At 72.2% G+C, this 57,475-nt stretch carries 47 protein-coding genes and 2 tRNA genes (1 of these 49 cut by a window edge); 26 read left to right on the top strand and 23 right to left on the bottom strand.

The window, feature by feature from the left end; all coding sequences use genetic code 11:
• A protein-coding gene (locus BU197_RS15400) for a rod shape-determining protein (RefSeq protein WP_188268854.1) crosses the window boundary here: on the top strand, positions 1–93 show its end. The gene continues 930 nt to the left of window position 1, outside the view; 93 of the gene's 1,023 nt are visible here — the last part of the coding sequence; its start codon lies beyond the left edge, outside the window; the stop codon is at positions 91–93.
• Positions 94–350: 257 nt separating this feature from the next.
• On the opposite strand, the gene BU197_RS15395 is transcribed toward BU197_RS15400, so the two are convergent.
• Positions 351–1,490 carry a sensor histidine kinase gene (locus BU197_RS15395; protein ID WP_188268853.1) on the bottom strand — a complete coding sequence of 380 codons (1,140 nt, stop codon included), beginning with the start codon at positions 1,488–1,490 and terminating at the stop codon, positions 351–353.
• Between the two features lie 101 nt (positions 1,491–1,591).
• Here BU197_RS15395 and BU197_RS31335 point away from each other — a divergent pair, with 101 nt between their 5' ends.
• The 4 genes from BU197_RS31335 to BU197_RS15375 all read left to right on the top strand — a co-directional run bounded on the left by BU197_RS31335 (position 1,592) and on the right by BU197_RS15375 (position 6,320).
• Positions 1,592–2,713 (top strand): ATP-binding protein, encoded by a 1,122-nt coding sequence (locus tag BU197_RS31335; RefSeq protein ID WP_188268852.1) that lies wholly within the window; start codon positions 1,592–1,594, stop codon positions 2,711–2,713.
• Entirely contained in the window at positions 2,710–3,426 is a 717-nt protein-coding gene (locus tag BU197_RS15385) for a response regulator transcription factor (RefSeq protein WP_188268851.1), read from the top strand. Before BU197_RS31335 ends, BU197_RS15385 begins: the two co-directional genes overlap by 4 nt.
• A gap of 299 nt (positions 3,427–3,725) precedes the next feature.
• Entirely contained in the window at positions 3,726–4,883 is a 1,158-nt protein-coding gene (gene wecB / locus BU197_RS15380; RefSeq protein ID WP_188268850.1) for a non-hydrolyzing UDP-N-acetylglucosamine 2-epimerase, read from the top strand.
• Between the two features lie 90 nt (positions 4,884–4,973).
• A complete protein-coding gene (locus tag BU197_RS15375) occupies positions 4,974–6,320 on the top strand; it encodes a glycosyltransferase family 2 protein (RefSeq protein WP_188268849.1) in 1,347 nt (448 codons plus the stop codon).
• Positions 6,321–6,423: 103 nt separating this feature from the next.
• Here BU197_RS15375 and BU197_RS15370 read toward each other — a convergent pair whose 3' ends face one another.
• Positions 6,424–9,045, bottom strand: a complete 2,622-nt coding sequence (locus BU197_RS15370) for a valine--tRNA ligase (protein WP_188268848.1) — start codon at positions 9,043–9,045, stop codon at positions 6,424–6,426.
• A 139-nt stretch (positions 9,046–9,184) separates the two neighbouring features.
• On the opposite strand from BU197_RS15370, the gene BU197_RS15365 reads away from it, so the two are divergent.
• Positions 9,185–10,192 carry a hypothetical protein gene (locus BU197_RS15365; RefSeq protein ID WP_188268847.1) on the top strand — a complete coding sequence of 336 codons (1,008 nt, stop codon included), beginning with the start codon at positions 9,185–9,187 and terminating at the stop codon, positions 10,190–10,192.
• Between the two features lie 103 nt (positions 10,193–10,295).
• Here BU197_RS15365 and clpX read toward each other — a convergent pair whose 3' ends face one another.
• The 5 genes from clpX to BU197_RS15340 form a co-directional block, all read right to left on the bottom strand.
• Positions 10,296–11,579: an ATP-dependent Clp protease ATP-binding subunit ClpX gene (clpX, locus tag BU197_RS15360; RefSeq protein ID WP_188268846.1), complete on the bottom strand. Its 1,284-nt coding sequence runs from the start codon at positions 11,577–11,579 to the stop codon at positions 10,296–10,298.
• Between the two features lie 155 nt (positions 11,580–11,734).
• Positions 11,735–12,394: an ATP-dependent Clp protease proteolytic subunit gene (locus tag BU197_RS15355; RefSeq protein ID WP_188268845.1), complete on the bottom strand. Its 660-nt coding sequence runs from the start codon at positions 12,392–12,394 to the stop codon at positions 11,735–11,737.
• Between the two features lie 62 nt (positions 12,395–12,456).
• Positions 12,457–13,074 carry an ATP-dependent Clp protease proteolytic subunit gene (locus BU197_RS15350; RefSeq protein WP_188268844.1) on the bottom strand — a complete coding sequence of 206 codons (618 nt, stop codon included), beginning with the start codon at positions 13,072–13,074 and terminating at the stop codon, positions 12,457–12,459.
• Positions 13,075–13,310: 236 nt separating this feature from the next.
• Positions 13,311–14,687 carry a trigger factor gene (gene tig, locus BU197_RS15345; protein WP_188268843.1) on the bottom strand — a complete coding sequence of 459 codons (1,377 nt, stop codon included), beginning with the start codon at positions 14,685–14,687 and terminating at the stop codon, positions 13,311–13,313.
• Positions 14,688–14,859: 172 nt separating this feature from the next.
• Positions 14,860–14,936 (bottom strand) — tRNA-Pro (locus BU197_RS15340).
• A 133-nt stretch (positions 14,937–15,069) separates the two neighbouring features.
• Here BU197_RS15340 and BU197_RS15335 point away from each other — a divergent pair.
• Positions 15,070–15,143, top strand: a tRNA-Gly gene (locus BU197_RS15335).
• 57 nt (positions 15,144–15,200) lie between these two features.
• Here the strand turns inward: BU197_RS15335 and BU197_RS15330 are convergent.
• Positions 15,201–15,395 (bottom strand): hypothetical protein, encoded by a 195-nt coding sequence (locus tag BU197_RS15330; RefSeq protein ID WP_188268842.1) that lies wholly within the window; start codon positions 15,393–15,395, stop codon positions 15,201–15,203.
• A gap of 131 nt (positions 15,396–15,526) precedes the next feature.
• Complete coding sequence (locus tag BU197_RS15325) at positions 15,527–16,675, bottom strand: PP2C family protein-serine/threonine phosphatase (protein ID WP_188268841.1); 1,149 nt, start codon at positions 16,673–16,675, stop codon at positions 15,527–15,529.
• Positions 16,676–16,781: 106 nt separating this feature from the next.
• On the opposite strand from BU197_RS15325, the gene BU197_RS15320 reads away from it, so the two are divergent.
• Positions 16,782–18,011, top strand: coding sequence for a GNAT family N-acetyltransferase (locus tag BU197_RS15320; RefSeq protein ID WP_188268840.1), 1,230 nt, complete (start codon positions 16,782–16,784; stop codon positions 18,009–18,011).
• A 218-nt stretch (positions 18,012–18,229) separates the two neighbouring features.
• Here BU197_RS15320 and BU197_RS15315 read toward each other — a convergent pair whose 3' ends face one another.
• Positions 18,230–19,039 carry an Fpg/Nei family DNA glycosylase gene (locus BU197_RS15315; protein WP_188268839.1) on the bottom strand — a complete coding sequence of 270 codons (810 nt, stop codon included), beginning with the start codon at positions 19,037–19,039 and terminating at the stop codon, positions 18,230–18,232.
• On the bottom strand, positions 19,039–19,533 hold the full coding sequence (locus BU197_RS15310; RefSeq protein WP_188268838.1) for a ribose-5-phosphate isomerase: 495 nt from the start codon (positions 19,531–19,533) through the stop codon (positions 19,039–19,041). The genes BU197_RS15315 and BU197_RS15310 overlap by 1 nt, the downstream gene beginning before the upstream one ends.
• Before the next feature lie 196 nt (positions 19,534–19,729).
• On the opposite strand from BU197_RS15310, the gene BU197_RS15305 reads away from it, so the two are divergent.
• On the top strand, positions 19,730–21,166 hold the full coding sequence (locus BU197_RS15305; RefSeq protein ID WP_188268837.1) for an amino acid permease: 1,437 nt from the start codon (positions 19,730–19,732) through the stop codon (positions 21,164–21,166).
• Between the two features lie 112 nt (positions 21,167–21,278).
• On the opposite strand, the gene BU197_RS15300 is transcribed toward BU197_RS15305, so the two are convergent.
• Positions 21,279–21,872, bottom strand: coding sequence for a biotin transporter BioY (locus tag BU197_RS15300; RefSeq protein ID WP_188268836.1), 594 nt, complete (start codon positions 21,870–21,872; stop codon positions 21,279–21,281).
• 263 nt (positions 21,873–22,135) lie between these two features.
• Here BU197_RS15300 and BU197_RS15295 point away from each other — a divergent pair, with 263 nt between their 5' ends.
• The 3 genes from BU197_RS15295 to BU197_RS15285 all read left to right on the top strand — a co-directional run bounded on the left by BU197_RS15295 (position 22,136) and on the right by BU197_RS15285 (position 25,898).
• Positions 22,136–23,521: an amino acid permease gene (locus BU197_RS15295; RefSeq protein WP_188268866.1), complete on the top strand. Its 1,386-nt coding sequence runs from the start codon at positions 22,136–22,138 to the stop codon at positions 23,519–23,521.
• Positions 23,522–23,636: 115 nt separating this feature from the next.
• Positions 23,637–25,049 carry an amino acid permease gene (locus BU197_RS15290; protein WP_188268835.1) on the top strand — a complete coding sequence of 471 codons (1,413 nt, stop codon included), beginning with the start codon at positions 23,637–23,639 and terminating at the stop codon, positions 25,047–25,049.
• Between the two features lie 204 nt (positions 25,050–25,253).
• Complete coding sequence (locus BU197_RS15285; protein ID WP_188268834.1) at positions 25,254–25,898, top strand: superoxide dismutase; 645 nt, start codon at positions 25,254–25,256, stop codon at positions 25,896–25,898.
• Between the two features lie 158 nt (positions 25,899–26,056).
• Here the strand turns inward: BU197_RS15285 and BU197_RS15280 are convergent, their stop codons facing one another.
• Complete coding sequence (locus BU197_RS15280) at positions 26,057–26,692, bottom strand: DsbA family protein (protein WP_188268833.1); 636 nt, start codon at positions 26,690–26,692, stop codon at positions 26,057–26,059.
• 155 nt (positions 26,693–26,847) lie between these two features.
• Between BU197_RS15280 and pepN (BU197_RS15275) the strand changes: the two genes are divergently transcribed.
• Both pepN (BU197_RS15275) and BU197_RS15270 read left to right on the top strand, forming a co-directional pair.
• Positions 26,848–29,394 carry an aminopeptidase N gene (gene pepN, locus BU197_RS15275; RefSeq protein WP_188268832.1) on the top strand — a complete coding sequence of 849 codons (2,547 nt, stop codon included), beginning with the start codon at positions 26,848–26,850 and terminating at the stop codon, positions 29,392–29,394.
• Positions 29,395–29,658: 264 nt separating this feature from the next.
• Positions 29,659–30,675, top strand: coding sequence for a hypothetical protein (locus tag BU197_RS15270; protein ID WP_188268831.1), 1,017 nt, complete (start codon positions 29,659–29,661; stop codon positions 30,673–30,675).
• Positions 30,676–30,760: 85 nt separating this feature from the next.
• Here BU197_RS15270 and BU197_RS15265 read toward each other — a convergent pair whose 3' ends face one another.
• From BU197_RS15265 to BU197_RS31000, 3 genes are all read right to left on the bottom strand, one after another.
• Positions 30,761–31,894 carry a serine hydrolase domain-containing protein gene (locus BU197_RS15265; RefSeq protein WP_188268830.1) on the bottom strand — a complete coding sequence of 378 codons (1,134 nt, stop codon included), beginning with the start codon at positions 31,892–31,894 and terminating at the stop codon, positions 30,761–30,763.
• Positions 31,895–31,993: 99 nt separating this feature from the next.
• Positions 31,994–32,503, bottom strand: coding sequence for an NUDIX hydrolase (locus tag BU197_RS15260; RefSeq protein WP_188268829.1), 510 nt, complete (start codon positions 32,501–32,503; stop codon positions 31,994–31,996).
• 9 nt (positions 32,504–32,512) lie between these two features.
• Positions 32,513–32,647 (bottom strand): hypothetical protein, encoded by a 135-nt coding sequence (locus BU197_RS31000; RefSeq protein ID WP_262928247.1) that lies wholly within the window; start codon positions 32,645–32,647, stop codon positions 32,513–32,515.
• Between the two features lie 266 nt (positions 32,648–32,913).
• Here BU197_RS31000 and BU197_RS15250 point away from each other — a divergent pair, with 266 nt between their 5' ends.
• The 3 genes from BU197_RS15250 (at position 32,914) to pepN (BU197_RS15240) (ending at position 37,394) form a co-directional block, all read left to right on the top strand.
• On the top strand, positions 32,914–33,519 hold the full coding sequence (locus tag BU197_RS15250; protein WP_188268828.1) for a CGNR zinc finger domain-containing protein: 606 nt from the start codon (positions 32,914–32,916) through the stop codon (positions 33,517–33,519).
• Between the two features lie 128 nt (positions 33,520–33,647).
• Complete coding sequence (locus tag BU197_RS15245; protein WP_188268827.1) at positions 33,648–34,664, top strand: aspartate-semialdehyde dehydrogenase; 1,017 nt, start codon at positions 33,648–33,650, stop codon at positions 34,662–34,664.
• A 153-nt stretch (positions 34,665–34,817) separates the two neighbouring features.
• The gene (pepN, locus tag BU197_RS15240; RefSeq protein ID WP_188268826.1) at positions 34,818–37,394 is read left to right on the top strand and encodes an aminopeptidase N; all 2,577 of its coding nucleotides are present in this window, start codon (positions 34,818–34,820) and stop codon (positions 37,392–37,394) included.
• A gap of 157 nt (positions 37,395–37,551) precedes the next feature.
• Here pepN (BU197_RS15240) and alc read toward each other — a convergent pair whose 3' ends face one another.
• From alc to BU197_RS15225, 3 genes are read right to left on the bottom strand one after another with little or no spacing between them, the layout of a single operon-like run.
• Complete coding sequence (gene alc / locus BU197_RS15235; protein WP_223183203.1) at positions 37,552–38,796, bottom strand: allantoicase; 1,245 nt, start codon at positions 38,794–38,796, stop codon at positions 37,552–37,554.
• Between the two features lie 58 nt (positions 38,797–38,854).
• Positions 38,855–39,790 (bottom strand): LysR family transcriptional regulator, encoded by a 936-nt coding sequence (locus tag BU197_RS15230; protein ID WP_188268825.1) that lies wholly within the window; start codon positions 39,788–39,790, stop codon positions 38,855–38,857.
• A 10-nt stretch (positions 39,791–39,800) separates the two neighbouring features.
• Positions 39,801–40,775: an EamA family transporter gene (locus BU197_RS15225; protein ID WP_188268824.1), complete on the bottom strand. Its 975-nt coding sequence runs from the start codon at positions 40,773–40,775 to the stop codon at positions 39,801–39,803.
• A gap of 140 nt (positions 40,776–40,915) precedes the next feature.
• On the opposite strand from BU197_RS15225, the gene BU197_RS15220 reads away from it, so the two are divergent.
• Entirely contained in the window at positions 40,916–41,428 is a 513-nt protein-coding gene (locus BU197_RS15220; RefSeq protein WP_188268823.1) for a MarR family winged helix-turn-helix transcriptional regulator, read from the top strand.
• Positions 41,429–41,789: 361 nt separating this feature from the next.
• Here the strand turns inward: BU197_RS15220 and BU197_RS15215 are convergent, their stop codons facing one another.
• The 3 genes from BU197_RS15215 to BU197_RS15205 form a co-directional block, all read right to left on the bottom strand.
• Positions 41,790–42,017, bottom strand: a complete 228-nt coding sequence (locus BU197_RS15215; RefSeq protein WP_056558822.1) for a hypothetical protein — start codon at positions 42,015–42,017, stop codon at positions 41,790–41,792.
• 83 nt (positions 42,018–42,100) lie between these two features.
• A complete protein-coding gene (gene malQ / locus BU197_RS15210) occupies positions 42,101–44,179 on the bottom strand; it encodes a 4-alpha-glucanotransferase (protein ID WP_188268822.1) in 2,079 nt (692 codons plus the stop codon).
• 3 nt (positions 44,180–44,182) lie between these two features.
• Positions 44,183–44,380, bottom strand: a complete 198-nt coding sequence (locus tag BU197_RS15205; RefSeq protein ID WP_188268821.1) for a hypothetical protein — start codon at positions 44,378–44,380, stop codon at positions 44,183–44,185.
• Between the two features lie 242 nt (positions 44,381–44,622).
• Here BU197_RS15205 and BU197_RS15200 point away from each other — a divergent pair, with 242 nt between their 5' ends.
• Positions 44,623–48,051 carry a beta-N-acetylglucosaminidase domain-containing protein gene (locus BU197_RS15200; RefSeq protein WP_317453389.1) on the top strand — a complete coding sequence of 1,143 codons (3,429 nt, stop codon included), beginning with the start codon at positions 44,623–44,625 and terminating at the stop codon, positions 48,049–48,051.
• Between the two features lie 165 nt (positions 48,052–48,216).
• Here the strand turns inward: BU197_RS15200 and BU197_RS15195 are convergent, their stop codons facing one another.
• A complete protein-coding gene (locus BU197_RS15195) occupies positions 48,217–48,780 on the bottom strand; it encodes an HNH endonuclease (protein WP_188268820.1) in 564 nt (187 codons plus the stop codon).
• A 260-nt stretch (positions 48,781–49,040) separates the two neighbouring features.
• Here BU197_RS15195 and BU197_RS15190 point away from each other — a divergent pair, with 260 nt between their 5' ends.
• The 7 genes from BU197_RS15190 to BU197_RS15160 all read left to right on the top strand — a co-directional run bounded on the left by BU197_RS15190 (position 49,041) and on the right by BU197_RS15160 (position 57,086).
• Positions 49,041–50,102, top strand: coding sequence for a mechanosensitive ion channel family protein (locus BU197_RS15190; protein WP_188268819.1), 1,062 nt, complete (start codon positions 49,041–49,043; stop codon positions 50,100–50,102).
• Between the two features lie 222 nt (positions 50,103–50,324).
• On the top strand, positions 50,325–51,539 hold the full coding sequence (locus tag BU197_RS15185; RefSeq protein WP_188268818.1) for an ROK family transcriptional regulator: 1,215 nt from the start codon (positions 50,325–50,327) through the stop codon (positions 51,537–51,539).
• A 55-nt stretch (positions 51,540–51,594) separates the two neighbouring features.
• Entirely contained in the window at positions 51,595–52,941 is a 1,347-nt protein-coding gene (locus BU197_RS15180; protein WP_188268817.1) for an ABC transporter substrate-binding protein, read from the top strand.
• Positions 52,942–52,958: 17 nt separating this feature from the next.
• The gene (locus BU197_RS15175; protein WP_188268816.1) at positions 52,959–53,957 is read left to right on the top strand and encodes a carbohydrate ABC transporter permease; all 999 of its coding nucleotides are present in this window, start codon (positions 52,959–52,961) and stop codon (positions 53,955–53,957) included.
• 2 nt (positions 53,958–53,959) lie between these two features.
• Positions 53,960–54,832: a carbohydrate ABC transporter permease gene (locus tag BU197_RS15170; protein WP_188268815.1), complete on the top strand. Its 873-nt coding sequence runs from the start codon at positions 53,960–53,962 to the stop codon at positions 54,830–54,832.
• Between the two features lie 8 nt (positions 54,833–54,840).
• Positions 54,841–56,106, top strand: a complete 1,266-nt coding sequence (locus BU197_RS15165) for a 6-phospho-beta-glucosidase (RefSeq protein ID WP_188268814.1) — start codon at positions 54,841–54,843, stop codon at positions 56,104–56,106.
• The gene (locus tag BU197_RS15160; protein WP_188268864.1) at positions 56,103–57,086 is read left to right on the top strand and encodes an N-acetylglucosamine kinase; all 984 of its coding nucleotides are present in this window, start codon (positions 56,103–56,105) and stop codon (positions 57,084–57,086) included. Before BU197_RS15165 ends, BU197_RS15160 begins: the two co-directional genes overlap by 4 nt.
• Positions 57,087–57,475 lie beyond the last annotated feature (389 nt).

Raw genomic sequence — 57,475 nt, 5'->3', positions numbered from 1 at the left:
CCCCTGGACTGCGTGGCCCTCGGCTCGGGCCGCTGCGTGGAGGACTTCGACTCGCTCCAGCGGGTGCTGGGGAAGGCGGAGACGGTGCGCTGAGGGGGGCCTCCCGGCGGGGGCTTCGGGTACGGGGCTCCCGGCGGGGGCTTCGGGCTGCGGGGCTCCCGGTGGGGGACTACGCCGGTACGGGGCTCGCGGCGCGGGACTGAGCCGGTACGGGACTCCCGGCCCGGGACCACGCGTACGGGCACTCCCAGTGCGGGACTGCGCGTACGGGCCTCCCAGCGCCGGACTACGCGTACGGGTCTCGCAGTGCGGGGGGGGGGCGGGCTCCCCGTCGGCCCCCGTGTCGTCTCTCAGTGCGGCAGTCCCGTCGGCAGCAGGGCCGTCACCGCGTACGTGTCGCCCTCGCGGCGGGCGTGGAGTGTGCCGCCCATGCTCGTGACCCGTTCCTCCATGGAGAACAGGCCCGTGCCGGTGGAGACGGGCGCCCGGTCCGGCGGGGTCTTCGGCAGGGGGTTGCGGACCTCGGTGCGCAGATGGCGGCCGTCGACGGTGATGGTGACCGCGACCGGCAGGCCGGGGGCGTGCTTGGCCGCGTTCGTCAGGCACTCCTGGACGACCCGGTGCACGGCCGCCTGCCGTAGCGGCGAGAGGGCCTTGGCCCCGGGGGCGATGACCAGGTCCACGGGGCTGCCCATCCGCTCGCTCTCCTCGGCGAGTCCGGTGAGCCCGTCGAGCCCGGGGGTGGCCGCGTCCCGGTCGGCGCGGCGCACGATCGTCTCGTTGAGCATGAGGTGCGCGCGCCGGGCGGTGTCCGCGAGTTCCTCGAAGTCCTGCTGGTGCGCCTCCCCCCTGGCCCGTACGGCGAGGACCTCGGCGCGGACGGCGAGCACGGTCAGTTCGCGGCCGACCAGGTCGTGGACGTCCCGGCCGACGGAGATCCGCTCCTCCTGGACGGCCTGCCGGGCGGCGGCCTCGCGGCGCTGCACCTCCAGGGCGCGGACGAGGTCCTGGCGGTACGCGGCGACGCCGACGCCCGAGGCGAGGACCCCGATCGGGACGACCAGGCTCAGGAAGCCGCTGAGGCTGTCGCCGTGCCGGAGGGACCAGCCGGGCGTCTGGAAGAGGGCATAGGCGACGGCGACGTAGAGCAGGGTCGCGGCGACGGCGGCGCGGCGGCCCCGGTAGCGGCCGAGGGCGTAGAGGGTGAACTGGATCATCGTCAGTTCGTGCAGCCAGGCCATCAGGCCGAGCGCCACGCCGAAGGATATCCAGGGCAGTCGCCGCCGGAGCATCAGCGTCGCCGCGCCGGCCGCCAGGACCAGGCTGGCGGTGACCCCGGTGAGGGAGTTGTCGGCGCGGGCGAGCCCCGGCACGTCGAGCCCCATCAGGCCGAAGGCGCTGAACGCGGCGATCGTGTCGAGCGTCCGGGGGGTGAGCGTCCACCGGTCCACGCAACGGCGGAGCGCGGGGACGGTGGGGAAGCGGAACATCCCCCCATCATCCAGGGCCTTTCGTCCCGACACCGTGAGGCTGAAGTCCTGTCTGCTGTGAGATAGGGCACTTCGTCACCTTTTTTGTTTCACTCGGAGACGTGCGCCACACATCAGCGGAGCGACCGTCCCTCACCGCCGCGCTCCTCGACGCCCTCCCCCAGGCTGCGCTCCTCCTCGACCGGGACCTCCGGGTGGTCAGGGTCAACCGCCGCTTCGCCGCCCTGCTGCGGCTGCCCCCGGGCGTCGACCTCTCCCCCGGCACCCCCCGGGACCGGGTCGTCGGCCATCTCGCGGGGCTGCTCGACCGCCCGGAGGAGCGCCGCAGGCTCCTGGAGGAGAGCGAGACCCACGGCCCGGTCACCCGTACCACCGACTACCACCTGCGCGACGGGCGGACGCTGCGCCGCCGCCGCGCTCCCGTCGGCGACGGCTCGTACGGGCATCTGTGGCTGGTCGAGGACGTGACCCGGGAGACCGAGGCGGAGGAGGGCCTGTACGAGCAGGTGCGCAAGCTGGCGGCGCTCGCCGACGAGCGGGCCGCGTTCGCCGGGCGGGCCCTGCACGAGCTGCGGACCCCGCTCGCCACCGTCCTGAGCTTCGCCGAACTGCTCCTCGACCCCGCCGGGGGCCCGCTCGGCCGGGAGCAGACCTCGTACGTCGAGGCCATCCGGCGCAGTGCCCTGCGGATGCGGGCGGTGGCCGAGCAGCTGCCGGGGACCGCCGCCGGAGGCCCCGTCACGGAGCCCAGGATCGGCCCGGTCCTCGTCCACGAGCTGATCGAACGGGTGGTCCTCGAAGCGCTCCAGCGGGCCGGGGGCGGCGGGCCGTGCGTCGTCGCCGAGTGCCCGCCCACCGGCCCGCCGCTCCTCGCCGACGGGGGCCTGCTCACCGGCGCCCTGGAGGAGCTGCTCGGCAACGCGCTCCGCTTCACCCCGGACGAGGGGCTCGTGGAGGTGATCGGCAGACCCGCCGCCGACCACTGGACGATCGAGGTCGGCGACGACGGGATCGGGGTGCCGCTCGAATACCACGAGGAGATCTTCACGGCGTTCGTCCGGGCCCCCAACGCGCGCCGGGGCGGCTATCCCGGCACCGGTCTCGGTCTGGCGGGCGCCCTCGACACCGTACGGCTGCACGGCGGGACGATCACCGTCCGCGACCGCGAGGGCGGGCCGGGCGCGGTCTTCACCGTACGGCTGCCCGTCACCGGACGCCCATGACCGGAATCCTGGTCGTCGAGGACGACCCCGATCTGGCCCTCGCGCTGCGGGTCCTGCTCACCCGGCGCGGCTACGAGGTCTCCGTCGCGGGCGACGGACGCGAGGCGCTGCGGCTGCTCTTCGCCCTGCGGCCCGCCCTGATGCTGCTCGATCTGCTGCTGCCCGCCCTGGACGGCTGGGAGGTGCTCGACCGCACCCGGGACATGAGCGATCTGCCGGTCCTGGTCCTCTCGGGCCTCGGCGGGGTCGACGACCGGGTGCGGGCACTGCGCTCGGGCGCCGACGACTATCTGGTCAAGCCCTTCGACCACGCGGAGCTGCTGGCCCGGATCGAGGCGCTGCTGCGCAGGTCGGGGCCCCGGCAGTGGGCGGGTGAGACGGTGGAGGAGGATCTGCGGCTCGTCCCGGAGCGGCGGGCGGCGCTCTGGCAGGGCAGCGAGATCCGGCTGAGCGACATCGAGTACCGGCTGCTCCGGCTCCTGGTGCGCAACCGGGGCCGGGTGGTCACCACGGAGCAGCTTCTCGACCAGGTCTGGGACGACACCACCGCGATCGGCCGGGACCGGGTGAAGTTCGCGGTGCTCCGCCTCCGCCGCAAGCTGCGCACGGCCGGGGGCCCCGGCTCCCGCGACCCCCTGGAGTCGGTCCGGGGCCTCGGCTACCGCTACGAGAGCACGGCCCGACCGTCGGCAGGACAGGCCGACTCCCCGTAACCGCCCTCTCCGGCCGCGCCCCGCCGTCCCCGCCCCCGCTCTCCGCCGTCCCCGCCCCCGCTCTCCCCGCCCGCCCCGGGCCGGGCCGGGCCTAAAGTCCCAGGCCACCGGTACGGAAGGCCCCCCGCCGCAGCCCCGCCCCCCTTCCCCCCGGGCGCCCCGCTCACGCCACGCGCCCGCCCCGCGCCCGCCCCCGCCCCCGCCCCGTGGCGAAGACGACAGCCCCTCGCGCCGAAGGCAACCGTCCCGCAACCGTGCGCCACCGCAGTGCGCGACCGACGCCCGGCAGCGTCAAGGGCATGAAGACCCTTCCCGCCCGTAGCGTCGCCGTCGTCCTCGGCACCCGTCCCGAGCTGGTGAAGCTCGCCGAGCTGATCCGGGCCCTCGGTCCGGCCGCCCGGGTCGTGCACACCGGCCAGCACTACGACGAGGCGCTCTCCGGTGCCTTCCTGGCCGAGCTGGGACTGCCCGAGCCCGAGTATCTGACGGGGGTCGGCGGCCGGCCGCGCGCCGTACAGGTGGCCGCCGCCCTCGCCGGGCTCGACGAGCTGTTCGCCGCCGAACCGCCGCTCGCCGTCGTCGTCCAGGGCGACACCAACGCGGCTCTCGCGGGCGCGCTCGCCGCCAACGCCCGCGCCCTGCCGCTCGTCCACGTCGAAGCGGGGCTCCGCAGCCACGACCGGGCGATGCCCGAGGAGCACAACCGGGTCCTCATCGACCGGCTCGCCGACGTCCTGTGCGCGGCGACCCCCGACAACCGCGCCCTGCTCCTCGCCGAGGGCATCGCGGACGAGCGGATCGCCGTCACCGGCAACACCGTCGTCGAAGCCGTCCAGGACCACCTTCCGCCGCCGGAGGAGCGCGCCCGGCTGCTCGCCGTCAGCGGTCTGGTCCCCGACGGCTACGTCCTGGCGACCGTCCACCGCCCCGAGAACACCGACGACCCGGCCGCCCTCGCCGCCGTGCTGGAGGAGCTGGCCGGGCTCGCCCGCGAACTGCCGGTCGTCCTCCCCCTCCACCCCCGCACCCGCGCCCGCGCGGAGAGCGCCGGTCTCGCGCACCTCCTCGACGGGCTGACCGTGCTGCCCCCGGCCGGTTACGGCACCTTCCTCGCCCTGGCCCGGCACGCGGCCCTCATCGTCTCCGACTCCGGCGGCATCCAGGAGGAGACGACCGTCCTCGGCCGCCCGCTGGTCGTGGTCCGCCGCTCCACCGAGCGCCCCGAGTCGCTCGCCGACTTCGCCGATCTGGTGCCGCCCGGCCCCGGCATCGGCACGGCGGCCCGCCGCCGGCTCGCCGAGGGCAGGCCGGGACTGCGCCGTCTGGGCACCCTCCCCAGCCCCTACGGCGACGGCACCGCCTCGCACCGGATCGCCGGCCTGCTCCGTGACCTCGTCACCGAGCGGGGCGCGGAGCAGGCGACGCTCCCGGCCCCCGGCCACGCCACCGCGGCCTGACCGAGGCCCCTCCCGACACCCCACGCGTAAAGCCTCACAGAACCCCGTGCACCCCCGTCGAACTTCACGAGCACCCGCGAAAACCCCACGATGAGCCTCTCCCTCTTCCTGTACGTCTTCCCCTTCCTCCTCCTCGCCGGATTCCTCGTCTACTGGGCCGGGTCCCGGCACGCGTACGCGCGGCGCCGTCCCTCGGAGCCCGGCGACCCGGCCGTGTTCGACTGGCATTTCCTCGTTCCCTGCCGGGACGAGGAGGCCGTCATCGCGACGACCGTCACCCGGCTGCGCGGCGGCTTCCCCGAGGGGCACGTCTGGGTCATCGACGACGCGAGCGACGACCTCACCGCGCCGATCGTCCGCGCGCTCGCCGAGCGCGACCCGCTGGTCCATCTCGTCTCGCGCCGCCGCCCCGACGCCCGGATCGGCAAGGGCGCCGCGCTCAACGCGGCCTACGCGGCCCTGAACGGGCACCTGGACCCGGCGGCGGACCGGTCCCGGGTGATCGTCTGCGTCGTCGACGCCGACGGGCAGCTCTCCCCCGGCGCCCTCGCCCGGGTCAGCGGGCCCGAGGCCTTCGGCGACCCGGAGACGGGCGGGGTGCAGATCGGGGTCCGGATGCGGAACGTCGAGGACGAGCGCCCGCTCGATCACGGCGGCCGGATCGCCAACGCGTACGCGCGGCTGCTCATCCGTATGCAGGACGCCGAGTTCGCCGTCTCCAACACCGGCATGCAGCTGCTGCGCCGCCGTACCGGCTCGGTCGGTCTCGGCGGGAACGGGCAGTTCACCCGGCTGACCGCACTCGACCGGATCGCCGCCGCCGAGCGCCGCCCCTGGCAGCAGGACGCCCTCCTGGAGGACTACGAGCTGGGCCTGCATATGCGCCTGGCCGGATACCGCCTCACCCATGTGGCGGACACCTGGGTCACCCAGGAGGCGCTGCCGTACACCCGCCGCTTCCTCACCCAGCGCACCCGCTGGGCGCAGGGGAACATCCAGTGCGTGCGGTACGCGGGGCGGATCGTCGGCTCCCGGCACTACCGGGCCGGGGGCGTCCTGGAGTCGCTGTACACCTTCTTCCAGCCGATCGCCCACCTCGCGACCCTGCTCCTGACGCTGTTCATGCTGCTCGCGCTCGTCCTCGGCGGCGGCGCTGCCGAAGTGCTGCTCTCCGCCTGGCCGCTGGCGCTCGCGCTCGGTCTTGCGTCGGTCGTGCCGTTCCTGCTGTGGGGGCCGGTCTACCGGCGCGAGTTCGCCCCCGACCGCTCCCGGGTCAAGGGGCTGCTGTGGGGCTTCGCACTCTGGCTGTACGCGTACCACCTGTTCATCGTCTCGGCCCGGGGCTTCGTGCGCCTGGTCCGGGGCAGGACCGGCTGGGCGAAGACCCGCCGCAACGCCGAGACGGCGGGCGTGGGCCCGGTCGCCACGGAGTCCTGAGACGACCTGCCCCGGCAGGGGTACGGCGAAGGGCCCGGAACCGTAACGGTGGTTCCGGGCCCTTCCCCTATGCCCTGGCGGCTGCGCCCCGGGCCCGTCCGCGTCAGGCCTGCGGAAGCCGGTCCAGCTGGGTCCGGATGCGGGTGATGTCCTCGTCCGCCTTGGCGAGGCGGCCCTTGATCTTGTCCACGACGTTGTCGGGGGCCTTCGCGAGGAAGGCCTCGTTGCCGAGCTTGGCCTCGGCCTGGGCCTTCTCCTTCTCGGCCGCCGCGAGGTCCTTCGCCAGACGCTTGCGCTCGGCGGCCACGTCGATGGTGCCCGACAGGTCGAGCGCGACCGTGCAGCCCGCGACCGGCAGGGAGGCGGTGGCGGCGAAGCCCTCGCCCTCCGGCTGGAGCCGCAGGATCTGCCGGATGGCGGCCTCGTGCGGGGCCAGCTCCGTACCGCTCAGGTCGAGGCGGGCCGGGACCTTCTGGCCGTCGTTGAGCCCCTGGTCCTTGCGGAACCGGCGGACCTCGGTGACGACCCGCTGGACCAGCTCGATCTCGCGCTCGGCGGCCTCGTCGCGGAAGCCCGAGTCCTTCGGCCAGTCGGCGATCACCAGCGACTCGCCGCCGGTGAGGGTGGTCCACAGGGTGTCGGTGACGAACGGGACGATCGGGTGCAGCAGCCGCAGCATGACGTCCAGGACCTCGCCGAGGACCCGGCCGGAGACCTTGGCGCCCTCGCCGCCCGCGAAGAACGTGGTCTTCGACAGCTCGACGTACCAGGCGAAGACCTCGTCCCACGCGAAGTGGTAGAGCGCCTCGCTCAACTTCGCGAACTGGTAGTCCTCGTAGTACGCGTCGACCTGCGCGACCGTCTCGTTCAGCCGGGACAGGATCCAGCGGTCCGTCGCCGACAGCTCGGAGGCGTCCGGCAGCGGGCCCTCGATCGTGGCGCCGTTCATCATCGCGAAGCGGGTCGCGTTCCAGATCTTGTTGGCGAAGTTCCGGGACGCCTGGACCCAGTCCTCGCCGATCGGGACGTCGACGCCCGGGTTGGCGCCCTTGGCCAGGGTGAAGCGCAGGGCGTCGGAGCCGTACTTGTCCATCCAGTCCAGCGGGTTGACCGTGTTCCCGAACGACTTCGACATCTTCTTGCCGAACTCGTCGCGGACCATGCCGTGGAACGCGATGGTGCGGAACGGCGGCTGGCCGTCCATCGCGTACAGACCGAACATCATCATCCGGGCGACCCAGAAGAACATGAGGTCGTAACCGGTGACCACGACGGAGTTCGGGTAGAACTTCTCCAGCTCCGGCGTCCGCTCGGGCCAGCCCATCGTCGAGAACGGCCACAGGCCGGACGAGAACCAGGTGTCGAGGACGTCGGTGTCCTGCGTCCAGCCCTCGCCCGCGGGCGGCTGCTCGTCCGGGCCGACGCAGACCAGCTCGCCGTTCGGGCCGTGCCAGACGGGGATGCGGTGGCCCCACCACAGCTGGCGCGAGATGCACCAGTCGTTGAGGTTGTCGACCCAGTCGAAGTAGCGCTGCGACATGTCGGCCGGGTGGATGTCGACCCGGCCGTCGCGGACGGCGTCACCGGCGGCCTTGGCGAGGGTCTCGACCTTGACCCACCACTGCATCGACAGACGGGGCTCCAGCGTCGTCTTGCAGCGGGAGCAGTGGCCGACGGAGTGGACGTACGGGCGCTTCTCGGCGACGATCCGGCCCTCGGCGCGCAGGGCGGCGACGATCGCGGAGCGCGCCTCGAAGCGGTCCAGGCCCTGGAAGGGGCCGTGGACGGTGATCACACCGCGCTCGTCGAGGACCTCGATGGTCTCCAGGTCGTGGCGCTGGCCGATGGCGAAGTCGTTCGGGTCGTGCGCCGGGGTCACCTTGACGGCGCCGGTGCCGAACTCCGGGTCGACGTGCGTGTCGGCGACGACCGGGATCGTACGGTCGGTCAGCGGCAGCTTGATCCGCTTGCCGACCAGGTGGGCGTAGCGCTCGTCGTCGGGGTGGACGGCGACGGCCGTGTCGCCCAGCATCGTCTCGGCGCGGGTCGTGGCGACGACGATGGTCTCGTCGCCCTCGCCGTACTGCATGGAGACGAGCTCGCCGTCGTCGTCCTGGTAGTCGACCTCGATGTCGGAGATGGCCGTCAGACAGCGCGGGCACCAGTTGATGATGCGCTCGGCGCGGTAGATCAGGCCGTCGTCGAACATCTTCTTGAAGACGGTCTGGACGGCACGGGACAGGCCCTCGTCCATGGTGAAGCGGTCCCGGCTCCAGGCCAGGCCCTCGCCGAGGCGCCGCATCTGGCCGGCGATCTGACCGCCGGACTCGGCCTTCCACTCCCAGACGCGCTCGACGAAGGCCTCGCGGCCCAGGTCGTGCCGGGACTTGCCCTCCTTGGCGAGTTCACGCTCGACGACGTTCTGGGTGGCGATACCGGCGTGGTCCATGCCCGGCTGCCAGAGCGTCTCGAAGCCCTGCATGCGCTTGCGGCGGGTGAGGGCGTCGATCAGCGTGTGCTCGAAGGCGTGGCCCAGGTGGAGGGAGCCGGTGACGTTCGGCGGCGGGATCACGATGGTGTACGCGGGCTTCTCGCTCTTCGCGTCCACCTCGAAGTACCCGCGCTCCACCCAGCGCTCGTACAACGGCCCCTCTACCTCGGCCGGCGCGTACTGGGTCGGCAGTTCGGTGGTGGGCGCTGTCTGCTGCTGAGTGTTCTCGGTCACGGGCCCAGTTTAGAGGTGTCACCGCACGGACCTGAAACTCGATTGTTCGGTAACGGTGTGGCGCCCCGCCGCGACGCGAGGGACTGGATTCCGCCAGGATGTTCGACAGGCATAAACATCCTGTGAGGGGAACCTGTCGATGAGCAACAACCAGCCGGGCCCGTACGGCGGCCAGCCGCACCAGCAGCCCGGCCCCTACGGCCAGCCGGGCCCGTACGGCCAGCCGCAGCCCGGCCCCTACGGGGGTCAGCCGCAGGCCCCCCAGCCGGGATACGGGTACCCCCAGCAGGCCCCCCAGGGCGTCCCGCCGCAGCAGCCCGGCTACGGCTACCCGCCCCAGCAGCAGCCTGGGCCGTACGGCCAGCAGCCCGGCCCGTACGGGCAGCCGCCGCAGCAGCCCGGCCCCTACGCTCAGCAGCCCCCGTACGGCGCCCCGCAGGGCGGCCCTGGCGGCTTCCCGCCGCCGCCTGCCCCGAAGAAGTCCAAGGCAGGCTGGATCATCGGCGGGATCGCGATCGTCGCCGCGCTCGGCGTGGGGGCGTACTTCGTGCTGGGCGGGGGCGGCGGCTCCTCGGTCGCGGACGACGGCCCGCACAAGCTGATCACCCCGGAGACGGTCCTCGGCGAGTACAAGAAGGCGCCCGGCACCGAGAAGTCCACCGAGAAGGAGTCCCTGAAGGAGGCCGAGAAGAACGGCGTCAAGAACGCCAAGGAGGTCTCCGGCACCTACCAGACGGGGAACGCGGAGAACCCGCTGGCGAGCAAGATGATCCAGTTCAACGGCCTCTACGGCGAGATCGACGACCCGGAGAAGGTCGTGGACGCCCTCTTCGCCTCCTCCAAGGCCGAGGCCGAGAAGCAGAAGAGCGACCCCGATTCGGGCGAACTGATCGGCAGCCCGCAGGCGTACAAGCCCGAGGGGCTCGACGGCGCCGTCCTGAAGTGCCAGCAGCTCAAGACGAAGGCCGACACCTCGGCGGGCATGCCCGCGACGACCATGACGATGTGCGTGTGGGCCGACCACAGCACGGTCGCCCTGGTCGTCCCGATCGACACCGCCTCGCTGCTCGCGGGCAAGGCCACCCCGCCGGAGGAGGCGGCCGCGCTCGCCGCGAAGCTCCGCAAGGAAGTCCGCGTCAAGATCTGACGGCCCCGCGCCTGCGGCCCCGCGCATGACGAAGGGGGCGCTCCGCCGGTCGGCGGGGCGCCCCCTCTCGTGTACGTGCGTACGGGCCGGACGGCCGTGCGGCTCAGGCCGACTTCTCGTGCCTGCCGTCGTTCTTCACGATCCGCGGGACCAGCGTCGGGTTGACGTTGTCACGGACGACGTCCGCCGTGATGACGACCCGGGCCACGTCCTTGCGGGACGGGACCTCGTACATCACCGACTGGAGGACCTCCTCCATGATGGCGCGCAGGCCACGCGCGCCGGTGCCGCGCAGGATCGCCTGGTCGGCGATGGCCTCCAGGGCCGGGCGGTCGAAGTCCAGCTCCACACCGTCGAGTTCGAAGAGGCGTTGGTACTGCTTCACCAGCGCGTTGCGCGGCTCGACGAGGATCTGGAGGAGCGCCTCGCGGTCCAGGTTGTGGACCGAGGTGATCACGGGGAGGCGGCCGATGAACTCGGGGATCATCCCGAACTTCACCAGGTCCTCCGGCATGACCTCCTGGAACTGGTTGCTCGCCTCGATCTCGCGCTTGGAGCGGATGGTCGCCCCGAAACCGATGCCCTTGGCGCCCGCCCGCGACTCGATGATCTTCTCAAGGCCGGCGAAGGCGCCGCCCACGATGAAGAGCACGTTCGTCGTGTCGATCTGGATGAACTCCTGGTGCGGGTGCTTCCGTCCGCCCTGCGGCGGCACGGAGGCGGTGGTGCCCTCCAGGATCTTCAGCAGGGCCTGCTGCACGCCCTCGCCCGAGACGTCGCGCGTGATCGACGGGTTCTCGCTCTTGCGGGCGACCTTGTCGATCTCGTCGATGTAGATGATCCCGGTCTCGGCCTTCTTGACGTCGTAGTCGGCCGCCTGGATCAGCTTCAGCAGGATGTTCTCGACGTCCTCGCCGACATAGCCGGCCTCCGTCAGCGCCGTCGCGTCGGCGATGGCGAACGGGACGTTGAGCATCCGGGCCAGGGTCTGCGCGAGGAGCGTCTTGCCCGAGCCCGTGGGGCCGAGCAGCAGAATGTTGGACTTGGCCAGCTCGATGGCGTCGTCCCGGCCCTGCGCGCCGCCGTTCTCCCCGGCCTGGACGCGCTTGTAGTGGTTGTACACCGCGACCGAGAGGGCCTTCTTCGCGGGCTCCTGCCCGACGACGTACCCCTCAAGGAACTCGTAGATCTCACGAGGCTTGGGAAGTTCCTCCCAGCGCACCTCGCTCGTCTCCGCGAGTTCCTCCTCGATGATCTCGTTGCAGAGGTCGATGCACTCGTCGCAGATGTACACACCGGGTCCCGCGATGAGCTTCTTCACCTGCTTCTGGCTCTTTCCGCAGAACGAGCACTTGAGCAGATCGCCGCCATCACCGATGCGTGCCACGAGGTGCTTCCCCTTCGCCTGGGAGCGCCTGGTTCAGCGACTCCTGGTGCCTCATATTCGACGGTACCTTGCCGGGCCCCTCGTTCGGGCCCCCCTTGGCACGGTTCACATGGTCGCGATTCGGCCACAAGACCGTGCCAGGGGAAGGTCGGGCGTCAGTGTGCCCCGGCGGTGCTCTTGCGCGTCGAGACGATCTGGTCCACCAGACCGTACGCCAGGGCGTCCTCGGCCGTCAGGATCTTGTCGCGCTCGATGTCGTCGCGGATCTTCTCGATCGGCGTCGAGGAGTGCTTGGCCAGCATCTCCTCCAGCTGGCTGCGCATGCGCAGGATCTCGTTGGCCGCGATCTCCAGGTCGGAGAGCTGCTCACGGCCGGTGCCGCCGGAGGGCTGGTGGATCAGCACGCGCGCGTTCGGCAGGGCCATCCGCTTGCCGGGGGTGCCGGCGGCGAGCAGCACGGCCGCGGCGGAGGCCGCCTGGCCCATGCAGACCGTCTGGATGTCCGGCTTCACGAACTGCATGGTGTCGTAGATCGCCGTCAGCGCGGTGAAGGAACCACCGGGGCTGTTGATGTAGATCGAGATGTCACGGTCGGGGTCCATCGACTCCAGGCACAGCAGCTGCGCCATGACGTCGTTGGCCGAGGCGTCGTCGATCTGCACGCCGAGGAAGATCACGCGCTCCTCGAAGAGCTTCGCGTACGGGTCGTACTCGCGCACGCCCTGCGAGGTGCGCTCGACGAAGCGGGGCACGATGTAGCGGTTGTCCATCGGCGCGCCGGTGTAGAGGCCGCTCGGGGAGAGGTTGTTCTGCATCTGGGTGTTCACCGTCCTGGTGGCGTTCGGCGGGGGGCTGGGGCTCTTCGGCGGGGCGGCGCTCAGGCGCCCGTGCCGCCGCCGCCCGGAACACCCGCGGCATGCGTGATGATGTCGTCGATGAGGCCGTATTCCTTGGCCTCCTCCGCGGTGTACCAGCGGTCGCGGTCGCCGTCGCGGATGATCGCCTCGACGGTCTGGCCGGAGTGGTGCGCGGTGATCTCGGCCATGCGCTTCTTCGTGCGGAGCAGGTACTCGGCCTGGATCTTGATGTCCGAGGCCGTGCCGCCGATGCCGGCGGAGCCCTGGTGCATCAGGATGTCCGTGTTCGGCAGGGCGAAGCGCTTGCCGGGGGTGCCGCCGGTGAGCAGGAACTGGCCCATGGAGGCCGCCATGCCCATGCCGATGGTGACGACGTCGTTCGGGATGTACTGCATGGTGTCGTAGACCGCCATGCCGGCCGTCACCGAGCCGCCGGGGCTGTTGATGTAGAGGAAGATGTCCTTCCCCGGGTCGGCGGCCAGGAGGAGCATCTGAGCGGTGATCTTGTTGGCGATATCGTCGTCGACCTGCTGGCCGAGGAAGATGATGCGCTCGCCGAGCAGCCGGTTGTAGACATGGTCGCCGAGGCCGCCACCGATGGACGGCTCACCCGCGGCGTAAGGCTTCAGATTCGTCACGTATCCACCTGCTCGTCTCCGACGGCCAGAGCCGTCTCCGCGTGTCGTTCCGAGGGCACCGCCCTCGTATTCATGGACCCTAACGCGCAGGTAGGACAACGCCATCCCGGTTCCCGAACTGTTCGCTGGGAGCGCAAGGTAGTTGGGCGGGTGTAAGGGGCCCCGGGGACGGCCATGGGCCCGTGCGCACAGGAGTGCGCACGGGCCCATGGGGCAGGGTCCGCGGGTGCGGGCCCTTACTTGTCCTCGGAGACCTCGGTCTCGCCGGTGACGGCCTCGGCGGCGTTCTCGGTCTCGTCCTCGTCGTCCGAGAGGTCGACGACCTCGCCGTTGCCGTCGACGACCTTGGCGGCCTCGACGACGACCGCGAGGGCCTTGCCGCGGGCGACCTCGCCGACGAGCATCGGAACCTGGCCGCCCTCGGCCACGGCCTGGGCGAACTGGTCGGGGCTCATGCCGGAGGAGGCGGCACGGCGGAACAGGTGCTCGGTGAGCTCCTCGCGGGAGACGTCCAGCTTCTCCCGGTTGACCAGCTCGTCGAGGATGAACTGGGTCTTGATGCCCTTCTCGGCCTGCTCCTTGGTCTCGGCCAGGAACTCTTCCTCGGTCTTGCCCTGGAGCTCCAGGTACTTGGCGAGGTCGAGGCCCATCTGGCCGAGCTGGTGGTGCTCCAGGTTGTGCTTGCGGGTGTTGATCTCGTCCTCGAGAAGCTTCTCGGGCATCGGGACCTCGACCAGCTTGAGCAGCTCGTCGAGGACGCGCTCCTGGGCCTGGGTGGCCTGGTCGAACTGCTTCATGTTCTCAAGTCGCTTGCGGCTGTCGGCCTTCAGCTCGTCGAGGGTGTCGAACTCCGAGGCGAGCTGCGCGAACTCGTCGTCCAGCTCGGGAAGCTCACGGGCGGCGACGGCGGTGACCTTGACGGTGACCTCCGCGTCCTTGCCCTCGGCGGAGCCGCCCTTCAGCTGGGAGGTGAAGGTGGCCTCGCCACCGGCCTCCAGGCCCTTGACGGCCTCGTCGATGCCGTCGAGCAGCTCGCCCGAGCCGATCGTGTACGAGACGCCGTCGGCGACGCCGTCGGGCAGGACCTCGCCGTCGACCTTGGCCTGCAGGTCCACGGTCACGACGTCGCCGTCCTGGGCGGCGCGCTCGACCGGGGAGGTCGAGGCGAAGCGCTCGCGGAGCTGTTCCACGGACTTCTCGACGTCCTCGTCGGTGACCTCGACCGCGTCGACGGTGACCTCGATGCCGGAGTAGTCCGGGATCTCGATCGTCGGGCGGATGTCGACCTCGGCGGTGAAGGCCAGCAGCTCGCCGTCCTTCAGCTCGGTGATGTCGACCTCGGGCTGGCCGAGCGGGTTGACCTCGGCCTCGTTCACGGCCTCGGTGTAGAACTTCGGGAGCGCGTCGTTGACGGCCTCTTCCAGCACGGCGCCGCGGCCGAACCGCTGGTCGATCACGCGAGCAGGGATCTTGCCCTTACGGAAGCCCTTGACCGTGACCTGCTGGTTGATCTTCTTGTACGCCGCGTCGAGGCTGTCCTTGAGCTCCTCGAAGGGCACCTCGACAGTGAGCCGAACCCGAGTCGGGTTCAGGGTCTCCACGGCGCTCTTCACGGTTCGGTCTCCTTGTGGCTGATTCCTGGAAATCCGCCGGTCCCGTGTGTGACGGTCCCGGCGGGTCGGCCCGGTCAGAAAGACACACGGGCACGCAGCTTGCATAGTAACCGCAAGCGGGATGACGCCCACAACGTGATCAAGAGCGCGCGAGCCGTGCGCGTGATCGTCATGGTCGGGGTGGCGGGATTTGAACCCACGGCCTTCCGCTCCCAAAGCGGACGCGCTACCAAGCTGCGCCACACCCCGTCGGTGCGACACGTAGGGTACATGGACGGAGACTGTGCGGCGCCTCTTGTTTTTCCGGGTGTGCGCGAAGGCCCCGGGAACCGCTAACATGCTCCTCGTGCCGAGGTCCTCGCGACCTGCGGCGCGACGCTGCGCGGGTGTAGCTCAATGGTAGAGCACTAGTCTTCCAAACTAGCTACGCGGGTTCGATTCCCGTCACCCGCTCCACGTACCGAGGGCCGGTCCGGAGATTTCTCTCCGGACCGGCCCTCGGGCGTTTCCCGGTCAGAACTTGATGGACGCGACGGTCTGCGTTATCGAGTCGAGAAAACGCTGGATGTCGTCGGCCATGCCGGTGGAGGCGAGGAAGAAGCCGAAGAGGACCGCGATGACGGCGGGGCCCGCCTTGAGGCTGCCGCCCCGGATCAGTACCACCATGACGATTGCCAGCAGCAACACCACAGACAGTGAAATGGCCACGTCGGATCACACCCTCGCTCGGTCCCGCTCAGTCCGCCTGGGACCCCGGCTCTCCGAGCGCCCCCACTCCTTCCATCGTGCCACCAACCCCCTCGGGGGCGCTGCCGGGTGACGGACCGTCGTGCGGAAGATCACGTCACGGGGCGGGAGATGAGCAGCAGGGCGCGGTCGTCGTTGACGTCCTTGGCCACGGCTTCGATCAGGTGCCAGGCGACGCCCTCGAAGCCCTCGGCGACGCAGCGGTCGGCCTCTCCGGTGAGGCGGTCGATGCCCTCGGCGATGTCCCGGTCGGCGGCCTCGACCAGGCCGTCGGTGAAGAGCATGAGGACGTCGCCGGTGTTCAGCGAGCCCTTGACGGGGTGGAACTCGGCGCCGTCGTAGACGCCGAGGAGGGGGCCGTCACCGGACTTCTCCTCCCAGCGTCCGCTGCCCGCGTGGAGCTGGAGGGCGGGCAGATGTCCGGCCGAGTACAGCTCGTAGTCGCCGGAGTCCAGGTCGAGGACGAGGTGGATCGAGGTGGCGAAGCCCTCGTCCCAGTCCTGGCGGAGGAGATAGCCGTTGGCCGCGGTCAGGAAGCCGTGCGGCGGGAGGGAGCCGAGGAGTCCGCCGAAGGCGCCGGAGAGCAGCAGGGAGCGGGAGGCGGCGTCCATGCCCTTGCCGGAGACGTCGGTGAGGACGACTTCGAGGATGCGTCCGGCGTGGGTGCGGGCGGCGACGACGAAGTCGCCGGAGAAGGACTGTCCGCCGGCCGGGCGCAGGGCCATCTCGCGGTGCCAGCCCTTGGGCAGGCGGGGCAGTGCGCTCTGGACCCGGATGCGTTCGCGCAGGTCGAAGAGCATGGTGCCGCCGCGCCGCCAGGGCACTCCGACGCGGGCTCTGAACTGGGCGATGAGCAGTCCGAAGAGACCGCAGGCGGCGACGACGAGGACGGTGCCGGGGGTGACCCGGGCGGGGCCCTGGGTGTACGGGCCGAGGACGACGGACTCGACGATGAGGGCGCCGGCGGCGGTCGCGTACAGACCGAGCAGGCTGGCGGGGCGCAGCAGCAGTCCCCCGGCCACGATGGGCAGGACGAGCGCGGTGGGGGCGCACCAGACGGAGTTGTAGAGGGTGGCGCAGGCGATGGCCGGGATCGCCAGGAACAGTCCGGCGAAGGCGAGCCGGTCGGAGCCGTCGCCGCGGAAGTAGTCGACTCCTGTTTTGCGCAGCGCGTTGCGGACCCGGCGGACGCGTCTGCCCAGCCGGGCCGCGTATGTGTTCCTTCCGGCGCGGTGTCCCATTGGCCTGGACCCTATCGATCCCGCCGGGTTCCGTGCAGGGGTACCCCGGTGACAAGGTGCGCGAAATCGGGTCGCCTCGGGCACGGGGCGCTGATATCGATGGCATATGACGATGGAACTGAGGGTTCTCGATCCGGATGACTGGGACCGCTGGTACGGAGTGCTGGAGCTGGCGTTCGGAGGGGTGGCGGAGGAGCCGGAGGAGCGGGCGCTCTGGCGGGAACTGACCGAGCCCGAGCGGTCCCTCGGGGCGTGGGACGGGGATCTGTGCGTGGGGACGGCGGGCGCCTTCTCGTTCCGGTTGACGGTTCCTGGCGGCGCCTCGGTCCCGGCGGCCGGGGTGACGATGGTGTCGGTGGCGGGGACGCACCGCAGGCGCGGGATCCTGACCTCGATGATGCGGCGCCAGCTGGACGACGTGCGCGCGGGGGGTGAGCCGCTCGCGGTGCTCACGGCTTCGGAGCCGGGGATCTACGGGCGGTTCGGGTACGGCGGGGCGACGTTCTCCGCGCAGGCGACCATCGACACGGCGCGGGTGCGGCTCGCGGTGCCGGAGGGCGCGGACGGGGTGACGCTGCGGGCGGCTTCCCCGGCGGAGTCGGCGGCGGCGTGCGAGGAGGTGTACGCGCGTCTGGTGCCGTCGCGGCCGGGGATGCTGGCGCGGCGGCCCGGCTGGGAGCGGCTGCCGCTGCTCGATCCGCCGGGTGGCCGGGAGGGTGCCTCGCCCCGGTTGTGCGTGCTCGCGGAGCGGGCGGGCCGGGTGGTGGGCTTCGCCCATTACGCGGTGCGGCCGCAGTGGACGACGGCGGGTCCGGACGGTTCGGTGCTGGTGCGTCAGGTGATGGGGCTCGATCCGGCGGCGGAGGGGGCGCTGTGGCGGTTCCTCTGCTCGGTGGACCTGACGGCGCGGGTGCGGCTGTTCGCGCGGCCGGTGGACGACGTCTGGCAGTACCTGGTGTCGGATCCGCAGCGCTGTGAGCCGACGTCGCGGGAGGCGCTGTTCGTGCGGCTGGTGGAGGTGGGCGCGGCGCTTGGGGCGCGGACGTACCAGGCTCCGGTGGACGTGGTGTTCGAGGTGGAGGACGCGTTCTGCCCGTGGAACGCGGGGCGTTGGCGGCTGACCGGGGACGCGAAGGGCGCACGGTGCGAGCGGACCGGGGAAGCGCCCGATCTGGCCTTGTCCGTACGGGAGTTGGGGGCGGCCTATCTGGGCGGGGTGTCGCTGGCGGCGCTCGCGCGGGCGGGCCGGGTGCGGGAGCTGCGGGAGGGCGCGCTCACGGAGGCGTCGGTGGCCTTCGGTTCGCCGGTGGCGCCGTGGCTGCCGCACGGGTTCTGAGGGGCGCGGGAGGCCCGTTTCGGGGGGCGCGGGGGGTTCGTCTCGGGGGCGCGGAGGCCTGGGGCCTTGCGCGCCCCTGGGGGCTCTCGGGGGCGCGGGCGGGATGTCCGTACGCGCCACCCGGAGGCCCCGTACGCACCCACCCGGAGGCTCCGTACGCACCCACCCCGGAGGCCCCGGGTTCCGTACGCGCCCCTGAAGGGCCCTCAGGGCCCTGGTCACCCCTGCTGGCAGCTCGGGCACCAGAAGAGGTTGCGGGCGGCGAGGTCGGCGGTGCGGACGGGGGTGCCGCAGAGGTGGCAGGGCTGCCGGGCGCGGCGGTAGACGTAGACCTCGCCGCCGTGGTCGTCGACGCGCGGGGGGCGGCCCATGGCCTCGGGGGTGTGCTCGGGGCGGACGGTGTCGATGCGGTTGAGGCGGACGCCTTCGCGCATGAGGGCGGCGAGGTCGGTCCAGATCGCGGCCCACTCGTCGGCGGTGAGGTCCCGGCCCGCGCGGTAGGGGTCGATGCCGTGCCGGAAGAGGACCTCGGCGCGGTAGACGTTGCCGACGCCCGCGATGACCTTCTGGTCCAGGAGCAGGGCGGCGATGGTGGTGCGGGAGCGGGAGATCCGTCGCCAGGCGCGGTCGGGGTCGTCGGCGGCGCGGAGCGGGTCGGGGCCGAGGCGGTCGTGTATCGCCTGCTTCTCGGCGTCCGTGATCAGGGCACACGTGGTGGGCCCGCGCAGGTCGACGTGGCCCTCGGGGTTCGCCAGGCGGAGCCGGACGGTGTCGGCGGGGGGCGGGGCGGGGGTGCCGCCGAAGTTCACCTTGCCGAAGAGGCCGAGGTGGATGTGGACCCAGCCGGTGCCGGGGAAGCTCAGGAAGAGGTGCTTCCCGTGTGCCTCTGCGGTCTCCAGGACGGCGCCGTCGAGGAGGGCGGCGGAGTCGGAGAACTTTCCCTGGGGGCTGGAGACGCGCACGGACCGGCCGCCGAACCGTTCCCGGTGGTCGGCGGCCAGTCGGTGGATGGTGTGCCCTTCGGGCATCAGGCGGTCGGCTCCTGCGGGTGGTGGGCCGGGATGGGGGGCAGCTCGCCGGTGGTCTCGTAGGCGGTGAGCATGTCGATCCGGCGGGTGTGACGCTCGTCACCGGAGTACGGGGTGGCGAGGAAGATCTCGACGAACTTGGTCGCCTCCTCCCGCGTGTGCATCCGGCCGCCGACGGAGACGACGTTGGCGTTGTTGTGCTCGCGGCCGAGGGCGGCGGTCTGCTCGCTCCAGGCGAGGGCGGCGCGGACCCCCTTGACCTTGTTCGCGGCGATCTGCTCGCCGTTGCCGGAGCCGCCGATGACGATGCCCAGGCTGTCCGGGTCGGCGGCCGTCTTCTCGGCGGCACGCAGGCAGAACGGCGGGTAGTCGTCGAGGGCGTCGTAGATGTGGGGGCCACAGTCGACGGGCTCGTGGCCGTGTGCCGTGAGCCACTCGACGAGGTGGTTCTTTAGTTCAAATCCGGCGTGGTCGGAACCGATATAGACGCGCATGATGCCGAGTGTGGCACGCCTGAGGCCAGGGAACAGGCAGCGGGGTGGGGACCTTCCCCCGACTTGGTACGGACCTTCGACTCTCGCGAGGTGGCTCGTACAACGATCCGGAATGAACCCTTCCGATCACACCCGTCTCCGGGGTTCAATGCTCGGGCTCGCGACCCGAGCACCCCCCACACACGAGGAAGCGTCGATGAACACGCAACCGACCCTCACGCAGGACGCCACGGAGACCGGAACCACCGGCGCTCCGCACTCCCCCGACGGCCTCAAGGCCGGACTCAAGAACCGTCATCTGTCGATGATCGCCATCGGCGGTGTCATCGGCGCCGGACTCTTCGTCGGCTCCGGCTCCGGCATCGCCGCCGCCGGGCCCGCGATCCTGCTCTCGTACGCGCTCGTCGGCATCCTCGTCGTCTTCGTGATGCGGATGCTCGGCGAGATGGCCGCCGCGCGGCCTTCCTCCGGTTCCTTCTCCGCCTACGCCGACCAGGCACTCGGCCGCTGGGCCGGTTTCAGCATCGGCTGGCTCTACTGGTTCTTCTGGGTCGTCGTGCTCGCCGTCGAGGCGACCGCGGGCGCGAAGATCCTGGAGAGCTGGATACCGGCCGTGCCGCAGTGGGGCTGGGCCCTCATCGTGATGGTGCTCCTGACCGCGACCAACCTGGGCTCCGTCGCCTCGTACGGCGAGTTCGAGTTCTGGTTCGCCGGGATCAAGGTCGTCGCCATCGCCGCCTTCGTCGTGATCGGGATGCTCGCCGTCTTCGGCGTGCTCCCCGGCTCGGACAACCCGGGCGCCGGGTTCGCGCACCTCACCGATTCCGGGGGCTTCCTCCCGATGGGCGCGGGCTCGATCCTCACCGGTGTCCTGATGGTCGTCTTCTCCTTCATGGGCAGCGAGATCGTCACCCTGGCCGCCGGCGAGTCCGAGAACCCGCAGAAGGCGGTACGGCAGGCCACCAACAGCGTGATCTGGCGGATCGCGGTCTTCTACCTGGGCTCGATCTTCGTCGTCCTGACGCTGCTGCCGTGGAACGACACGTCGATCCTGGAGAAGGGCTCATACGTCGCCGCCCTCGACTCCATCGGCATCGCCCACGCCGGACAGATCATGAACGTGATCGTCCTCACGGCCGTCCTGTCCTGTCTGAACTCGGGCCTCTACACCGCCTCCCGGATGGCCTTCTCGCTCGGCCGTCGCGGCGACGCGCCGAAGGGCTTCGCCAAGGTCAACAAGCGGGGCGTGCCGACGGCGGCGATCCTCGGCTCGGTCGTCTTCGGCTTCGTCGCGGTCTTCTTCAACTACAAGTGGCCGGACACCGTCTTCGCCTTCCTCCTGAACTCCTCCGGCGCGGTGGCGCTCTTCGTCTGGCTGGTCATCTGCGTGACCCAGCTGAAGATGCGCGGGATCATCCTGCGCGAGACGCCGGAGAAGCTGGTCGTACGGATGTGGCTCTTCCCGTACCTGACCTGGGCGACCATCGGCATGATCGTCTTCGTCCTCGGCTACATGCTGTACGACGGGGGCAGCGCCCGCGAGCAGGTCGTGCTCTCGCTTCTGGTGGCCGCGCTCGTGATCGCGGTGGCCCTGGTCCGCCAGCGCCTCGCGAAGGCCTCCGCGCGGTCCTAGACGGCCGCACGCGGACACCCGCAGGGCACGAGGCAGGACAGACGGAAGGGCATACGGAAGGGCCCGCCGCTCCCGGTCGGAGCGGCGGGCCCTTCGGCGTGTCGCGGGGTGCTCAGCCCTTGCGGCCGAGCAGCTTCCAGGCGGTGGGCAGGGCGCCCATCGCGAGGGCCGCCTTGAGGGCGTCGCCCACCAGGAAGGGGACGAGACCGGCGGCGACGGCCTCGCCGAGGCTCATGCCGGTGGCCAGGGCCAGGTAGGGCACGCCGACCGCGTAGACGAGCGCGGAGCCGAGGACCATGGCACCGGCGGTGCGCAGGACCGAGCGGTCGGCGCCGCGACGGGCGAGGGCGCCGACGACGGTCGCGGCGAGCAGCATGCCGAGGAGGTAGCCGAAGGTGGGCATGGCGTAGCCGGAGGAGGCCTCCGCGAACCACGGCACGCCCGCCATGCCGACCAGCATGTAGAGGGCGAGGGAGAGGAAGCCGCGGCGGGCGCCGAGGGCGGTGCCGACGAGCAGGGCGGCGAAGGTCTGGCCGGAGACCGGGACCGGGGAGCCGGGGACCGGGACGACGAGCTGCGCGGCGAGACCGGTGAGGGCGGCGCCGCCGACGACGAGCGCGACGTCGCGGACGCGGCTCGCGGGGATCAGATCGGCGAGGACGGTGCCCGCACGGAGGGTACGGGCGGGGGTGGCGGCGGTGCTCATCGGTACTCCGCGGGGGTGAGGGTACGGGGGACAGGTTGACGGTATGCCAGGGGTGAACGCCCGATCACCGTCAGCCGCCCACAAAGCACCGCCCGGCCACTTCATCAGGTTTCGACAAAGGACGGTTTTCATGCCTCGCGCCACGTGACCCTCATCACTGGCAACTCGCCGGAAGTCACCCCTTTTGCGCCAAAGGGAGGTCAGCGGAGAGACTGTGGAGTCTCCATAAAGTGTCATCTCCCCGAGAGCGCGAGTCCCCCACCATGCGCGACGCACCGTCGTCTTCTCCGGTCCTCGAACCGGAGCCCCTCTCCCACGGCCTGAAGCAACGTCATCTGACCATGCTGGGGCTCGGCGGCGTCATCGGCGCCGGTCTCTTCGTCGGCTCGGGCGCGGGCATCGTGGTCGCAGGACCCGGCATCGTGATCTCGTATCTGATCGCGGGCGCGCTCGCCATGCTGATCATGCGGATGCTCGGCGAGATGTCGGCGGCGATGCCCGCCTCGGGCGCCTTCTCCGTCCACGCCGAGCGGGCGCTCGGCCGCTGGGCCGGTTTCTCGGTGGGCTGGCTGTACTGGTTCCTGCTCGTGGTGGTCCTCGCGGTGGAGGCGACGGGCGCGGCGCGGATCGCGCACGGCTGGGTGCCCGGGGTCCCGCAGTGGGGCTGGGTGCTGGCCTTCATGGTCGTGTTCACCCTGGCCAACCTGGCGGCGGTGAAGAACTTCGGCGAGTTCGAGTTCTGGTTCGCGGCGCTCAAGGTCGGCGCGATCCTGCTCTTCCTGGTGCTCGGCGTACTGGCGATCGTGGGCTGGCTGCCGGACACCGACCCGGTGGGGCTCGCGAATCTGACCGGGCAGGGCGGTTTCCTGCCGCACGGCTGGTCCGGGGTGATCTCCGGCGTCCTCGCGGTGGTCTTCGCCTTCGGCGGGCTCGAGGTCGTCACCATCGCGGCGGCGGAGTCGGACGACCCGGCGCGGAACGTGGCGCGGGCGGTGCGCAGCGCGGTCTGGCGGATCCTCCTCTTCTACGTGGGTTCGATGCTGGTCATCGTGACGCTGCTGCCGTGGACCTCGATGCGTCCCGGCGAGTCGCCGTACGTGGCGGTGCTGGACGAGATCGGGGTGCCCGCGGCCGGGCAGATCATGAACGTGGTGGTGTTCGTGGCGCTGCTCTCGGCGCTCAACGCGAACCTGTACGGCTCCTCGCGGATGGTGTTCTCGCTGGCGGAGCGCGGGGAGGCGCCGAAGGGGCTGCTGCGGCTCTCGCCCGGGGGCGTGCCGCGCCGGGCGGTGCTCGCCTCGGTGGCCTTCGGCTTCGTCTCCGTCCTGCTCAATCTGGAGTGGCCGGACTCCGTCTTCCTCTACATGCTCAACGCGGTCGGCGCGGTGCTGCTCTTCGTCTGGGCGCTGATCGCGGTCTCGCAGCTGCGGCTGCGGCGCAGGATCGAGCAGGAGGCGCCCGAGACGCTGACCCTGCGGATGTGGGGTTTCCCGTGGCTGACCTGGGTGGCGCTGGCCGCGATGGCGGTGGTGCTCGTCCTGATGCTGACGGACGACGCGGCCCGGCCGCAGGTGCTGTGGTCCTCGGGGGCGACGGCCCTCGTGCTGCTGGTCGCCTGGATGCGGGAATTGCGTACGAATCGGAAGTAATTCTTCACCTTGTGTGAGGCTGGTGCCCGTATAGCGGACCCCTGTTCCCTGTGAGCGGTGTGCGTGCCCAGACTGTGGACCCGTCTCCGTCTCAGCTAGTGAACAGGGTTCGCCCATGTCTCGGACTACCGCGCCCGCGCCGGCCGACCGCGAGGACGGTGCGACCGCCTCCGCCGGGGGCCTCACGCACGGACTCAAGCAGCGCCATCTGTCGATGATCGCCCTCGGCGGGGTGATCGGCGCCGGTCTCTTCGTCGGCTCGGGCGCGGGCATCGCCGCCGCCGGTCCCTCGATCGTGATCGCCTACGCCCTCTCGGGCGTCCTGGTGATGCTGGTGATGCGGATGCTCGGCGAGATGTCCGCCGCGAACCCGGCTTCCGGCTCCTTCTCCGTGCACGCCGAACGGGCCTTCGGGCCCTGGGCGGGCTTCACCGCGGGCTGGGCGTTCTGGTTCCTGCTCTGCGTGGCCGTGGGCCTTGAGGGGATCGGCGCGGCGAAGATCATGACGGGCTGGTTCCCGGGCAGCCCCGAGTGGGCCTGGGTGGCCCTCTTCATGCTGCTGCTCACCGCCGCCAATCTGACGGCGGTGAAGAACTTCGGCGAGTTCGAGTTCTGGTTCGCCGCCCTGAAGGTCGCCGCGATCGCCCTGTTCCTGGTCATCGGCGTCCTCGCCATCCTCGGGGCGCTGCCCGGCACCGAGGCGCCCGGCACCGCCCATCTGACCGGCGAGGGCGGTTTCTTCCCGCAGGGCTCCGAGGGCCTGATCGTGGGTCTGCTCGCCTCGGTCTTCGCGTACGGCGGTCTGGAGACGGTCACCATCGCGGCGGCGGAGTCGGAGCAGCCGGTGCGGGGCGTGGCCAAGGCGGTCCGTACGGCGATGTGGCGCATCGCGCTCTTCTACATCGGCTCGATGGCGGTCATCGTCACCCTGGTCCCGTGGGGCGACCCGGCGGTGGTCGAGAAGGGCCCGTACGTGGCGACCCTCGACCGGCTGGGCATCCCGGCGACGGGCCAGATCATGAACGTGGTGGTCCTGGTCGCGCTGCTCTCGGCGATGAACGCCAACATCTACGGGGCTTCCCGGATGGCCGGCTCGCTGGTCGCGCGCGGTCAGGGGCCGAAGGCGCTGGGGCGCGTCTCCGGCGGGGTGCCGCGCCCGGCGGTCCTGGTCTCCTCCGTCTTCGGCTTCGGCTGCGTGCTGCTGAGCTACTGGCGCCCGGACGACGTCTTCGCCTGGCTCCTGAACACGATCGGCGCGATCATCCTGGTCGTCTGGTTCTTCATCGCCGCGTCCCAGCTGGTCCTGCGCCGCCGCACCGAGCGCGAGGCGCCGGAGACCCTGGTGGTGCGGATGTGGGCCTTCCCGGTGCTGACCTGGGTGGCGCTCGCGGGCATGGCGACGGTCTTCGTCCTGATGGCCCGCGAGGAGGGCACCCGGGTGCAGCTGTACTCGACCGGCGGACTGACCCTGCTGCTCGCCGCCGTCGGCTTCGCACGCCAGCGGGCGGCGGCGGGCCGCGCCTCCTGAGCCCCGTACGCGCCCCTCGTACGCGCCCCTCGTACGCGACCCCCGGACCGAGCCAGGTCCGGGGGTCTCGTCGTCTCCGGGGTGGGAGTGGGGACGCGACACGGGACCTAGGACGAAGGACTGATCACCTTTCACCCCACCTGCTGTTAGCCTGCACTTGCATATAGGTTGCAATAAGCAGGAGCAGTCGAAGGGGCCGGGCACATGGCGATCTACACACTTCCCGAGCTGCCGTACGACTACGCGGCGCTGGAGCCGGTGATCAATCCTCAGATCATCGAGCTGCACCACGACAAGCACCACGCCGCGTACGTCAAGGGCGCGAACGACACCCTGGAGCAGTTGGAGGAGGCGCGCGACAAGGACCAGTGGGGGGCGGTCAACGGCCTGGAGAAGAACCTGGCCTTCCACCTCTCCGGCCACATCCTCCACTCCATCTACTGGAACAACATGGCCGGTCCGAAGGACGGGGGCGGCGGCGAGCCGCTGGCCGCCGACGGCGTCGGCGTGCTCGCCGACGCGATCACGGAGTCCTTCGGCTCCTTCGCGAAGTTCAAGGCCCAGCTGACCAAGGCGTCCGCGACCACCCAGGGCTCCGGCTGGGGCGTCCTCGCCTACGAGCCGGTCAGCGGCCGGCTCATCGTCGAGCAGGTCTACGACCACCAGGGCAACGTCGGCCAGGGCTCCGTCCCGATCCTGGTCTTCGACGCCTGGGAGCACGCCTTCTACCTCCAGTACAAGAACCAGAAGGTCGACTTCATCGAGGCCATGTGGCAGGTCGTCGACTGGCAGGACGTGCACCGCCGCTACCAGGCGGCCAAGGCCTCCGTACCGCTGATCTCCTTCTGACGGCCCTTCCGGCCCCGACTCCTGCTCGTGATCGTCTTCTCCACCTTCACCGGGCAGGCGGATGAAAGAAGAACCCCCGCGACGACGTGAGTCGCGGGGGTTCTTCCGTTCCGGAGGGAGGCCGGGCGGGCCGAGGCCGTTCCGGAGGGAGGCCGGGCTCACTCGAAGCTGGGCGCCGCCGTCCGGGTGCGCTTGATCTCGTAGAAGCCCGGCGTCGACGCCACGAGCAGCGTGCCGTCCCACAGCCGGGCCGCCGCCTCGCCGCGCGGGGTCGGGGTGACCACGGGGCCGAAGAAGGCGACCTCCTCGCCGTCCGTGCCCGGCACCGACACCACCGGGGTGCCGACGTCCTGGCCGACCTTGTCGATGCCCTCCTGGTGGGAGGCGCGCAGCTCGGCGTCGTAGGTGGCCTTGTCGGCGTAGTCCGCCAGCTCCCCGGGCAGACCGGCCTCCTTCAGGGCGGCCACGATCGCCTCCCGGCCGGGCTCCTCGCCGTTGTTGTGGAAACGGGTGCCGAGCGCCGTGTAGAGCTTGCCGACGACCTCGTCGCCGTGCAGCTGCCGCGCCGCTATGACCACCCGCACCGGACCCCAGGCCTTCGTCTCCAGCAGTTCGCGGTACTCCTCCGGCACCTCGTCGAGCCGGTTCTCGTTCAGGACCGCGAGGCTCATGACCTTCCAGCGCACGTCGACCGGACGCACCTTCTCCACTTCCAGCATCCACCGGGAGGTCATCCAGGCCCACGGACACAGCGGGTCGAAGTAGAAATCGGCGGTGATCCTGCTCTCGGACATGTCGCTCCTCGGTACGGCCGTCGAAAGGGTCTCGGAAAGAGTGGTGCGCCGAAAGGAGGGAACCCATGACCGGGCGAGGGCATTCCCGTGTCCGGCGCGACAGCCGCACATGGGAGGATCGGTCCTGTTTCGAACGCGCCACGAAGGAGTGTCCCGTGCCCGGTGAGAATCTGTCCCGCGACGAGGCCCACGAGCGGGCGGCACTGCTGTCCGTCGACGGGTACGAAGTCGTCCTCGATCTCCGGTCGGCGGTCGGCGACACGGACGAGGAGGTGCGCACCTTCCGGTCCGAGACGACGATCCGCTTCCGCCGTACCGGCGAGGCCACGAGCACCTTCGTGGACCTGATCGCCCCCTCGGTGACCTCGGTCACCCTCAACGGGCGCGCCCTCGACCCGGCGGTCGTCTTCGACGGCGCCCGGATCTCCCTCGACGGCCTGGCCGACGAGAACGTCCTGGTGGTCGACGCCCGGTGCGCCTACAGCCGTACCGGCGAGGGCATGCACCGCTTCGTCGACCCGGAGGACGGCGAGGTCTACCTCTACACCCAGTACGAGCCGGCCGACGCCCGCCGGGTCTACGCCAACTTCGAGCAGCCCGACCTCAAGGCCCCCTACCGCTTCTCGGTGACCGCGCCCGAGGAGTGGCGGGTCTGGTCGAACGGGGCGGGCGAGCGGGACGCCGAGGGCGTCTGGCGGTTCGCCGAGACCGCGCCGATCTCCACGTACATCACCTGTGTCGTGGCCGGTCCCTACCACTACGTGACGGACCACTACACCCGCGGCGAGCTGGAGATCCCGCTCGGCGCGATGTGCCGCAAGTCGCTGGCCAAGCACTTCGACGCGGACGACGTCTTCCTGATCACCAAGCAGGGCTTCGACTTCTTCCACGACAACTTCGACTACCCGTACCCCTTCGGGAAGTACGACCAGGCCTTCGTCCCCGAGTACAACCTCGGCGCGATGGAGAACCCGGGCATGGTCACCTTCCGCGAGGAGTACATCTTCCGGGGCAAGGTCACCCAGGCCGCCTACGAGAGCCGCGCCAACGTCATCCTGCACGAGATGGCGCACATGTGGTTCGGCGACCTCGTCACCATGGTGTGGTGGGACGACCTGTGGCTGAAGGAGTCCTTCGCCGACTTCATGGGCTCCTTCGTCAACGCCGAGGCCACCCGCTTCACCAACAGCTGGGTGACCTTCGCCAACAACCGCAAGGCCTGGGCCTACCGCGCCGACCAGCTGCCGTCCACCCACCCGATCACGGCCGACATCCGTGACCTGGAGGACGCCAAGCTCAACTTCGACGGCATCACCTACGCCAAGGGCGCCTCGGTCCTCAAGCAGCTCGTCGCCTACGCGGGACGGGACGCCTTCCTGGAGGGCGCCCGCCGCTACTTCAAGCGCCACGCCTACGGCAACACCCGGCTCGCCGACCTCCTGTCCATCCTGGAGGAGACCTCCGGGCGCGACATGAAGACCTGGGCCAAGTCCTGGCTCCAGACCTCCGGCGTCAACACCCTGGCCCCGGCCCTCACCCTCGACGCCGAAGGCCGGATCACCGAGCTTGCCGTCGTCCAGGAAGGCGGCGAACTCCGCCCGCACCGCGCCGCCGTCGGCCTCTACCGCCTCACCGACGGGGAACTGGTCCGGTACGCGCGGGCCGAGGCCGACATCACCGGCGCCCGGACCGCCGTCGCCGACCTCGCGGGCGAGGAGAAGCCCGATCTGGTCCTCGTCAACGACGACGACCTCACCTACTGCAAGATCCGCTTCGACGAGCACTCGCTGGCCACCCTGCGCGCGCACCTCGGCGACATCACCGACCCGCTGGCCCGCGCCCTGTGCTGGTCCGCGCTGTGGAACCTGACCCGCGACGGCCTGATGCCCGCCCGCGACTTCGTCGCCGTCGCGCTCGCCTTCGCGGGCCGCGAGACCGACATCGGCGTCCTCCAGATGGTGCACGCCTGGACGAAGTCGGCCGTCACCCTCTACGCGACCCCCGCCTGGCGCGAGGAGGGCGGCCGACGGCTCGCCGAGGGCGGTCTGCGCGAACTGCGGCTCGCCGAGCCGGCCAGCGAGCACCAGCTGACCTGGGCCCGCTTCTTCGCCGCCACCGCCTCCACCGAGGCCGACTTCCAGCTCCTCGAAGGGCTGCTCGACGGCACCGCGAAGATCGACGGGCTCGACGTCGACCAGGAGCTGCGCTGGGCGCTGCTCTCCCCGCTCGCCACGCACGGCCGGGCGGACGAGGAGCGGATCGGCGCGGAGCTGGCCCGGGACGACACGGCGAGCGGCAAGCGCCACGAGGTCCGGCTGCTCGCCTCGCGCCCCTCGGCCGCCGTCAAGGCGCAGGCCTGGGCACAGGTCGTCGAGTCCGACACCCTGTCGAACGCGCTGGTCGAGGCGACCATCGCGGGCTTCGTCCAGCCCTCCCAGCGGGAGCTGATCGCCCCCTACGCGGAGAAGTACTTCGCGGTGATCGAGCGGCTGTGGGCCGAGCGGTCGATCCAGATCGGCATGGACGTGGTCCGGGGCCTGTTCCCGGGGCTCCAGGACGACCCGGCGACGCTCGCCGCGACGGACGCCTGGCTGTCGGCGCACGAGACGGCCGCCCCGGCCCTGCGCCGGCTGGTCCTCGAATCGCGCGACGACCTGGCGCGGGCCCTGCGCGCCCAGGCCTGCGACGCCAAGGCCGCCTGAGCCGGCCGGGGGGACGGCCTGAGCCGACGACCGGAGGGGGCGCGCACGCGGGTGCGCGCCCCCTCCGGCGTGTCGGCGGGCGCCCTCCGGCCGGGCGCGCACGCCCCCCGGCGTCCGAACAGACGCCCCTCGACCGGGCGCGCACGCCCCTTCCGTACGACCCCGAGGGCTCTAACGAGCTTGATATGGACCGGACTTGTCCTCGGTCTTCGACGAGCGTGTAACAGGGGTTAGGGGGACCCGCGGAAGCGGAAGACCCCCGTCATGAACCACAACTCCCCCCTCACCCCCCACCCCTTCCCCCTCTTTCTCTCCCCTCTGGCCGGGGAAATCCAACGGGTCGCCTCCGCCGACCAGTTGAGGGAGCTGGGCATTCCGGCCGGCGAGGTCGCCGCCCGCTGCCGCCGCCCCAGCGGCTGGCAGCAGCTCCTGCCCGGGGTCTTCCTGCTCCGCCCCGGCCCTCCCACCGGCGAGGACCGGCTGCGCGCGGCCCTGCTCTACGCCGAGGGGAGCGGGACCGCCTCGCCGTCACGGGAGACCGGCGCGATGATCACCGGGTCCGCCGCGCTCGTCCTGCACGGCTTCGCCTCCGCGCCCCCGCTGACCGCGCTCGAACGGATCGACGTCCTGGTGTCGCGCTCGCGGCGGCTGCGGTCGAGCGGCTGGGTGCGGATCGTACGGACCGCCGACTCCCCCGAGCCCCTTGAGCTGGCCGGGGTCCCCGTCGCCCCGGCCGCCCGCGCCGTCGCCGACGCGGTGCCGGGCCTCGCGGACCCGGAGGACGTGCGGCGGCTGCTGGCCGAGGCCGTGCGGGACGGGCACTGCGAACCGGGTGTGCTCGCCCGCGAGTTGAGCAGGGCCCGGCTGTTGTCCCGGCCGTACGTGGCGGACGCGGTGGAGGCGCTGCTCGCCGAGGGGCGCTCGCAGTCCGAGGAGCGGCTGTACACGATGGTGCGGGAGTTCGGGCTGCCGGACCCGGTGTGGGACGTGGAGCTGCGGCTGCCGGGCGGGCCCCTGCTGGGCGGGGTGGACGCCTACTGGCCGGACCAGGCGGTCGTGGTCGAGCTGGACACCCGGCTGCCCCGGCAGGACGACGAGGCGCTGTGGTCCGCGTACAGCCGCAAGCGGGAGCGGCTCGAACGGCTGGGGATCACGGTCGTCCATCTGACCCCGCGCAAACTGCGCGAGGCGATGGACCAGCAGGCCACCGTGGTGCGTACGGCCCTGATGGCCGCGCCCGACCGGCACCCCGCCGCGTACGTCGTCGCCCTGCCCAGGTGACCGCCCGCGCCCCGGTGACCGTCGGGCGCGGGCGGTGAGGTTTCCGTCGGTCAGGGCCGGGAAACGGGCCGGAGCCCGGGAGCGATCAGGCCTTCGGAGGGCAGAACTCGGCCTCCAGAGCGCCCTGGCTGCTGCCCGTCCAGCCGGCGTTGAGGTTCATGGCCAGCGAGTGCTTCCCGTCCTTGGTGACCACGGCTTCCGAGGTGGAGCCGTGGATGCCGCCGCTGTGTCCCCACAGCTCGGTGCCGCAGCTCAGCTTCCGCTTCATGATCCCGAGGCCGTACCCCTCGTCCGTGTGTCCCGGGATCGCGACCGTGGTGGTCAGCTCGCGCTGTTCGGCCTTCGGGAGCAGCCGTCCGGTGATCAGGGCCCGGTAGAAGGTCTGGAGGTCGGCGGCGTCGGAGATGATCTCGCCCGCCGAGTAGGCGATGGACGGGTTGAGCCGGGAGACGTCGACGGCGGGCTCTCCGGGAGCCGGGGAGAGCTTGGCGTACGCGGGGCTGCTGGGGCTCGGCATCCCGGGGCGGTTGCCGGGGACGCTGGTGGCGCGGAGCTTGAGGGGCTTGATGATGCGGTTCTCGACCGCCTTGCCGTACGGGCGGCCGGTGACCTTCTCGATCACCATGCCGGCGAGGACGTAGTTGGTGTTGGAGTAGGTCCAGGAGGTGCCGGGGGTGAAGTCCGGCTGGTGGGCCATGGCGATGTCGACGAGCTGCCGCGGGGCCCAGGAGTCGTAGCGGTGCTGGAGGAACTCGGGTCCGAAGACACGCTGCTGGAAGGCGGGGTCGCTGGTGTAGCTGTAGATGCCGCTGGTGTGGTTGAGCAGCTGGCGGACCGTGATCCGGCGTCCGTCGTGGCCGTTGCCCCGGACGACGCCGGGGAGCCAGGTGTCGACGGTGTCGTCGAGGTCGATCCGGCCCTCCGCCTGGAGCTGGAGGAGGACGGTGGCGGCGAAGGTCTTGGTGATGGAGCCGACCCGGAAGTGGTCGTTCCCGCCGCGCTGCCCCGCCGTGCCGGTCCAGCGGTCGGCCCCGTCGCGGGTCTGGGCGACGACGCCCGGCACCCCCGCGTCGACCTCCGCCTGGAGCGCCCGCTGGGTGGCGGTGTGGTCCGCCCGCACGGGCGTGGCGGCGAGTGCGGGGGCGGCGAGGACGGTGGCGGTGATCCCGGCGGCCAGTGCGGCGGCGAGGACGGTACGGGTGGTGCGTACGGCTGACATGCGGGCTCCCCTGAGGCTCTGCCATGTGTACTGCGGTCGGCGGGGAGGACTTCGGGGCCGCCGGGAGGGTTGAGCGGGGGTGCGGCGGTTGAGCCTCTTTCAGCCGTTCGGCGTACGGGGCGGCGAGGCGGGGTCGGCGGGCCCTCCGCCGGACCCGGCGGTGAGGCGGGAGCGGCCGACCGGGGGCCGCTCCCGCCAGAGGTCGAGGCCGATGTCGACGAGGGGTATCCGGGGCAGTGCGGGGACGGCGCCGAGGGGGTGCCAGGCGGCGAGATCGGTGGAGCCGCCGGTCTCGTTGCGCAGCTCGCCGCCGGTGATCCGGGCCTCGTAGACGATCCGCAGGGCGTGCCCGTCGACGGGGGCGGCGCTGCGGCGCGGCCAGGTCTGGCGGTCGGAGTCGACGCCGAGGAGGAGGGTGGGTTCGGCGAGGTAGCCGGTCTCCTCCTCGACCTCCCTGACCATGGTCCGCACGGGGTCCTCGGCGTGCTCCATGCCGCCGCCCGGCAGGGTCCACCGCCGGGTACCGTCGCGGGCCACCCAGCGGGCCAGCAGCACCTGGTCGTCACGGACGCACACGGCGTAGGCCGCCACCCTCAACTCCTGCTTCATGGGACGAGATTAGAACCAGTACGCGGGATGGGAGCGGCCCGTGAGCCGGGCGGAGCCGAGGCCGACGGCGACGAGGAGGACGGAGGCCAGGGCGAGGAGGCCGGTGAACGTCCGAAAGGGCGGCGCCTGGAGGGCGACGGTCACGGCGGTGGCGGCGGGCGAGTGCGGGGGGCGGGGTGCGGGCCGTCGGCATCACCGCGAGGGCGGGATGAGCAGGGGCTGACGGAGCAGGGTGCCGAGGGCGGCCTCGGGAGCGAGGGTGGATGTGGGGGCGGGGGTGGACGTGAGGGCGAACAGTCCCTAACCCTTCAACTCGATTTCAATGGTTGCACCGAAGAATCGCACCCCATCGGAACCTCAACCACTCAGGTAGCCTTTGAGGGGTTAGTCCATCGGAGGAGGGTGCCGCCATGTCCGTACCGACCGCCACGTCCGTACCGACCACCCCGCCCGCCACGGCCACCGCGCCCGCCCCGTCCGCCGCCGACCCGCGCCTGCTCGTCGGCGAGCCGGTCTCCCTCGATCTCCTCAACACCCGCTGGAACCTCAGCGGTGTCCGGCAGGACCTCCTCGAAGGAGTGGACGGCCTCGCCGTCTGGCTCGCCTCCAACGGTCTCCAGGACCGGTTCACCGCCGACGAGGACACCCTGCGGCGCACCCGCGCCGCCCGGGACGCCCTCGCCGCGCTCGTCGACGACCCCGGCGAGCCCCGCGCCACCGCCCGGGTCGACGAGGTCCTCGGCCACGGCCGCATCCGCGCCACCCTCACCGCCGAGGGCCCCGGCGAGCGGTCCGAGTTCGCCGACCCCGCCTGGGGTCCCGGCTGGACCGCCGCCCACGACTACCTCGGGCTGCTCCGCGCCGCCCCCGACCGCATCCGGGTCTGCGCGCACGAGAGCTGCGTCCTGCGCTTCTTCGACACCTCGCGCAACGGCACCCGCCGCTGGTGCTCGATGGCGCTCTGCGGCAACCGGGCGAAGGCCTCCCGCCACTACGCCCGCGGCAAGAGGGCCTGACCGGCCGCCGTCCGGACCCGGGGGCACGGCCACCGTCCCGGCCCTTGGACAATGGATTGGACAAGGCGCACCGGGACATACGCATCATGGACCGGCAGCACCCTGCACACACGTACGGAGGAGTCCCCGTGAAGGTCGGAATCGTCGGAGCCACCGGTCAGGTCGGCACAGTCATGCGGAGCATCCTGGCCGAGCGGAAGTTCCCCCTCGACGAGCTGCGGCTCTTCGCCTCCGCGCGCTCCGCCGGGACGGTCGTGGACGGCGTCACGGTGGAGGACGCCTCCACCGCCGACTACACCGGTCTGGACATCGTCCTGTTCTCCGCCGGCGGCGCCACCTCCAAGGCCCTCGCCGAGAAGGTCGCATCCCAGGGCGCCGTCGTGATCGACAACTCCTCCGCCTGGCGCCGCGACCCCGAGGTCCCCCTGGTGGTCTCCGAGGTCAACCCGCACGCGATCAAGGACCGCCCCAAGGGCATCATCGCCAACCCGAACTGCACCACGATGGCCGCCATGCCGGTCCTCAAGCCGCTGCACCGGGAAGCCGGTCTGACCGCCCTGATCGCCACCACCTACCAGGCCGTGTCCGGCTCGGGCGTGGCCGGTGTCGCCGAGCTGGACGGACAGGTCAAGGCCGTCGCCGAGGGCGCCGCCGCGCTCACCCACGACGGCGGGGCCGTCGACTTCCCCGAGCCCGGCGTCTACAAGCGTCCGATCGCCTTCAACGTGCTGCCGCTGGCCGGTTCGATCGTCGACGACGGCTCCTTCGAGACCGACGAGGAGCAGAAGCTCCGCCACGAGTCCCGCAAGATCCTGGAGATCCCCGGGCTCAAGGTCTCCGGCACCTGTGTCCGCGTCCCGGTCTTCTCCGGCCACTCGCTCCAGGTGAACGTCCGCTTCGAGCGCCCGATCAGCGTCGAGCGCGCCTACGAGCTGCTCCGGGACGCCGAGGGCGTCGAGCTGTCCGAGATCCCGACCCCGCTCCAGGCGGCCGGCAAGGACGCCTCGTACGTCGGCCGCATCCGGGCCGACGAGACCGCGGAGAACGGCCTCGCGCTCTTCCTCTCCAACGACAACCTGCGCAAGGGCGCGGCGCTCAACGCCGTGCAGATCGCGGAGCTGGTCGCCGCCGAGCTCCAGGGCTGACCCCGTACGTCCCGGAGGGGCGGCCACCCGTGACCGGGTGGCCGCCCCTCCGGCGTCCGCCCAGCGGACAGCGGACGCCGAAATGTGCAGTGCGTCGCCGTGGCGGGCCGTGGAAGGATGAGCCAAACGTCACGAAACCTAGGAGTTGACCGGGTGCCTGGCACAAACCTGACCCGCGAAGAGGCCCAGCTGCGCGCCGCGCTGCTGACCGTGGACGCGTACGAGGTCGACCTCGACCTCACCGGTGCGCAGGAGGGCGGCACCTACCGGTCCGTCACCACCGTCCGCTTCGATTCCGCCGAGGCCGGTGCCTCGACCTTCATCGACCTCGTCGCGCCCGCCGTGCACGAGGTCGTCCTGAACGGGCACGCGCTGGACGTCGCCGCCGTCTTCCGCGACTCGCGGATCGCGCTCGACCGTCTCGTCGAGGGCCGCAACGAGCTGAAGGTCGTCGCCGACTGCGCGTACACCAACACCGGTGAGGGCCTGCACCGCTTCGTCGACCCGGTCGACGACCAGGCCTATCTGTACACCCAGTTCGAGGTGCCGGACGCGCGCCGGGTGTTCGCCTCCTTCGAGCAGCCCGACCTCAAGGCGACCTTCCAGTTCACCGTGAAGGCGCCGAGCGGCTGGTCGGTCGTCTCCAACTCCCCCACCCCGGAGCCCAAGGACGACGTCTGGGTCTTCGAGCCGACCCCGCGCATCTCCACGTACATCACCGCGCTGATCGTCGGCCCGTACCACTCGGTGCACTCGACGTACGAGAAGGACGGGCAGACCGTCCCGCTCGGCATCTACTGCCGTCCCTCGCTCGCCGAGTTCCTGGACGACGAGCACATCTTCGACGTCACCCGGCAGGGCTTCGACTGGTTCCAGGAGAAGTTCGCGTACGACTACCCGTTCGCCAAGTACGACCAGCTGTTCGTGCCCGAGTTCAACGCGGGCGCGATGGAGAACGCGGGCGCGGTCACCATCCGCGACCAGTACGTCTTCCGTTCCAAGGTGACGGACGCGGCCTACGAGCGGCGCGCCGAGACCATCCTGCACGAGCTGGCCCACATGTGGTTCGGCGACCTCGTGACCATGGAGTGGTGGAACGACCTCTGGCTGAACGAGTCGTTCGCCACCTTCACCTCCGTCGCCTGCCAGGCGTCGGTGCCCGGCACCCGCTGGCCGAACGCCTGGACGACCTTCGCCAACGCGGAGAAGACCTGGGCCTACCGCCAGGACCAGCTGCCCTCCACGCACCCGATCATGGCCGAGATCAACGACCTGGAGGACGTGCTCGTCAACTTCGACGGGATCACGTACGCCAAGGGCGCCTCGGTCCTCAAGCAGCTCGTCGCCTACGTCGGCGAGGACGAGTTCTTCCAGGGCGTCCAGGCCTACTTCAAGGCCCACGCCTACGGCAACACGCGTCTCTCCGACCTCCTCGGCGCCCTGGAGGAGACCTCGGGGCGTGACCTGAAGACCTGGTCCAAGGCGTGGCTGGAGACGGCCGGCATCAACATCCTCCGCCCGGAGATCGAGACCGACGGGAACGGCTCGATCACCGCCTTCGCCGTCCGCCAGGAAGCCCCCGCGCTCCCCGCCGGGGCCAAGGGCGAGGCCGTGCTGCGCCCGCACCGGATCGCGATCGGCTTCTACGACCTGGACGAGGCGGGCAAGCTGGTCCGCACCGAGCGCCTCGAACTCGACATCGCCGCCGCCGAGCTGACCGCCGTGCCGCAGCTCCTCGGCAAGAACCGTCCGGCCGTCGTCCTGCTCAACGACGACGACCTGTCGTACGCCAAGGTCCGGCTCGACGCGGTCTCCCTGGCCAACGTCACCGAGCACCTCGGCGACTTCGCCGAGTCCCTGCCGCGCGCCCTGTGCTGGGCCTCCGCCTGGGACATGACCCGCGACGGCGAGCTGGCCGCCCGCGACTACCTGGAGCTGGTCCTCTCCGGCGTCGGCAAGGAGACCGACATCGGCGTCGTCCAGTCGCTCCAGGGCCAGGCCAAGGCCGCCCTCGACCTGTACGCGGCGCCGGAGTGGCGCGAGGCGGGGCTGACCCGCTGGACCGAGGCGACCCTGGCGCACCTGCGCGCCGCCGAGCCCGCCTCCGACCACCAGCTGGCCTGGGCGCGCGCCTTCGCGGCGACCGCCCGCACCCCGCAGCAGCTCGATCTGCTCGACGCCCTCCTCGAAGGCCGCGAGACGATCGAGGGCCTGGCCGTCGACACCGAGCTGCGCTGGGCGTTCGTGCAGCGCCTCGCCGCGACCGGGGTCTACGACGAGACGGAGATCGCCGGCGAGCTGGAGCGCGACCGCACGGCGGCGGGCGAGCGGCACGCGGCGACCGCCCGTGCGGCCCGCCCCTCCGAGGCGGCGAAGGCGGAGGCCTGGTCCTCGGTCGTCGAGGACGACAAGCTGGCCAACGCCGTGCAGGAGGCCGTCATCGGCGGCTTCGTCCAGGCCGACCAGCGCGAGCTGCTCGCCCCGTACACGGAGAAGTACTTCGCCTCGATCAAGCACGTCGCGGAGACCCGCAGCCACGAGATGATCCAGCAGATCGTGGTCGGCCTCTACCCGGCGCTCCAGGTCTCCCAGGAGACCCTGGACGCGACGGACACCTGGCTCACCGCCAACGCCCCGGCCCCGGCGCTGCGCCGTCTGGTGACCGAGTGCCGTGCGGGTGTCGAGCGCGCCCTGAAGGCCCAGACGGCGGACGCGGCCGCCGGCCGCTAGGTCGTCGGTCCAGCGGTCAAGGGGCGTCCTCCCTGGTGGGGGGCGCCCCTTCCGCGTCGTCCGGGAGTCCGCCGAGGGTTCGCCGCCGGTCTCCCCCTCGTAGGTCTCTCCCCCTCCCCCCTCCGGCTCGTGGCGGCTCTCCTGGAGGGCCGGCCCGTCAGCCGCCGAGCGCCGTGAACCGGGCGCGCAGTTCGGCCGCGCCCTGTTCCGTCAGCGTCCCGTGCAGGCGCATCCGGGCGACGCCGCCGTCGGGGAAGGCGTCCAGGCGCACGTGGGTGACCACGGCGTGGGCGGGGAGCTTGAAGCGGTGCGGGGTGTCGGGCTGGAGCCTGGTCCTGGGGATGATCTCGAACCACTCGCCGCTCTCGCCGTCGCGCCCGTGGAGGGCGATCCATCCCGCCGAGTTGCCCTTGAGGTAGGCGGTGTCGATCTCCACGGCGCGGACGGCGCCCTGCGCGGCGAGCCGGAAGCGCACCCAGTCGTGGGTGCCGCGCACCCGGCGGCGCCGGTTCTCCCAGCCGTCGTCCATCTTGCGGGAGGTGCCGGGCAGGATGATCTGGGTCGGCGAGGAGTAGAACCGGTCGGAGGCGTCCTCGTACGTGCCGCCGTTGAGCACCGAGATCAGGTCGAGGGTGCCGAGCAGCTCCAGCCACTCGGGGTCGGCGACGACCTCGCCGTGGACCCGCAGGCGCGCTATGCCGCCGTCCGGGTGCTGGCAGAGCCGGATGTGGGTCCAGCGGCGCTCGGCGGTGATCGTGAAGCCGTTGGCGGCGTGGCCCCGGACCGGGGTGGGCGGCACCAGCTCCTCCCAGTCGGCGCCGAGCAGCTCCTCCGGGCTCGGCGAGCCCTCCACGGCGGTGGCCTGGACGCTGACCCGCTGCGGGTAGTTGCCCCGGAAGTGGGCGGTGTCGACGACGATGCCCCGGATGACGCCGGGGGCGCCGAGCCGGACGATGGCCCAGTCGTGCTCCTCGGGCGCGGGGAAGACGTTCCCGGCGTCGGCGCCCCGGCGTCGGCGGGTCTCCCAGCCGTCCATGATCTTGCCCTTGTGGCCGAAGCGCTCCGGGTCGAAGACGGCCCGCTCGCGGACGAGGAGGTTCTCCCGCTCGGCGAAGAACTCGTCGTTGGCGGCGACGACCCCGGCGCCGAGACGCCGGTCGGCGAGGTCGACCAGCTCGGTGAAGGGGAAGTCCCCTGAGCGGTAGTCGGCGTACGGGTCGCCGCCGGAGTAGGGGGCGGCGTCGTTGGCGTGCGGGTCGTCGCCGGAGGGAGAGGTGGCGGCGGAGACCTCCGGGGCGGTGGCCTCCGGGGCGGTGGCCTGCGGGGCGGTGGCCTGCGGGGCGTCCGGGTCGGCCGGGTGCGGGGCGTCCGGGTGGGCTGCGTGCGCGTCGAGGCTGCTCATGTGCCGACTCTCCCGCGCCCCCGGCCCCGGGTCCATCGAATGTTTCCGGGGTTCCTTTTCAGTTCTGCTGAAAGGTCGGCGAGGCGTCCCGGGCCTCCGCCGCCTGCCGCAGGGCCCACAGCACCCTGGCCACCGCCGGGCCCTCCTCCGCGCCCCTGCGGACGGCGGCGACGACATGGCGGCGCGGCTGGTCGGCGGCGAGGACCCGGGTGACGACGCCGGTGACGCCCCGCCGTTCGGCCGCCGCCATCCGGGGGACGAGCGCGATACCCATGCCCGCCTCGACCATGGCGAGGATGGCGGTCCACCCCGAGGCGCTGTGGGCCTGCTCGGGCACGAACCCGGCGGCCTGGCAGGCGGCGGTGGTGATCTCGGACCAGGGCCCGGAGCCGCCGAAGATCCAGGGCTCGGCGGCGAGGTCGGCGAGCCGGAGACCGGGCGTCCCGGCGTGCGGGTGTCCGACGGGCAGGGCCACGTCGAGCGGGTCGGCGAGCAGCGGCACCCTGCTGAACTCGGGGTCGCGGGCGGAGGGCGCGTGGGCGGCGAGCGAGAGCGCCAGATCGGCCTCGCCCGCCGCGAGCAGTCCGTACGCCTCCGCCGCCTCGGCCTCGCGGACCCGGACGTCGAGCCCGGGGTGGGCGGTGCGGAGGCGCCGGACGGCGGGGACGACGAGGGCGGTGACGGAGGTCGGGAAGGCCGCCACCCGCACCCGGCCCGCCTCGCCCCGCTCATGGGCGTCGAGTTCGGCGTCGGCCCGTTCCAGCTGGGCGAAGACCACCTCGGCGTGGCGCAGCACCAGATGGGCGGCGTCGGTGAGCCGGACGCGGCGCCCGTGGGCTTCGAGGAGCCGGACGCCGAGCTGCCGGGAGAGGTTGGTGAGCTGCTGGGAGACGGCCGAGGGGGTCATGCGCAGGGCCTCCGCGGCGGCGGTGACGGTGCCCCGGTCGCGGAGGGTGCGCAGGACGCGCAGCTTCTTGAGGTCCCACTCGGTCATGGGGCGCAACCTATCGCCGTACGGCGGAGCCATCCAGTTCCTTCGACGCTTCCCGGCTGTTCCGTTCAGCGGTGTCGAACGGTTCGCCCGCGTCCCCGGCCCCGGGGGCGGGCTTGGCGACGGTCTTGGCGGTACGGGGGCTCAGCTGGCCCGCGAGGGTGGCGCCGAAGGCGATCGCCATGCCGAGGAGCTGCACCGGGCCGAGGGACTGACCGAGCGCCACCCAGCCGATGACGGCGGCGGTGATCGGGGAGAGCGGGCCGAGGAGGGTGACGGAGGAGGCGCTGAGCCGCTCGATGCCCCGGAACCAGAGGAAGTAGGAGATCGCGGTGTTGCCGAAGGCGAGGTACGCGTATCCGGCGAGGTTCGTGCCGGTCAGGGCGGGCGGGGCGCCCTCGATCAGGAAGGCGAGGGGCAGGATGACGAGACCGCCGGCGGTGAGCTGCCAGCCGGTGAGCGCGAGGGCGCCGACGCCTTCGGGGCGGCCCCAGCGCTTGGTGAGGACGACGCCGGCGGCCATGGAGAGCGCGGAGAGCAGTCCGGCGAGGACGCCGAGGAGGTCGAGCGCGGCTCCCGCCTGAAGGACGACGAGGCTGACGCCGAAGGTGGCGGCGATGGCGGTGAGCAGGGATTTCGCCGTGGGTCTGTCGCCGAGGAAGAGGGCGGCGAGACCGACGACGAAGAGCGGTCCCACGGAGCCGACGACGGCGGCGACCCCGCCGGGGAGCCGGTAGGCGGCGAGGAACAGAAGCGGGAAGAAGGCGCCGATGTTGAGCACGCCGAGGACCGCCGCCTTCCCCCACCAGACGCCCCGGGGGAGCTTGCGGGTGAGGGCCAGGAGGAGGAGTCCGGCGGGCAGGGCGCGCATCAGACCGGTGAAGAGCGGCCGGTCGGGTGGCAGGAACTCGGTGGTGACGTAGTAGGTGGAGCCCCAGGAGATCGGGGCGAGGGCGGTCAGCGCGACGACGGCTGCCTTGCGGGACATGCGGGTTCCCCCCTGACACGGATGCGGCCCGTGCCCCTCGGGGACCCGAACCTGCTTGGCGGTAATTAACTTAGCACTAAGTTAATTACGTGCAAGTGGCCTTCTTGCCGTCGAGACGCCGGGAAGAGGAGACTGGCCCCATGGACACGAAGAACCCCGGCCCCGCCCACGACGCCGTCGACGCCATCACCGACCAGTGGGCGGCCGTCCGCCCCGATCTGGAGACCGCGCCGATGGCCGTGTTCGGGCGGATCTACCGCCTGGCGGGCGCCATGCGCGGCAAGGTCGACAAGGCGTACGCGCCCTACGGCCTGGGCCTCGGGGAGTTCGACGTGCTCGCCACCCTGCGCAGGTCAGGGGAGCCGTACACGCTCTCGCCGCGCGAGCTGACCGCCACGCTGATGATCACGACCGGGGGGATGACGGGCCGTCTCGACAAGCTGGAGCGGGCCGGACTGCTCACCCGCAGCCCCGACCCGAACGACCGGCGTGGACTGCGGGTCACCCTCAGCGAGCGCGGTGGGGAACTGGTCGACCTGGCGGTGTCCGCCGGTCTCGCCGAGCAGCGGACGGCACTGGAGAACGCCCTCACCGACGAGGAGGCGGCCCAGCTCTCCGGCCTGCTGCGCAAGCTGCTCGCGACCTCGGCCTGAGCCTCAGGGCTTGGCAGACGGGGAGACCCGGCCGGAGGGGCAGAGGGCAGGCGTACGGGGCCCGGCCGGAAGGGCAGAGACAGGGGCAGGCGTACGGGCGAGGCCCCGGCCCGAAGGGCGTGCGGGGGCCTGCCCCGCAGGGCCGGGGCGCGCGCCGACGGGGGCGAGGCGTGCTCCGGCAGGGGCGAGGCATGCACCGACGGAGGGCGAGGCGTGCTCCGACGGGGGGGGCTAGGCGTGCTCCGACGGGGGCGCCCAAGGGCCCACCGGACCGTGTCGAGGCGTGGGTACGCGTACGAGGGCGTCGCACGGCGTGTCGTCACCGTGCGGCGCCCTCGGCGCAGCGGAGGAGTGCGGCGGGTCAGGCCTTCTTGGACTTGTCGAGCACCATCACCAGGCCGGCGATCACCAGGAAAAGCACCAGCGGTGCGGCGACGAACAGACCGAGGGTCTCGATGACCTCCAGCTTGGGGGCCGGGTCGTCGCCGTCGTCGCGGGTGAGCGCGAGCGCGGGGGACGACATGAGCAGCATCATCAGCGTCGTACCGGCCGCGAGCGAGCCGGCGCGCAGAGCGTTCTTCTTGTCCACGGTGCAAACGTAGCGAACGCCCGATCGGGCCGCGCGCCCGGGGGTGCCGTACGGGCGTCCGGGGCGCTTCCGGTGGTCCCGGATCAGGCTCCCCGGAGGCCCTGCGGGGCGGTGCCCGCGCGCAGTTCGCGAAGGAGCGCGTGGGCGCGGGGCGAGGCCGCGAACCGTTCCAGGGTGAGCGGCTGACCGTCCGGACCGGCCAGCGGCAGCCGCCAGTTGGGGTACTCGTCCCAGGTGCCCGGCAGGTTCTGCGGCCGCCGGTCCCCCACCGCGTCGGGCAGCCACACCCCCACCATCCGCGCCGGGGTGCCGAGCAGGAACCGGTGGACGGCCCTGATCGCGGTCTCCTCGTCGCCCGGCCCGTCCGGGAGCAGCCCGAGCCGTTCGAAAAGGCCGAGCCACTCGGCGGTCTCCGCCGCGTCCGCCGCCCGCTCGCGCTCCGGATCGCCGGGGAGCAGCCCGAGCCGGTGCCGCAGGGCGATGTGGTCGCCGGAGAGCCGGGCGGCGGTCGGGGGCAGGTCGTGGGTGGTGGCGGTGGCGACGCAGGCGGTACGCCAGGAGTCCTGCGGCAGCGGGCGTCCGCCGCCCGCCCAGTCCCGCTCGAACCAGAGCACGGAGGTGCCGAACACGCCCCGGTCGGCCAGTTTCTCGCGGACGCCCGGTTCGACCGTGCCCAGGTCCTCGCCGATGACGAGGGCCCCGGCCCGGTGCGCCTCCAGGACGAGGACGGCGAGCATGGCCTCCGCGTCGTAGCGGACGTACGTGCCCTCGGCGGGCTCGCGGCCCTCCGGCACCCACCAGAGCCGGAAGAGGCCCATCACGTGGTCGATCCGCAGGGCGCCCGCGTGGCGCAGGAGTTCCCGCAGCAGCTCCCGGTAGGGGGCGTAGCCGGTGGCGGCGAGCGCGTCGGGGCGCCAGGGCGGCAGGCCCCAGTCCTGGCCGCGCGCGTTGAAGGCGTCGGGCGGGGCGCCGACCGACATGCCGGGGGCGAAGTCCCCTTGCCCGGCCCAGGCGTCGGAGCCCTCCGGATGGACGCCGACGGCGAGGTCGTGGACGATCCCGACGCCCATCCCGGCATCGCGGGCGGCCCCGGCGGCGGCGGCGAGCTGCCGGTCCGTCAGCCAGGCAAGCCGGCAGTGGAAGTCGACCCGGGCGGCCAGGAGGGGATCGGCGCGCACGACGGACTCGGCCGTGCGCGGGTCGCGCAGTTCCCCGGGCCAGCCGCGCCAGTGGGGTCCGTGCCGCTCGGCGAGGGCCTGGTAGGTGGCGTGGTCCTCCAGGGCGCGGCCCCGCTCCGCGAGGAAGGCGTGGAAGTCGGCGCTTCGGCCGGGTCCCGGGACGACGTCCGCGAGGACGAGTTCGAGGGCCCGCAGTTTGACCTCCCACACCGCGTCCCGGTCGATCGGCGCGCCCTTGGAGAGGACCCTCTCGCGCAGTTCGGCGGCGTCGGCCAGGATGCCGTCGAGTTCCTCGCGCCGCTCGGGTCCGACCAGGGCGAACTCGGGGATCTCCTCGATCCGCAGATGGACGGGGTCGGGGAAGCGCCGGGAGGAGGGGCGGTACGGGGAGGGGTCACAGGGTGCCCCGGGCACGCCCGCGTGGAGCGGGTTGACCTGGAGGAATCCGGCGCCGTGGGTGCGGCCCGCCCAGGTGGCGAGTTCGCGCAGGTCGCCGAGGTCGCCCATGCCCCAGGAGCGGGTGGAGAGCAGCGAGTAGAGCTGGACGAGGAGCCCGTACGAGCGCCGTTCGGGGGCGGGTACGCGCGCGGGGCTCACGATCAGGGTGGCGGTGGCGGTCCGCCCGTCGGGTGCCTGGGCCTCCACGGTGTGGACGCCCGGGGGCACCCGCTCCCAGTCCGGGCCCGTGACGCGGGCGCCGTCCTCGGTGGTGACGCGGAGCCGGGTGCCGGGCGGCAGTTCCTCCGGCGGGCGTACGGGCTCCGCGCCGTGCCAGCGGACCAGGGTCGGGGGCAGCAGTCGCTCCCGGTCGGCCCGGTCCGCCGCGCCGAGGGCGGTGGCGACCGCCTCCGGTGTGGCCGCGTCCACGCCGAGGGCGCCGAGGACGGCGACCACGGTCGCCTCCGGGACCGGCGTGGTGGCGCCTCCGGAGGAGTCGTGGGCGGTGGCGACGCCGTGACGGGCGGCGAGACGGGCCAGGGTCACTTCTTACACTCCGGGGGACTCCGCGCCGACCGCGCCGCCGGGGGCGGTGGCTTCGCTGGTGAGGGGCGCCGCCGTGGTGAGGGGCGGTTCGCTGGTGAGGGGGGCCGCTTCGGGAAGCGGCGGTTCGCTGGTGAGCGGTTCGCCGGTGGGGGCCTGCAGGGGAATCCGTATCCGTCCGAGGTTGTCGGCGGTCGTGGTCACGGGGGTCTCCCGATTCGTCTCGACAGGTGGGACCTGGGTCATGGCTGTGCCCTACCCACGGCACCTCGTTTTACCGGCGGAGGGGGCCGAAGTGACGTCACCTCGCCGACGACTCTCCGGGCAAACCCGACACAAGGGTCACTCTCATTGACACCCCCGTGGGACGGGTGGTGGGCTCGTGACCGACTCGTTATCAATCGGCGTCAACCTGCGGAGCTTCCGGCCCGTCGAAGGGAGAACCCGTGCGTCCCGTACGCCCCCGGTATGGAAAGCCCACCGCGACGGCGGTGGCCGTCGCCGTCCTCGGCGGTCTCCTCACCGGAGCGGCGACGGTCCCGGCCCAGGCGTTTCCGGCCCAGCCGTTCCCCGCCCGGCCGTTTCCGGCGGGCACCCGCGCGTGGAGCGGGGTTCCGGCGACAGGGGCTCCCGCGACGGGCCGCCCGGCCACCACGCCCGCCGCTTCCGCCACACCTGCCACACCCGCCGCTTCCGCCACACCCGCCGCTTCCGCCGCTTCCGCCAAGGCAGCCACACCCGCCGTGCCCGGAAAGCCCGTCACGTCCTCCTCCCCCGCCGTCTGGCCCCGTCCGCAGTCCCTGGTCGCCGCCGGGTCCTCCGTACGGCTCGGGGACGAAGTGACGCTGGTCGCGGACGCCGACGCCGATCCGTACGCCCTGGAGGAGCTGCGCGGGCTGCTGCGGGACGCCGGGGTGCGGACCGTCCACGAGGGGCTGCCGGGGCGCGGGGCGGTGCTCAGGGCCGCCGGGCCCGGGGGCGGGGCCGCCCGGGAGGCGCTGGCCGCCCTGAAGGCGAAGGACCGGCTCGATCTGCCGTCCGGCGGCTACCGGCTGGCCGGTGGCCGGGTCGGCGGGCGGGACACCGTCGCCCTGGACGGGGTGGGCGAGGACGGCCTGTTCCACGCCGTGCAGACACTGCGTCAGCTCCTGGACGGGGGCGGGGAGGTCCCCGGGGTCGTCGTCCGGGACTGGCCGGGCACGGCCGAGCGGGGGGTCACCGAGGGTTTCTACGGGCGCCCCTGGACGACGGAACAGCGTCTGGCCCAGATCGACTTCCTCGGCCGGACCAAGCAGAACCGCTATCTGTACGCGCCCGGCGACGACCCCTACCGGGGCGCCCAGTGGCGCGATCCCTACCCGGCGGAGCAGCGGGCCGGATTCCGGGCGCTGGCCGAGCGGGCCGGTGCCCGGCACGTGTCGCTGGGCTGGGCCGTGGCGCCCGCCCAGTCCATGTGTCTGTCGTCGGACGCCGATCTGGCCGCGCTGACCCGCAAGATCGACGACATGTGGGCGCTCGGGGTGCGGTTCTTCCAGCTCCAGTTCCAGGACTCCTCGTACGACGAATGGCACTGCGAGCGGGACGCCGAAGCCTTCGGGCGCGGTCCGGGGGCCGCTGCCGCCGCCCACGCGCGCGTGGCCGGGGCGCTCGCCCGTCACCTCGCCGAACGGCACCCGGGCGGCGAGCCGCTGACGGTGATGCCGACGGAGTACTACCAGGACGGCGCCACCGAGTACCGCGCGAAGCTCGCCGAGGCGCTGGACGCGGGCGTGCGGGTGGCGTGGACCGGGGTCGGCGTGGTGCCGCGCACGATCAGCGGCGGGGAGCTGACCGGGGCCCTCGACGCCCTCGGGCACCCGCTGGTCACCATGGACGACTACCCGGTCAACGACTACGCGCAGGACCGCCTGTTCCTCGGGCCCCTGACGGGCCGGGACCCGGCCGTGGCCACCGGTTCCGCCGCCTTCCTCGCGCACGCCATGGAGCAGCCGGTGGCCTCCCGGGTGCCGCTGTTCACCGCCGCCGACTACGCCTGGAACCCGCGCGGCTACCGGCCGGAGGAGTCCTGGCGGGCGGCCGTCGACGACCTCGCGGGTCCGGCGCCCGCCGCCCGGGAGGCCCTCGCCGCGCTCGCCGGGAACAGCGCCTCCTCGGTCCTCGACCCGACGGGCGAATCGGCCGCCCTGAAGCCGCTGCTCGCCGCCTTCTGGGACTCCCGGGACGCCTCGGACGCCGGGGCCGAGGCGCGGCGCGCGCAGGCGGCGGGCGCGCTGCGGAAGGCGTTCTCCGTGATGCGGGAGGCCCCCGGGCGGCTCGCGGACACGGCGGGCGGCGCCCTCGCAGAGGAGGCGGGTCCCTGGCTCGGCCGGCTCTCCCGGTACGGCCTCGCGGGCGAGACGGCGGTCGATCTGCTGCTCGCCCAGGAGCGCGGCGACGGCGTGGCCGCCTGGCGGGCCCAGACCCGTCTGGAGGCGCTGCGCGAGGAGCTGAAGGGCGGCAGGGTGACGGTCGGCGCGGGGGTCCTCGATCCGTTCCTCGCGCGCGTGGTGGAGCGGGCCGGGGCCTGGACGGGCGCGGACCGGCCCCCGGCGGGCCGTGCGGAGCGCGCGCCCGGCTCGTACACCGTGCGGCTCGACCGGGCGCGGCCCGTGGAGGCGCTGACGGTGATGGCGGAGCCGGGCGCGGCGGACGGCGGGCACGCGCGCGTGGAGGCGTACGTGCCGGGCGAGGGATGGCGGGCGCTCGGCCCGCTCTCGGCGTCCGGGTGGACCCAGACGAGGCCCTCGGGGCTGCGGGCGGACGCGCTGCGGGTGGTGTGGGACGGCGCGGGGCCGGAGCCCGGGGTGCGGGCGCTCGTGCCGTGGTTCGCTGACGGGCCGCGCGCCGGGGTCGAGCTGGCCCGGACGGAGACGGACGCGGTGATCGGCGGTCCGGCCCAGCGGGTGGACGTGGAGCTTTCGGGGCGGCGCACGGACGAGGTGGCGGGGCCGCTCACGGCGCGGGCGCCCCGGGGCGTGAGCGTACGGCTGCCGGAGCGGGCGTCGGTGGGGCGGGGCGCGCGGACGGCGGTCCCGCTCGACGTGGCGGTGGCGCCGGGGACCCCGCCAGGCTCCTACCGGGTGCCGGTGACGTTCGCGGGTGAGGAACGGGTGCTGACCGTGCGGGCGTTCCCGCGTACGGCGGGCCCGGATCTGGCGCGGACGGGGACGGCGTCCTCCTCGGGCGACGAGACGCCGGACTTCCCCGCGTCGGCCGCCTCGGACGGCGACGCGGCGACCCGCTGGTCCTCCCCCGCCGAGGACGACGCCTGGTGGCGGCTCGAACTGCCGGGCCCGGTGCGGGTGGGGCAGGTGGTGCTGCACTGGCAGGACGCGTACGCCTCCCGGTACCGGATCGAGGTCTCGGCGGACGGGCGGAACTGGCGTACGGCCGCGACGGTGACGGAGGGCCGGGGCGGTCGGGAGTCGGTCCGGATGGACGCGGCGGACACCCGCTTCCTGCGGGTACGGGGCGAGGCCCGCGCGACCCGGTACGGCTATTCGCTCTGGTCGGTGGAGGCGTACGCGGTGGCCCCCGGGGAGCCCCAGGCGCCGGGGATCCCGGGAGCGACGGCCACGGGAGCGCCGGAGGGAGCCGGGCCGAAGAGCCCTGCGGGGACGGCGACGGGCGCCCCGGGAGGGGACGCGACCGGCGCCTCGACCGGGGGACCTGCCGGATCGCCGTCCGGATCGTCGTCCGGGTCGCCGGGGAAGGCCCGGGAGACCCCAGGGACACCGCGCAAGGCCCCGGAGACCGCCGGGAAGGCCCCTGTGGGCCCGAACAGCCCCGCCGGGCGCCCGGACACGGGCACACCCGAGGAGCGGCCCGCCCCCTGAGGGACGCGCCGCTCACCGGAGGCCGGGTCCCGCACGCGCGGGACCCGGCCCCGTACACACACCAGGCCCGGCCCCGTACACACACCGGACCCCGCCCCGCACGCGTACAAGGCACCGCCCCGCACGCGCGTGGGAGTCCGTCCCCGGGTACGCGAAAGGCCCGGCTCAACTCGTCGTCAGCGCCCTCACGGGGGCGTCGGCGACGGAGTCGATCCGGGCCATCACGTCCTCGGCTCCGTACGGTTGCAAGTACGGCAGCCAGCGGGGGTCCCGGTGTCCGGTCCCGATGATCCGCCAGGCCAGACCGGTCGGCGGGGCCGGTGGATGGTGGAGCCGCCAGCCGATCTCCCGCAGGTGTTTGTCGGCCTTGACGTGGTTGCAGCGGCGACAGGCGGCCACCACGTTCTCCCAGGCGTGGGTGCCCCCACGGCTGCGCGGGATGACGTGGTCGACGCTGGTGGCGACCGCTCCGCAGTACATGCAGCGCCCGCCGTCACGGGCGAAGAGGGCTCTGCGGGTCAAGGGAACGGGCCCCCGGTAGGGGACCCGCACGAAGCGCTTCAGTCGCACCACGCTGGGCGCGGGGACGACTTGGGTCTCGCTGTGCAGGAAGGCGCCGGATTCCTCGAGGCAGAGAGCCTTGTTCTCCAGGACGAGGACGAGTGCGCGGCGGAGCGGTACGACGCCGAGCGGCTCGTACGACGCGTTGAGGACCAGGACGTGCGGCACGGATGCCTCCTATGACGCCGGCGGCGCGTGGCTCGCGCCGGGACGAAACTGCTCTCAGTCTCTCCTCATGCCTGGCCGGAACGCCACCACGTACCCGGATCGGGGTGGTGGGCCGGGAGTGTTCTCGACCACATCGGCATGTTCTCCCCGGTCTTTTTGCCCGGGTGAGGCCGTTCTCTCCCTCGTTCGGGGGAAAGGGGGCACTCCGGGTCCCCCGTTAGTGTGGATGGCCTGCGTACGCGATGTCTGGAGGTTGTCCCGTGTCCTGGTCCGCCCTGGCGGCTGCCACCGAACCCGAACCCATTCCGGTCACCCTGGACGAGGCGGCGGAGCGGGCGACCAACGCGGCGAGCTGGGTGGAGGAGAACTGGTCCACCTGGCTGAACACCGGTCTGCGGATCGTGCTGATCCTGGTCGTCGCCCTGCTGCTCCGGATGGCGGTACGGCGCGCCCTGACCAAGCTGATCGAGCGGATGAACCGGTCGGCGCAGGCGGTGGAGGGGACGGCGCTCGGCGGTCTCCTCGTCAACACCGAGCGGCGGCGGCAGCGCTCGGAGGCGATCGGCTCGGTCCTGCGGTCGGTGGCGTCGTTCCTGATCCTGGGCACCGCCGGGCTGATGGTCCTGGGCGCCTTCAAGATCGATCTGGCGCCGCTGCTCGCCTCGGCCGGTGTGGCCGGTGTGGCGATCGGTTTCGGCGCCCGGAACCTGGTGACGGACTTCCTCTCGGGCGTCTTCATGATCCTTGAGGACCAGTACGGCGTCGGCGACTCGATCGACGCGGGCGTGGCCTCCGGCGAGGTCGTCGAGGTGGGCCTGCGGGTGACGAAGCTGCGCGGGGCGGACGGCGAGATCTGGTACGTGCGCAACGGCGAGATCAAGCGCATCGGCAACCTCAGCCAGGGCTGGGCGACGGCCGGGGTCGACGTGACCGTGCGGCCGACGGAGGACATGGAGAAGGTGCGGTCCGTGGTCGTCGAGGCGGCGGAGTCCATGGCGAAGGAGGAGCCGTGGAACGAGCGCCTGTGGGGCCCGGTGGAAGTGCTCGGGCTCAGTGAGGTGCTGCTCGACTCGATGACCCTGCGGGTGGCGGCGAAGACGATGCCGGGCAAGGCGCTCGGGGTGGAGCGGGAGCTGCGCTGGCGGATCAAGCAGGGGCTCGACGAGGCCGGTATCCGGATCGTGGGCGGGCTCCCGGCGCAGGCGGAGGAGCCGAAGGCCGATCCGACGGCGGGGATGGCCGCGCCCTCCGCGTTCGCCTCGGCGACCTCGCCGCAGTCGGCGGCGGCGACCCCCCTGCCCAAGCCGGACCTCTCCAAGTAGCACCCGCCCCCGGAGCCGGACCTCTCCAAGTAACGCCCGTTTCCGCCTGGTTCGGGCGGCGTGCTCGCGCGGGTGTGCGCCGTTCCCGGTATTGACGGCCCCTCGGCGCCCGCCTTACCTTCCTTTCACCGAATAGGAAACTTTCCTAACAGTGCAAGGGGAGAACGGGCCGTCCGGCAGCCGCCGCGAGCGCCCGTGAGCGTCGAAGGGCAGGTGCGACTCATGGCCGGTACGACCCCGGTGACCCCCGGTACGCCGCGCGTGCTCCGCGCCATGAACGACCGCGCCGCCCTCGATCTGCTGCTCGAACACGGCCCGCTCTCGCGCACCCGGATCGGCAAGCTCACCGGCCTGTCCAAGCCGACCGCCTCCCAGCTCCTCGCCCGGCTCGAAGCGGCGGGCCTGGTCGTCGCCACCGGCACCACCGCGGGCCGCCCCGGGCCGAACGCCCAGCTCTACGCGGTCGACCCGCGCGCCGCGTACGCCGCCGGGCTCGACGTCAGCAAGACCCGTATCCACGCCGCCGTCGCCGACGTCACCGGCCGGATCGTCGGCGAGTACGAGCTGCGCACCCCCGGCCGCGCCTCGTCCGACGTGGTCCGGCAGGTCACCGACGCCCTCGACGGGGCCGTCGCGGCGGCCGGGATCACCCGCGAGAAGGTGCGCCGCCTCGTCATCGGCACCCCCGGCGCCTTCGACCCGGCCACCGGCCGGCTGCGGTACGCCTCCCATCTGCCCGGCTGGCACTCCCCCACCCTCCTGGAGGAGCTGGCCGCGGCCCTGCCCATGCCGTTCGAGTACGAGAACGACGTCAACCTCGTCGCCGTGGCCGAACAGCGCGTGGGCGCCGCCCGGGGCCACACGGACTTCGCCCTGCTGTGGAACGAGGAGGGCATCGGCGCCGCCCTCGTCCTCGGCGGACGGCTGCACCGGGGCTTCACCGGCGGCGCCGGGGAGGTCGGCTTCCTGCCCGTGCCCGGCACCCCGCTCGTCCGGCAGGTCGCCAAGGCCAACTCGGGCGGCTACCAGGAACTCGCGGGCGTGCAGGCCGTCCCCCGGATCGCCCGCGCCCTCGGCATCGACACCCCGGAGCAGCCGTACGTCCCGGTGGCCTGCGGGCTGCTCGCGCACGCCGCCGAGGCGCACGGCGAGGACCCCAGGTACGCCCGGCTGCTCGACCGCTACGCCGAGCGCCTCGCCACCGGGCTCTCCTCCGTCGTCGCCGTCCTCGACCCCGAACTGATCGTGCTCTCCGGCGCGGTCCTCGTCGCGGGCGGCGAACCCCTGCGCGCCCGCGTCCAGTCCGAGCTGGCCGATCTCGCCGCCTCCCGGCCGCGTCTCGTCCTCACCACCGTCCCCGAGCGCCCCGTGGTCCGCGGCGCCCTCGAAAGCGCCCTCGCCACCACGCGCGACGAGGTCTTCGACACCTCGCGCTGACCCACCGGCCCCGCCCCTTCCCCGTCAGCCCCCTCCGCCACAGGGAGACATCGTCATGCCCGTACGTCCGCGCGCGACCGCCGCCGCGCTCGCCGCCACCGCCTCGGTCGCCCTCCTCGCCTCCGCCTGCACGGGCTCCGCGAACGACACGGCCGCCGACGACCCGAAGGCCAAGACCACCCTCACCTTCTGGCACGGCTGGGTGGACCCCGCCGAGGTGAAGGCGATCAACGCCAACATCGCCCGCTTCGAGAAGGCCCACCCGAACATCAAGGTGAAGGCCGTCGGCGGCATCAACGACGACAAACTGGGGCAGGCGCTGCGCGCGGGCGGCTCGAAGGGCCCGGACGTGGTGTCCTCCTTCACCACCTCCAACGTGGGCAAGTTCTGTGCGTCGGGCGCCCTCGCCGACCTGAAGCCGTTCATCGAGAAGGACGGGCTGGACCTGGACAAGATCTTCCCGAAGGTCCTCCAGGAGTACACGCAGTTCGAGGGGAAGCGGTGCTCGATGCCGCTGCTCTCCGACGCGTACGGCCTCTACTACAACAAGGACGCGTTCCGGAAGGCCGGACTCGACCCCGAGGCCCCGCCGAAGACCTGGTCCCAGTTCACCGAGGTCGCCAAGCGGCTCACCAAGCCGAAGGGCGACTCCTACGAGCAGCTCGGCTTCATGCCCACCTATCTGGGTTACGAGACCGTCGTCGAGCACTACATGCCGCAGTGGAAGCACCAGGGGTTCTTCGACGCCCAGGGCAAGTCGACGGTCGGCACCGACCCGGCGTTCGCCGAGATGATGACGTACCAGAAGTCCCTGGTGAACGCGCTCGGCGGCTTCCAGAAGCTGGACAAGTACCGCACCACCTTCGGCGACGAGTGGGGCCCCACGCACCCCTTCCACACCGGGCAGGTCGCCATGCAGCTCGACGGCGAGTGGCGGCTGAACTTCACCAAGAAGGCCAAGGTGCCCTTCGAGGTCGGCGTCGCCCCGCTGCCGGTCGCCGACGCCGACGTCGCCGACTACGGCAAGGGCTTCCTCTCCGGCACGATCATGGGCATCGCCCCGCAGAGCAAGAAGCAGAACGCGGCCTGGGAACTGATCAAGTTCATGACCACGGACACCGACGCGGTGGTCGGCTTCGCCAACGACATCGGCAACGTCCCCTCCACCCTGGACGCCCTGAACTCCCCGGACCTCGCCTTCGACAAGCGGTTCAAGGTCTTCCTCGACATCGCCCGCCACCCCCGCTCCGACACCTCCGACAACGCCGTCAACGGCTCCTCCTACCAGGAGACCATCCAGCGCTTCTCCCAGCAGTACGAGAAGGGCCAGGTCACCGATCTGAAGGAGGGCCTCGCGGACACCGCGGCCCAGATCGACCGCGACATCGCCGCCGCGAAGTGACGGCAGGCACTCCCCCCATGAGCACCGGCACCCTGCCCGCGAAGGCGGCGGCCACCCCGGTCGCCGCCCCTCCCCGGGGCCGCAACACCCTGCGCGCCCGGCGCCGCGGGAACGCGCTGCGCACCCTGGCGTTCCTGTCGCCCTGGCTGATCGGCTTCGGCGCCTTCTTCGCCTACCCGCTCGTCTCCACCGTCTACTTCTCCTTCATGCGGTACGACGGCCTCAACGCCCCCACCTGGCGTGGCCTGGACAACTGGACGTACGTCCTCACCGACCTCCCGCAGTTCTGGCCCGCCCTGCGCAACACCCTCTGGCTCTGCGTCGTCATGGTCACCTGCCGGGTCGTCTTCGGCCTCGCCATGGGCCTGCTCGTCACCCGGATCAAGAAGGGCGCGAGGATCTACCGCACCCTCTTCTACCTGCCCTACCTGGCCCCGCCGGTGGCCGCCACGCTCGCCTTCGTCTTCCTGCTCAACCCCGGCACCGGGCCGGTCAACGCGCTCCTCGAAGCGGTCGGCGTCCCCGGCCCCTCCTGGTTCAACGACGCCTCCTGGTCCAAGCCCGCCCTCACCGTCCTCGCCGTCTGGGGCGTCGGCGACCTCATGGTCATCTTCATGGCCGCGCTGCTCGACGTGCCGAAGGAGCAGTACGAGGCCGCGTCCCTCGACGGCGCCTCCGCCTGGCAGCGCTTCCGCTACATCACCCTGCCGAACATCTCGCCGATCGTGCTCTTCGCGGTCGTCACCGGGATCATCGGCGCGATGCAGTACTACACCCAGCCGATCGTGGCCTCCAAGGTCGCCTCGGGGGTGCTGGGCGGCTCCGGCGCCACCTTCGTCCCCGGCTACCCGGACGACTCCACGCTGACCCTGCCCCAGCTGGTCTACAGCCTCGGCTTCAGCCAGTTCAACTACGGCGCCGCCTGCGTGGTCGCCCTGGTCCTCTTCGTCTTCTCCATGGCCTTCACCGCGCTCCTGATGCGCCGGCGCGGCGGCCTGATCGGCTCGGGTGACTGACCATGACGAACCCGGCCACCCTCTCCACCCCCGCCCGGCGCAAGGCCCGCCGCACGGAGCTGCTGCACTGGATCGCCGTCCACTCCCTCGGCGTCGCCGCCGCCCTGTTCTTCGTGCTCCCGTTCGTCTTCGTCTTCCTGACCTCCCTGATGGGCGACCAGCAGGCGCTCACCCGGGACCTGACGCCGAACAGCTGGCACTGGGACAACTACCTCAAGGTCTTCCACACCGACGGCTTCCTCACCTGGTGGCGCAACTCCCTGCTGTACGCGGGAGCCGGCACCGTCCTCGTGGTGGTGTCCTCGGTCCCCGTGGCGTACGCGCTCGCCAAGTTCCGCTTCCGCGGCCGACGGCTGTCGATGCTGCTCGTCATCTCGATGATGATGCTGCCGCCGCAGGTCGTCATCATCCCCATGTACCTGTTCTGGGCCCAGCAGATGGACCTCTCCGGCACCCTGTGGCCGCTGATCGTCCCGCTGGCCTTCGGCGACGCCTTCACCGTCTTCCTGCTGCGCCAGTTCCTCCTGACCATCCCCGACGAGTACATCGAAGCGGCCCGGATCGACGGCTGCGGAGAGCTGCGCACCCTGCTCCGGGTCGTCCTGCCGATGGCGAAGCCCGGCATCGCCGCCGTCGCCCTCTTCCAGTTCTTCGCCGCCTGGAACGACTACTTCGGACCGCAGATCTACGCCTCCGAGAACCCCGCCGCCTGGACCCTCAGCTACGGCCTGGAGTCCTTCAGGGGCGCGCACCACACCAACTGGAATCTGACCATGGCCGCGACCGTCCTGGTCATGGCCCCCGTGATCCTCGTCTTCTTCTTCGCCCAGAAGGCGTTCGTCGAGGGAGTCACACTGACCGGAGTGAAGGGCTGAAGCACATCATGAAGCTCACTGTCGTGGGGGGCGGGTCCACCTACACCCCCGAACTGATCGACGGTTTCGCGCGGCTGCGCGACACCCTGCCCATCAGCGAACTCGTCCTCGTCGACCCGGCCGCCGACCGGCTCGACCTGGTCGGCGGCCTCGCCCGGCGCATCTTCGCCAAGCAGGGCCACCCGGGCCGGATCGTCACCACCTCCGACCTGGACGCCGGGGTCGAGGGCGCCGACGCCGTCCTGCTCCAGCTGCGCGTCGGCGGACAGGCGGCCAGGCTCCAGGACGAGACGTGGCCGCTGGAGTGCGGCTGCGTCGGCCAGGAGACCACCGGCGCGGGCGGCCTCGCCAAGGCCCTGCGCACGGTCCCCGTCGTCCTGGACATCGCCGAACGGGTCCGGCGGACCAACCCGGACGCCTGGATCATCGACTTCACCAACCCCGTCGGCATCGTCACCCGCGCCCTGCTCAAGGCCGGACACAAGGCCGTCGGCCTGTGCAACGTGGCCATCGGCTTCCAGCGCAAGTTCGCCGCCCTCCTCGACGTGACCCCCGCCGAGGTCCACCTGGAGCACATCGGCCTCAACCACCTCACCTGGGAGCGCGCGGTGCGCCTCGGCGGACCCGAGGGCGAGGACGTCCTGCCCCGCCTGATCTCCGAGCACGGCGAGCGGATCGCCGACGACCTGAAGCTGCCGCGCCCGGTCCTGGACCGGCTCGGCGTCGTCCCCTCGTACTACCTGCGCTACTTCTACGCGCACGACGAGGTCGTCCGGGAGCTGGGCACCAAGCCCTCCCGGGCCGCCGAGGTCGCCGCGATGGAGAAGGAACTCCTGGAGATGTACGGGGACCCGGCGCTCGACGAGAAGCCGGCCCTGCTCGCCAAGCGCGGCGGCGCCTTCTACTCGGAAGCCGCCGTGGACCTCGCCGCCGCCCTCCTCGGCGACGGGGGCTCGCCGCACCAGGTCGTCAACACGTACAACAACGGCACGCTGCCGTTCCTGCCGGACGACGCCGTCATCGAGACGCAGGCGTCGGTCGGCGCGCACGGCGCGACCCCGCTGCCCCTCGCCCCCGTCGACCCGCTGTACGCCGGGCTGATCTCCCAGGTCACCGCCTACGAGGACCTGGCGCTCGACGCCGCCCTGCGCGGCGGCAGGGACCGGGTGTTCAAGGCGCTGCTCGCCCACCCGCTCGTCGGCCAGTACGAGTACGCCGAGGGACTCACGGACAGACTCGTCGCGCACAACCGGGAGCACCTCGCGTGGGCCTGAACCCGAACGGCGTCCTCCTCGCGGTGGACGCCGGGAACAGCAAGACCGACGTCGCGGTCCTCTCCCCGGACGGAAACGTCCTCGGAGCGGCGCGCGGCGGCGGGTTCCAGCCCCCCGTGGTGGGGGTGGAGACGGCGGTCGACGGGCTCGCGGAGATCGTCGACCGGGCCTGGGAAGCGGCCGGTGGCGCCGGGCTGCCTCCCGCGTTCGCGCACGTCACGGCCTGTCTCGCCAATGCCGATCTGCCCGTGGAGGAGGCCGCGCTGCGGACCGAGGTCCTGCGACGCGGCTGGTCCCGCTCGGTGCGGGTGCACAACGACACCTTCGCGATACTGCGCGCCGGGATCGACGAGCCGCGCGGGGTCGCGGTGGTCTGCGGCGCCGGGATCAACTGCGTCGGCATGACCCCGGACGGGCGGACCGCCCGCTTCCCCGCCATCGGGAAGATCTCCGGCGACTGGGGCGGCGGCAGCGGCATGGCCGAGGAGGCGCTCTGGTACGCGGCGCGCGCCGAGGACGGGCGCGGCGAGCCGACCGAACTGGCCCGCGCGCTGCCCGCGCACTTCGGCCTGGGGACGATGTACGCGCTGATCGAGGCGCTGCATCTGGGCCGGGTGCCGATGGAGCGGCGGCACGAGCTGACGCCCGTCCTCTTCCGGGTGAGCGCGGCGGGCGACCCGGTCGCGCTCTCCCTGGTCCACCGGCTGGCCGAGGAGGTCGTGGCGCTTTCGTCGGTGGCGCTCGGGCGGCTCGGGCTGCTCGACGAGGAGGCCCCGGTGATGCTGGGCGGCAGCGTGCTCGCCGCCCGCCACCCGCAGTTGGACGAGCGGCTCGGGGAACTCCTCGCCGAGCGGGCGCCGAAGGCCGTCGTCGGCTTCGTGACGGCGCCGCCGGTCCTCGGCGCGGGCCTGTTCGCCCTGGACGAGACGGGGGCGCCCCCGGAGGCGGCCCGCCGACTGCGGGAGCACTACGGGGCCTGAGCGGGCGCGAGCGGGCCCGGTCCGGCCCGGTCCGGTCCGGCCGCCGGGCCCGGGTGTCCGCCCCGGGGCGTTCCCTTCCTTGCGGATGCGTACGGGAAAAGGGCGCCCCTTCCGCATGTTCACCTGTTCGAGCGACGGGTGATGCGGAACCGGTGCGGGTCCGGCGACGTATTCAAGGTGAGGGGGGCACGCCCGTGGAGGGACCGCGGGTGTGCGGCACGATAGGAACAAGATCCAGTCAATCCCGGTGTGCGGGAGGCCCCCTGCGGCCATACTGCTGACCGGCCGATGTCAGCGACCGAGGGGGAGGTCAAGTGACACACCCGCCGAGCGCGCCCGCCGCCCCGGCGGCGCCGTGGAGGACGTGAACGACGAGCAGGTCGTGGACG

This window comes from Streptomyces sp. CBMA291 (assembly GCF_014596525.1).
Classification (GTDB): Bacteria; Actinomycetota; Actinomycetes; order Streptomycetales; family Streptomycetaceae; genus Streptomyces.
This window is presented reverse-complemented; position numbering and strand designations above follow the sequence as displayed.

Excerpts from the sequence above, each read along its gene's own strand:
- BU197_RS15230 (WP_188268825.1), bottom strand. The coding sequence starts at position 39,790 with ATGACCGAGTGGGACCTCAAGAAGCTGCGCGTCCTGCGCACCCTCCGC.
- BU197_RS15265 (WP_188268830.1), bottom strand. The coding sequence starts at position 31,894 with ATGTCAGCCGTACGCACCACCCGTACCGTCCTCGCCGCCGCACTGGCC.
- BU197_RS15165 (WP_188268814.1), top strand. The coding sequence starts at position 54,841 with ATGAAGCTCACTGTCGTGGGGGGCGGGTCCACCTACACCCCCGAACTG.
- BU197_RS15315 (WP_188268839.1), bottom strand. The coding sequence starts at position 19,039 with ATGCCCGAAGGGCACACCATCCACCGACTGGCCGCCGACCACCGGGAA.
- BU197_RS15375 (WP_188268849.1), top strand. The coding sequence starts at position 4,974 with ATGAGCCTCTCCCTCTTCCTGTACGTCTTCCCCTTCCTCCTCCTCGCC.
- BU197_RS15185 (WP_188268818.1), top strand. The coding sequence starts at position 50,325 with ATGGCCGGTACGACCCCGGTGACCCCCGGTACGCCGCGCGTGCTCCGC.
- BU197_RS15365 (WP_188268847.1), top strand. The coding sequence starts at position 9,185 with ATGAGCAACAACCAGCCGGGCCCGTACGGCGGCCAGCCGCACCAGCAG.
- BU197_RS15170 (WP_188268815.1), top strand. The coding sequence starts at position 53,960 with ATGACGAACCCGGCCACCCTCTCCACCCCCGCCCGGCGCAAGGCCCGC.
- BU197_RS15180 (WP_188268817.1), top strand. The coding sequence starts at position 51,595 with ATGCCCGTACGTCCGCGCGCGACCGCCGCCGCGCTCGCCGCCACCGCC.
- BU197_RS15250 (WP_188268828.1), top strand. The coding sequence starts at position 32,914 with ATGTCCGTACCGACCGCCACGTCCGTACCGACCACCCCGCCCGCCACG.
- BU197_RS15310 (WP_188268838.1), bottom strand. The coding sequence starts at position 19,533 with ATGCGCGTCTATATCGGTTCCGACCACGCCGGATTTGAACTAAAGAAC.
- BU197_RS15280 (WP_188268833.1), bottom strand. The coding sequence starts at position 26,692 with ATGTCCGAGAGCAGGATCACCGCCGATTTCTACTTCGACCCGCTGTGT.
- alc (WP_223183203.1), bottom strand. The coding sequence starts at position 38,796 with ATGAGCAGCCTCGACGCGCACGCAGCCCACCCGGACGCCCCGCACCCG.
- BU197_RS15320 (WP_188268840.1), top strand. The coding sequence starts at position 16,782 with ATGACGATGGAACTGAGGGTTCTCGATCCGGATGACTGGGACCGCTGG.
- BU197_RS15225 (WP_188268824.1), bottom strand. The coding sequence starts at position 40,775 with ATGTCCCGCAAGGCAGCCGTCGTCGCGCTGACCGCCCTCGCCCCGATC.
- BU197_RS15270 (WP_188268831.1), top strand. The coding sequence starts at position 29,659 with ATGAACCACAACTCCCCCCTCACCCCCCACCCCTTCCCCCTCTTTCTC.
- BU197_RS15175 (WP_188268816.1), top strand. The coding sequence starts at position 52,959 with ATGAGCACCGGCACCCTGCCCGCGAAGGCGGCGGCCACCCCGGTCGCC.
- BU197_RS15385 (WP_188268851.1), top strand. The coding sequence starts at position 2,710 with ATGACCGGAATCCTGGTCGTCGAGGACGACCCCGATCTGGCCCTCGCG.
- BU197_RS15300 (WP_188268836.1), bottom strand. The coding sequence starts at position 21,872 with ATGAGCACCGCCGCCACCCCCGCCCGTACCCTCCGTGCGGGCACCGTC.
- BU197_RS15395 (WP_188268853.1), bottom strand. The coding sequence starts at position 1,490 with ATGTTCCGCTTCCCCACCGTCCCCGCGCTCCGCCGTTGCGTGGACCGG.
- BU197_RS15285 (WP_188268834.1), top strand. The coding sequence starts at position 25,254 with ATGGCGATCTACACACTTCCCGAGCTGCCGTACGACTACGCGGCGCTG.
- BU197_RS15325 (WP_188268841.1), bottom strand. The coding sequence starts at position 16,675 with ATGGGACACCGCGCCGGAAGGAACACATACGCGGCCCGGCTGGGCAGA.
- BU197_RS15295 (WP_188268866.1), top strand. The coding sequence starts at position 22,136 with ATGCGCGACGCACCGTCGTCTTCTCCGGTCCTCGAACCGGAGCCCCTC.
- BU197_RS15290 (WP_188268835.1), top strand. The coding sequence starts at position 23,637 with ATGTCTCGGACTACCGCGCCCGCGCCGGCCGACCGCGAGGACGGTGCG.
- BU197_RS15260 (WP_188268829.1), bottom strand. The coding sequence starts at position 32,503 with ATGAAGCAGGAGTTGAGGGTGGCGGCCTACGCCGTGTGCGTCCGTGAC.
- BU197_RS15305 (WP_188268837.1), top strand. The coding sequence starts at position 19,730 with ATGAACACGCAACCGACCCTCACGCAGGACGCCACGGAGACCGGAACC.
- BU197_RS15355 (WP_188268845.1), bottom strand. The coding sequence starts at position 12,394 with ATGCAGAACAACCTCTCCCCGAGCGGCCTCTACACCGGCGCGCCGATG.
- wecB (WP_188268850.1), top strand. The coding sequence starts at position 3,726 with ATGAAGACCCTTCCCGCCCGTAGCGTCGCCGTCGTCCTCGGCACCCGT.
- BU197_RS15220 (WP_188268823.1), top strand. The coding sequence starts at position 40,916 with ATGGACACGAAGAACCCCGGCCCCGCCCACGACGCCGTCGACGCCATC.